Below are 57,671 nucleotides of genomic sequence, written 5' to 3' on the forward strand. Positions count from 1 at the left end.
ACGCGTTGAGGCGCTCGGTTTCATTGAGCCCCGAGTGGACCACGGCAACTGGCACATTAAATCGCTTACGAAAGCGGTTAATGGTTTGTGGTGTTAGACCAATCTCAGGCACCAGTACCAATGCCTGACGTCCTTTTTCTAAAACGGGCTTGATTAAGTTTAGATAAACTTCGGTTTTCCCTGAACCGGTGACCCCTTCAAGTAAATAGCATGCGAAATGGTGATGGCTATTAATTGAAGCAATCGCGATCGCTTGTTCTTGGTTGAGCTTGGGCGTTTCCACATCCGCTTCAACATTCTGCGGCCAAGCCGTCTGTGTCGGCCGTTTTTCCAGTGATTCTATCCAGCCTTTCTCTTGTAAGGTTTTGAGTACGCTGCTACCTACCTCTTCATCAATAAACAGTTGATGGGGCACAGCGCCAGACTCAAGCATCGTCATCACTTTGGCTTGCTTTACCGCTCGCCCGAATCCTTGCATGAGTTGATCGCGCCCACTGGGCGTCAGTTGCCACTCCACTAAGGTCGAAAAATCGGCCGCTTTCCCTTTGCGTAATGCGCCAGGCAATGCATTGAATAACGTGTCGCCTAATGGGTATTGATAAAATTGGCTACACCATAACAGCAATTGATAGAGTTTCTCTGGCCAGACTGGCTGGCTATCGAGCACCGCTTTTAGCGGCTTTAATTGATCGACTGAAAACTCAGACTCACTGACTATAGCGGTGACGATACCCACCAGAGTTTGCCGACCAAATGGCACCGACACTCGTCCACCAACAATCGGAAACAGATGACTTGGGATCTGATAATCAAACTGCTTATCCAATGGGACAGGTAAGGCAACGCGTGCAATGGTGGGGCGCATAATCGACCGTTCGTTCTACAAAAAATGTGAAAAGACAGTCTACTGGATGCGTCACCGAAATTCGAGCTTCGTCATTGGACAAAAATGTGGCGAAAATAGCGGCGAAATGGCTTGATCCACTGAAGAGGATTCATTAATATATCGCGCCTTGATGATATGGCTTCTTGCTTGATGTTAAGCAGTCAGCGGTATCAACATTTTTTTATTAACTACGTGTGGTGTCCGGCTTCGATTCGGATAGCGACGCGGCCCAATTTGAGGTTATCCCATGAAAGCTGGTATCCATCCAGAGTACAAAGCAGTTAGCGCGACTTGTTCTTGCGGCAACTCTTTCGAGTTCAGCTCAACGCTAGGCAAAGATTCTATCCACCTAGACGTGTGTGACAAATGTCACCCATTCTACACTGGTAAGCAACGTATCGTTGATACCGGCGGCCGTGTAGATCGCTTCAACAAGCGTTTCGGTGCTCTTTCTAGCAAATAATTTCTTTTTTGCTAGAAAATTAAAAAAGGATGCTTCGGCATCCTTTTTTGTTGGCATTTTTTGTATAGTTGTCAGTACGCACTGGTCTTATCTGCGACATTTTCTCCATTTTTTGATGAAGCACGTCAGGTTCCCGCCTAGGAAGTTTGAGCGACATCCATTAGAATTATGGACCTTTTCCAATCCAACACGAGCACTTATACCTATGTCTGATGACACTCACCAAGAATTAACGGCAGAAGAACAATTTCGCCAACGCGCACTCGATTACCATGCTTACCCAACCGCGGGTAAAATTGCCATTTCATTAACTAAGCCTGCCGACTCGGCTGAAGACCTTGCTCTAGCTTACAGCCCGGGCGTTGCTGAACCGGTTCGTGAAATCGCACAGAACATCGACAACGTTTATAAATACACTGCGAAAGGCAACACCGTCGCTGTGATCTCAAACGGCACGGCTATTCTTGGTTTAGGTAACTTAGGTCCGATGGCTTCCAAGCCCGTCATGGAAGGAAAAGCGCTACTGTTTAAACGCTTTGCTGGGCTTGATTCAATTGATATTGAAGTAAAACACCGCACAATCGATGAATTTGTCGATACGGTTGCCAACATCGCCGACACCTTTGGCGGCATCAACTTAGAAGATATCAAAGCACCAGATTGCTTTGAGATTGAACGCCGTTTGATCGAGCGCTGTAATGTGCCTGTTTTCCATGACGATCAACACGGCACTGCGATTGTTACCGCCGCTGGCATGCTCAATGCGATTGAACTACAAGGCAAGAAACTCAACGAATGCACTATCGTCTGCCTTGGCGCTGGCGCAGCAGCTACCGCTTGCATGGAACTACTGATTAAGTGCGGCGCAATGCGTGAAAAAATCTACATGCTTGATCGCAAAGGTGTGATTCATACTCGTCGCGATGACATCAATGAATATAAGCAGTTGTTTGCTAATAACACCGACAAACGCACACTGGAAGATGTGATTGAAGGCGCTGACTTATTCCTAGGTGTGTCAGGTCCCAACCTGCTGCCTGCCGAAGCGCTAAAATTAATGGCCGATAAACCGATCGTATTTGCTTGCTCAAACCCTGATCCGGAAATTAAACCGGAACTCGCACGCGCGGTACGTGACGATTTAATTCTCGGCACAGGCCGTAGCGATTATCCAAACCAAGTCAACAATGTGTTGTGCTTCCCATTTATTTTCCGTGGCGCTTTGGATGTCCGTGCTAGTGAAATTAATGACCAAATGAAGCTAGCCGCAGTTGAGGCGATACGTGAACTGGCTAAAGAAGAAGTGCCGGCTGAAGTGTTGAAAGCTGCAGGCGTAAAAGCGTTAAGTTTCGGCCCTGAATACATCATTCCAAAACCGATGGACCCACGCCTACTGCCTCGTGTTGCTAAAGCGGTTGCTCAAGCAGCGGTTGACTCTGGCGTCGCTCGAATCGAGATGCCAGTCAATTACATGCAAGAATAATCACAAGCTTGAGCGGCTAAATGCCTCGCTCGAAAAAAAACCGCTGACTTTCAGCGGTTTTTTTATATTCTGAGACACAGAGCCAAAGTCACAATGGCAACTTACCCAGTATCCTCTCTATTTTATCTCGTTATACCGCAATTACGCGCTACACTTCTTCATCATCATACGCTTCAAATTCAATGCCCATTGCGGTCATTAATGCTTTTGCTTCCGTCGGAATATCGTCTGGACGATCTTTTCTCAAATCTTCGTCGGTCGGTAAAGGTTGACCAGTATAAGCATGCAAGAAGGCTTCACACAGCAGTTCACTGTTCGTTGCGTGGCGTAAGTTATTGATTTGACGGCGAGTGCGCTCATCAGTTAATACTTTCAACACTTTCAATGGGATTGAAACGGTGATTTTTTTGACTTGCTCACTCTTCTTCCCATGTTCAGCATATGGGCTAATGTATTCCCCATTCCAGTCTGCCATTGCGCACCTTCGTTATCGTAATTGGTCGTTAAAAATTTGAAAGTTGGATTTTAGCGGGATTTACCGCCACAAGCAAAGACATATAGACGTCTAGATATATTGACGTCTTCTTTTGAGTTCAGTAAAGTGTGCCATTATCGACAAAGAGATACCCGAAATACTTGAAATTTCAGCAGAGCGGCAAGTCAAGGCAGCCAGACTATGTTATTGAAGTAGGTGAACCTAGCCAACATCGCAGCAACTTCAAGTTAGAAAGGGGATAGCAATCTCACGCACTATCGGATATAGCTAATACTCGAGACAATGGACGTTGCCATTTCGTTGTCCTCAGGTAAAGCAGGAACCCCTCAATAAAAGTCAGTTTATTGAGTTTAATTAAGTAAGGAAACCGTCATGACCACTCGCAAGCCAGCCACCATCGCCGTTAGAACCGGTATTGAATCAGACTCTCAATATCATGCTGTTGTGCCTCCAATTTATCTTTCGACAAATTATAGCTTTCCTGCGTTTGGTGAAGTGCCTAAATACGATTACACACGCTCTGGCAACCCGAATCGCGGTCTGCTCGAAAAAGCGTTGTTTGAACTCGAATCGGGTCAAGGCGCTGTGGTGACTAACTGTGGCACTTCGGCGCTGAATCTATGGGTTTCCGCCTTTTTAAGTCCTGACGATCTGATTGTGGCCCCGCATGACTGTTACGGTGGCACATATCGACTGTTTAATACACGCGCCAAAAAAGGCGATTTTAAGACACTCTTTATTGATCAATCCGATCCAAACGCTTTGCAGGCCGCTTTGGCGAAAAAACCTAAATTGGTACTCATTGAAACCCCATCCAACCCATTAGTTCGCGTGGTAGATATTGCTGATATTTGCCAACAAGCACACGCCGTCGGTGCATTAGTGGCGGTTGACAACACCTTCTTAACGCCAGTTTTCCAAAAACCATTAGAGTTGGGCGCAGATTTTGTCATCCACTCCACCACCAAATTCATCAATGGCCACTCCGATGTAATTGGCGGAGTTGTTATCACCAAAACAGAGCAGCACGCTGAAGAGCTAGCATGGTGGGGCAACTGCCTTGGCTCAACGGGAACCCCTTTTGATAGCTATATGACGCTGCGTGGCATTCGTACCTTAGGCGCAAGAATGCGCGTCCATGAGGAAAGCTCACGTGCCATTTTGGACTATCTGCAAAGCGAAGCCTTAGTAAAGGTCATTTATCACCCGAGTTTGCCAGAGCATCCTGGCCATGAGATAGCGAAAAAGCAGCAATCTGGCTTTGGCTCTATGCTCAGTTTTGAGTTTGCGGGCAGCTTTGAACAGCTCAAATATTTTGTCTCTCAGTTAACATTATTCTCACTGGCAGAATCATTAGGAGGCGTGGAGAGCTTAATCTGCCACCCCGCTTCGATGACTCACCGAGCGATGGGCGAAGAAGCGTTGGCCGAAGCCGGTGTTTCACAGCAGCTATTACGCCTATCGGTCGGCTTAGAAGATGCCCAAGATTTGATTGACGATCTCGCTCAAGCCTTTGCTAAAGCGAAGGAGGCCTATTAATGACTGCCCTACGTCAATTGCACAAGTTTGGCGGTAGCAGCCTTGCCGATCCTGAATGCTACAAACGGGTCGTTAATATCTTAAAAGAGTATTCTCAAGCTGATGATTTGGTGGTGGTTTCTGCCGCAGGAAAAACCACCAATCGTTTAATCGAATTTCTCGACGCTCTCAATAAAGATGGCCGAGTAGCTCATGAGAACTTGCAATCGGTCCGTCAGTACCAAATCGATTTAATCAACGCGCTGCTCGATGAAGATGCAGCGCAACCGCTCATCACTTTACTCACCAACGAAATTCGCACCTTGGGTCAGCTTTGCGCGCCCCTATCGCCAGCTCAACAAGCGGCGGTACTTGGCCATGGTGAAGTGTGGTCATCACGCTTATTGGCGGCGTTACTCAATCAACATAATCTTGCGGCTGTGGCACAAGACGCCCGCGAATTTCTTCGCGCGCAAGCAGGCACACAACCGGAAGTGGATCGCGCTCGCTCCTACCCTTTGCTGAAAGAAATTTTGGCACAACACGCGCATCACCGAGTGATCATCACAGGCTTTATGGCTCGCAGTGAACAAGGTGATACTGTGCTACTTGGGCGCAATGGCTCTGATTACTCCGCCACTATGATCGGCGCACTTGCGGAAGTAAACCGAGTAACGATTTGGAGTGATGTGGCCGGTGTTTATAGCGCCGACCCGCGCATTGTTAGTGATGCCTGTTTACTGCCGCTACTGCGTTTGGACGAAACCAACGAGTTAGCGCGCCTTGCCGCCCCAGTATTGCACAGCCGAACTTTGCAGCCCGTGGCGCAAAGCACCATGGATTTGCACTTGCGCTGCAGTTATCAACCCGAAGCAGGCTCGACTCGCATTGAGCGTGTATTGGCATCGGGACGCGGTGCCAAAATCATTACTTCACTTGATGATGTGCTGTTGATTGAGCTTAATTTTGCTCACGGGCATGACTTCCAGCGCCTACAAAGTGATGTACTACGCAGCTTGCGTCGTGCTCAACTCGAACCGCTAGCTTTCGATACTCAAGCCGATCAACACCAACTGCGTCTTGCCTATACTGCTGAGATTTCAGGCGGAGCCCTAGCCCATCTGCAAGATGCCGCTTTTGAAGCAGAAATTAAACTCAAAGAAGGCTTTTCATTAGTGGGTGCTGTGGGTGCGGGAGTGACGAAAAACCCCAATCACTGCTACGGCTTTTATCAACAGCTACGTTCATCACCGATCGAGTTTATCTGTGAAGCCGAATCTGGGCTGAGTTTAGTCGCGGTACTGCGTAAAACGCCGATCACCCCCTTAGTGGTGGGTATGCATAACCAACTATTTCAGGCGCAAAAACGGGTCGCACTGGCACTGTGTGGCAAAGGCAACATTGGTTCGAGTTGGTTAAAACTCTTTGCTGAACAAAAATCAGAGTTAGAAAAACGCCATGGCATGAACTTCGAGTTGGTCGCGGTGGTCGATAGCCAAACCTATTGGTTTGATGAGCAAGGGATTGATGCAGCATCGGTTTTAAAGCATTTTGACGATGAAGCGATTGCCAGTGAGGGAATGGCTTGGCTACAACGATTAAGCAATATTCAAGGATATGACGAAGCGGTTGTGCTCGATGTAACCGCAAGCAAAGAACTGGCTGATCACTACCTCAACATTGCTGAAAATGGGATGCACCTCATCTCAGCGAATAAAGTCGCGGGCTCTTCCTCTAGCGTCGATTACCACCAAATCAAAGAAGCGTTCGCGAAAATTAGCCGCCATTGGCTCTACAACGCGACGGTTGGCGCAGGCTTACCCATTAACCACACGGTACGTGATTTGCGTGAAAGCGGTGATGAAATCGTCGCCCTCTCTGGTATTTTCTCTGGCACTTTATCTTGGTTATTTCAGCAATTCGACGGCTCAATACCGTTTAGCGAACTGGTCGATTTAGCATGGCAACAAGGACTTACCGAGCCTGATCCGCGCAGCGATCTGGATGGTTCAGACGTAATGCGCAAACTGGTGATCCTAGCCCGTGAAGCGGGATTACATATCGAACCGGAAAATGTCAAAGTTGAATCACTGGTTCCTGATGAGCTCAAGCACCTCTCACTGGATGACTTTTTAGACAAAGGCCAACTGCTGAGTGAAAAATTAGCAGAGAGACTAACCAAAGCACAACGTGAAGATAAAGTGCTACGCTATGTCGCAAGGCTTGAGAAAAATGGCAAAGCAACGGTGGGGGTTGAAGCTTTAGAGCGTGAACACGCTTTGGCTAACCTTTTACCTTGTGACAACATCTTTGCTATCGAGAGTAAATGGTATCGCGATAACCCGTTAGTGATTCGTGGCCCGGGCGCTGGTAGAGAAGTGACAGCAGGAGCTATCCAATCGGACCTCAACTTGCTGTCAAGCTTGCTGTAACACTCCAGCTTATTCCAGATTAAGGGGCCACTAGGCTCCTTAATTTAACTGCGAAAGGATGATATTAGGTCATGCATACCGAGGTTGAGCATGACTTGAAGGTCACTCACAATCAACATGAATAATATTTATAATTACAGTGTTGACATTAAATGCTATTCAATACATTCTGTGGACATATAGACGTCTAAACGTCAACTTAAGGAATGATAGATTGGCGGAAGAACGCCACAGGGAGAAATAAAATGGGATACACGCACGCCGGTCATATTGATGCACTCAACCAGAACGTGGCTGAGCTATCAGATAATATCAATGTCTCATTTGAGTTTTTTCCACCCAGCTCAGCGCAAATGGAAGAGACATTGTGGAATTCCGTTCACCGTTTAAAAACCCTGCAACCTAAATTTGTTTCTGTGACTTACGGAGCAAACTCTGGCGAGCGCGACCGCACCCATTCGATCATTAAAGAGATTAAAGATCAAACTGGCCTTATTGCAGCACCGCACCTCACTTGCATTGATGCCTCTCGCGATGAGCTGATTCAGATTGCCGATGACTACTGGCACAACGGCATCCAGAACATAGTTGCACTGCGTGGCGATATTCCCGCTGGTGGCGGCAAACCAGAAATGTATGCTTCCGACTTAGTGACTCTACTCAAATCTCGCCATGATTTTGATATTTCTGTCGCGGCATTTCCAGAAGTCCACCCTGAAGCGAAAAGCGCGCAATCCGATCTGGTCAATCTAAAACGCAAAATTGATGCAGGTGCAAACCGCGCAATTACTCAATTCTTTTTTGATGTTGAAAGCTACTTACGATTTCGCGACCGCTGCGTAGCTGCTGGTATTGATGCTGAAATTGTACCGGGCATTCTACCGGTATCAAACTTTAAACAAGCTTCTCGCTTTGCCGCGCAAAACAACGTTAAAGTCCCCGGATGGATGGCGAAACAATTTAATGGATTAGATGATGACCCAACCACACGCCAGCTCGTGGGTGCAAGCCAAGCAATTGACATGGTTCGCATTTTAAGCCGTGAAGGTGTCAAAGACTTCCATTTCTATACGCTCAATCGCGCTGAAATGACCTACGCATTGTGCCATACGTTGGGCGTAAGACCTAAAGCATAAACTTTCTCTGCACTCATAACGCTATTATTAGTAAATGTTGTTCGTGATAAAACGCGATGATTGATTAAAAGTAACGCCGACTTGATGTCGGCGTTGTGGTATCACTTAAGCGAGCAGATTATTCCACGTCGTCCATTTTACCAAGTAAGCTACGAATACGATCTTGCCATGCATTCTGCTCTTGCTCCATTTGTTGCGCTTTTTGCTCAAGCTCTTCACGCGCTACTTTTAGCTCATTCGCTTCATTCACGAGCTGCTGTTTCTCTTCTTTAAGCTCTTCCACTTCCATTTGTAGAAGTGCGATGGTGTCAACTGCGGTTTGAATTTTTGCTTCTAGTAGTTCTAATACTTCAAAAGACATGGTGCATACCCTTAGTTATTCGGTTGAGGTGAACAAAATTTCACTTATTGGTTCATTCTACTCAGCACAGCGCTCAGAAACACTCACTATATGCAAATTTTCTCGCTATTTGGCTAAAAAATCGGCTCAACTTAACAGTCAACTCACTTAAGCGCCAAACCTAGGCTGAAAAACACTTTATCTAGCCATGGATTTGCTCAATTTGAGGCTTAGCTTTGATCAAGTGCAATCCTTGTGAACTAAAAAAGCAAACGTTTACTATTTGATATGCTAAAATTCCCGCCGAAATTTCCTATTCCCTTTTCTTTGGAGCTAGCATGAAACGCGATTTAGCAATGGCATTCTCTCGAGTCACTGAAGGTGCCGCACTGGCAGGTTACAAATGGCTTGGCCGAGGCGATAAAAATGCGGCCGATGGCGCAGCGGTAGAAGTCATGCGCAACCTACTCAATAAAACTGACATCCAAGGTGAAATTGTAATCGGTGAAGGCGAAATTGACGATGCTCCAATGCTCTACATTGGCGAGCTTGTTGGCCTTGGTGGCGATGCGGTTGATATCGCAGTGGATCCTATTGAAGGTACACGCATGACGGCAATGGGCCAGTCAAACGCATTGGCTGTTTTGGCGGCTGGCGAAAAAGGCAGCTTCCTTAAAGCACCTGATATGTACATGGAAAAATTGGTGGTTGGCCCCGGCGCTAAAGGGTGCATTGACCTCAATAAGCCTTTAAAAGAGAATTTAGAAAATATCGCCGCCGCGCTGAATAAACCATTAGACACTCTAGTTGTGATCACCTTAGCGAAACCTCGCCATGATGCCACCATAGCGCAGATGCAAGAGATGGGTGTTCGCGTGTTTGCTGTGCCAGATGGCGATGTCGCCGCCTCGATCCTAACTTGCATGCCTGATAGTGAAGTCGACGTGATGTACTGCATCGGCGGTGCACCTGAAGGAGTGGTTTCAGCCGCGGTCATCCGAGCTCTAGATGGTGACATGCATGGCCGTCTACTACCACGTCATGAAGTCAAAGGCGATACGGAAGAAAACCGCATTTACGGTGCAAAAGAGTTAGCTCGCTGCGCGGAAATGGGTGTCGAAGCTGGCGTAGTGCTGAAAATGGAAGAGATGGCCCGCAGTGATAACGTCATTTTCTCAGCTACTGGTATCACCAAAGGGGATCTGCTGGAAGGTATTACCCGCAAAGGCAACATCGCCACCACAGAAACGCTATTAATTCGTGGCCGCTGTCGTACCATTCGCCGTATTAAATCAATTCACTACTTAGAGCGCAAAGACCCAGAAGTGCGCGCGATCATTTTGTAATCCGCCAGTGCTTTGCTCTGTTTTATTTTAACGACAAAGCATAGAGAGACAAAAAAGACCGCAATGCGGTCTTTTTTACTTAATCACTTTATACCGAGATGGAAGAAGTGGTTAAAACAGCTCTTCAGCCACTTTATACAAATCAGTGCGAACTGGACGCTTCATATTTTCAATTGCGTCGATAATATCGTGGTGAACCAACTGCTCTTTCTGAATACCAACACAACGACCACCGTGGCCATCAAGCAGTAAATGTACTGCAAAATTACCCATGCGTGACGCAAGAACACGGTCAAACGCCGTCGGGCGACCACCGCGTTGAATATGACCCAGCACGGTAGCGCGAGTTTCACGTCCCGTTGCTTTTTCAATTTCTTTCGCCAGTTGGTTAGCATCCATCATCAACTCAGTCAGTGCAATAATGGCGTGTTTCTTACCTTTCTTAATACCGTCTTGAACATTTGCAATCAGTTGCTCCATATTCAGGCCAGTTTCAGGGGTGATGATGTATTCACAACCGCCTGCAATCGCCGACATCAGAGTCAAATCACCGCAATGACGACCCATAATTTCAACAATAGAAATACGTTGATGAGAAGAGGAAGTATCACGTAAACGGTCAATCGCATCGATAACCGTATTCAATGCCGTTAAGTAGCCAATGGTGTAATCGGTACCAGCAATGTCGTTATCAATCGTGCCTGGTAAACCAACGCATGGAAAACCCATTTCGGTCAGCTTTTTCGCACCCATGTAAGAACCGTCACCGCCGATGACAACTAAAGCATCAATACCATGCTTTCTTAGGTTTTCGATCGCTTTTTCACGTACTGCGACTTCACGAAATTCAGGGAAACGCGCAGAACCTAGGAAAGTACCACCTTTATTGATAACGTCAGAAACGCTTGAACGATCCAATTTTTTAATGCGATCTTCATAAAGACCAAGGTAGCCATCGTAAATACCAAATACTTCCAAATCAGCACCGAGTGCCGTACGAACAACACCACGGATTGCTGCGTTCATGCCAGGTGCGTCACCGCCACTAGTCAAAACACCGATCTTCTTAATCATGCTCACCCTCGATTTTTTGGGAACTTAATACTAATTTTTTACGCTGTCCGTTAGCGATAAAACCGACAGCAAAATCTTTCTAATCTGTGCATAATGTTACCTTTCCTAAAGAGGAATACTACTGTTATTTGCACGAAATTATGTAAGTTTGCTACTTATGTAAGAGTATTACAGTTTTGAGTTAATGCTTTGTTGATTCATATCAGAATCAGGCTTATTTATTGTTCTTAAAAAGATAGTTAATAAGCGCGTTTTTGTCGCTACCACCCTTGTGATTTTTGCTTTTTTTCTGGTCCAAACACCACAGAATAAGGATCTTGGTGGATTAATACATCAGCTCCTGGGAAAGCCTCGAGTAGCTTATCTTCCACCTCATCGGAAATGCGATGTGCCTCAATCAAGCGGATATTGTCATCTAGTTCCAGATGTAACTGAATGAATCTTACAGGTCCAGACATGCGAGTTCTTAATTGATGCACACCCAACACACCAGCCACAGAAAGACATTCTGTGCGAATTTGCTTCAATTCCTCATCAGGTAACTTACGATCCAATAAGGTCTGAATGGCCTCTTGTACCATACGAAAAGCACTGTAAAGAATATAAACGCCAATGCCGATCGCAAAGATGGCATCGGCCTGTTTAAAGCCAAACCAGCTCAATATAAGCGCGATCATAATCGCCGCATTCATGAACAGATCGGTTTGGTAATGCAATGAATCCGCGGCAATGGCTTGGCTGCCCGTTTTTTTCACGACATGCTTTTGGAACAACACTAAGCCAAAAGTCACTAGCATTGCAAACAGGCTGACATAAACGCCATATTCAGGAGAAGTTAATTCGTGTGGGCGGAAAAAACGGTCAACCCCATTGAGGATAAGAAAACAGGCCGAGCCTGAAATGAACATCGCTTGGGCAAGAGCCGCAAGCGATTCCGCCTTACCATGACCAAAGGCGTGCTCTTTATCTGCGGGCTGCAGTGCGTAACGCACCACAATTAAATTGACCACGGAAGCGGCAATATCAAGTAAGGAATCAATCAAGGATGCGAGTAGGCTGACCGAGCCAGTAACCCACCAAGCGATCACTTTTACTATCAGCAACAATGAGGCTACAAGGGTTGCTGTCCAGGCAGCAAGCGTAACAAGGCGTGCGTATTCTTGTTTCATATCACTAAAATCAGCTTGAGAATGAGCAGGTAGTATACCTTCTCAAATTAAGAATGAATATGACACAAAAATGAACAGGCCTCACCCGAGGCCTAGTATCAATGATTAGCGGTTATCAATGACTAGCTATTTTTTTTCATGTGCTTAGGACCATTTTCCATGCACTTCTGCATGCGATCTTGTTGTAGCGTTTGCAGTTTTGCTTTTTGTTCCGGAGTTAGCACACTCATCATGTCATGACGTTTTTCTAGCATCTTGACACGGTGAGCGACCTGTTGATCGACCATCTCTTTGGCTAGTTCATTTGCCGCTGCCGCATCAAAGTTCTCAGCGAGCACGAGAGCCTGTACTTTGTCATGGTGCGCTTTCATTTTCGCTTGGCGTTGACCTTTGTGCTCACCCTTCATCGCTTCGCGATTCGCCTCACGCATTCCTTTCAACTTTGCTTGTTGATCAGACGTCAAATCAAGCTGCTGCATCATGCCGCGATCAAAACCGCCACACTCATCATTTGGGCCTTTATGCTGCTCTTTACCACCAAATGCAAAGACGCTTGCTGTGCTAAGAGTCAGAGGAAGTATCACCGCCGCAAGTACTAATTTTTTTGCCATTTTCATCATCTATTCCTTCACTAAGTGGATTCTAACAAGCTGTATTCACAGCGCTTGAGTGTAGAATAGGGCCTGTACGGTAAAGCAACGTATAGTGAGCGTAAAGAATCGTAAAGAGCTTACCGCTCACTGAATATCTTGCCTATTTCGCAGTAAACTGTACCCATAACTTCCCCAACGACGAGGCGACACATGGCGCATATTCTTCTGATTGATGATGATACTGAGCTCACCAGCTTACTAAAAGAAGTCTTGAGCTATGAAGGCTTCGATGTCTCTGAAGCGAATGATGGAGAGAGCGGGCTCGCGGCCATTCATGATCGCATTGATCTTGTCTTACTCGATGTAATGATGCCTAAACTTAATGGGATGGAAACGCTGAAAAAGTTACGTGAAAACTGGCATACCCCGGTATTAATGCTCACCGCCAAAGGAGAGGAGATCGATCGCGTCATCGGTCTAGAACTCGGCGCGGATGACTATTTACCGAAGCCTTTCAGTGACCGAGAGCTGCTGGCACGCATTCGCGCGATTTTGCGCCGAACCCAAACCAGCAATGGCACCAAACATAATGAAGTCATTGAGTGCCAAGATATTCAAGTATACCCCAGCAAGCAGGAAGCCTATTGCCAAGGGCAATTGCTGGACCTTACCACCACGGAATTTGCCTTGCTGACTCATTTTGTGCAAAACCCAGGCGAAACCTTAACTAAAGAAGCGCTCAGCCTTGATGTTCTAGGAAAACGGTTGGCGGCCTTTGACCGCGCGATTGATATGCACGTCTCGAATTTACGCAAGAAATTACCTGAGCGTGTCGATGGTAAATCACGGATTAAAACGCTGCGTGGTCGTGGCTACCTCATGATTCTGGAGGATTAATGCGCCTACCTAAAATCAACAGCCTTTATGGCAGAATTTTTGCCATTTTTTGGTTTACGATGCTGCTGGTGCTGATCGCAGTATTAGCACTGCCGCACCTTGATCCTCGTAAAACCCGTGATATACCTAGCGATGAATACCAACGTCTTACACACTTAAAACAAAAAATAGAGAGTATGTTTAAAGATGAGCATGAACTCACACGCATCCTCTTTCGTTTAGAAAGTAGCAGCAACAAGCGTGGTGAAGGGCACATGCGCGAGAAGAACGGCACTCCACAATTCTTTATCACAACGCCAGATGGCACAATTCTCACCACCAAAACTCAAGCCGACTTTAAGTTTAAAGCACTCCAAAATTTCGTGACCAGCATTGAATCCATTGATAAGCCACAACAGAAGCTCTATGGCCGTTATATGATTTCAGGTCCATTACCAATTACCCTTGCTAAGCAAGATCTACTCATGTTTGTCGGTATTCGCTGGAATGAGCCCCCTCCGTTCTTATTGCAACTATTCGACCGTCCGTTCGGCCTACTGCTTGCCGTGATGCTCGTCAGTACACCACTACTCTTATGGCTCGCATGGGCATTGAGTCAACCCGCCAGCCGCCTCGAGCAAGCCGCCAAACGGGTCGCTCGCGGCGAATTTGTGGTCGACCCAAGCTTAGAAAAAGGCACCAGTGAATTTCGCCAAGCAGGAAAAAGCTTTAACCAAATGGTAGAAGCCGTCAATCAGATGATTTCTGGCCAGCAGCGATTGCTGTCGGATATTTCACACGAGCTGCGCTCCCCTTTAACTCGACTGAGAATGGCCAATGCACTTGCCACTCGAAAACAAGGTAGCAGCTCAGAATTGGAGCGGATCGACACCGAAGCACAGCGTTTAGAGCAGATGATCGGTGAACTTCTGACGCTTTCGCGTATGCAAACCAATAGCCATCTCAGCCGAGAAACTCAACCGCTATCCAGTTTATGGGAGGAATTATTGAGTGATGCCCAATTTGAGGCCGAGCAGATGGAAAAAAGACTCACCTATAATGCGATTCCACCGCACACGATTTCCGGCACACCAAAACTGCTGATGAGCGCATTGGAAAACATTGTGCGTAACGCCATTTACTATGGCAAAGATGAAATCAATATTACCTTTTCGGTCGAAAAAGGCAGACTATCGGTTTGCGTGGAAGACAATGGTGAAGGCGTTCCCGAAAACGAGTTAGACGATATTTTCCGCCCCTTTTATCGTGTTTCCACTGCGCGTGATAGGCACAGTGGTGGTACAGGGTTAGGTTTAGCCATCACCGAAAGTGCCATTCGTCAACACAGCGGTACGATTCACGCAAGTCGCAGCCAATTAGGTGGGTTAAAAGTACAATTCACGCTCCCATTGGATAGTTAAATTCCACTTATGCCTATATTGCCAAATAACGGGTGACTTGTACTCAATAGGCTCGTCACCTTATACTTCCGGCCCACACTCCTTAAGAGCAGCTATACCATGTTTGATATCGCACTTTACGAACCTGAAATCGCCCCTAATACCGGAAATATTATTCGCTTGTGTGCCAATTGCGGCGCTAATTTGCATCTTATTGAACCGCTGGGTTTTGATCTAGAAGAGAAGAAAGTGCGCCGTGCAGGGCTTGATTACCACGATTTAGCGCGCGTAACGCGTCATGCCAACTTGGATGCCTTTATAGACTACCTCAATGCAGAGCGCGAAACGTACCGGATTTTTGCTTGTACCACTAAAACCACGGGGCACCACGTCGATGCGCAGTTTCAAAAAGGAGATGTGTTGATGTTTGGCCCAGAAACTCGTGGATTACCAGCGCAAGTCATCGAAAGCCTACCGATGACACAACGTATTCGTATTCCGATGATGGCAGAAGCTCGCAGTTTAAATCTCTCTAATGCGGTCGCTATTATTGCGTTTGAAGCGTGGCGTCAAATGGGCTTTGAAGGTGCGCAATAACAGCGCTAGTGTTCTAAAACGGTAGGAAGATAAATCACCAAATAGCAAAAAGGCCGCCTAGGCGACCTTTTTATTAATTCTAGATATTAGGCTAGATTACAGAACAGTTACTTGAGCTGCTTGTAGGCCTTTTTGACCGTTTTCTACATTGAAAGACACTTTTTGGCCTTCAATTAGAGTTTTGAAACCGTCAGAAGCGATTGCATTGAAGTGTACGAACACGTCAGCGCCGCCGTTATCTTGAGTAAGGAAGCCGAAACCTTTAGTTTCGTTAAACCATTTTACAGAACCAGTTGTTTTGTTAGACATAATGTGTCCCTTTTATTTAAATTCATAAAGTTATCGCGCTTATGCGCAATGCACTGATAGATTGAATTATTTAATGTTACTAATAAGGTAAGGGAAACACTGAGGACATCAACTTTTACGATGGGATTCTGAGAATTTACTTTTACTTTTATTTTTTGTTTCATTAATAACCCCTGAACAACAGAGCGAGGTAACTATATTCGCTAACGTTGCACTAAGCAATCTATTTCGGCATTTAATTTTTACAACTCAAAACAATAGAGTAAGAAACACCATAAAAAGTCTTTTATTTCAGCCTATTATGTTCATCATCTTTACGTTCAAATTCACCTTCGAAGGTTTTTCCCGTTTCAGATGGTTCAAAGTCACGATCAAATGGGGCTTTGTTATGACGGCTATCATCAAACTGCGCCTGAAAACGGCCTGATACACCATTCACCACCACTTTATTCATCAAATAGTTGGCAAGCAAAGCCCGAGGCGCAGGCAATAACACCACCATACCAAGTGCATCGGTCAAAAAACCCGGTACTAAAAGTAGCACACCCGCCACCGCCAGCATCACGCCCTCAATAATTTGCTGCGCAGGTAGCTCACCTTGGTGCAAACGGTGTTGAACGCTAAGTAAAGTTTGTATCCCTTGACTACTAACCAATGATGCACCAACAAATGCCGTAATCAGCACCAAGGCGATAGTTGGCCACATACCTAGCAAGCTGCCTACTTGGATAAAGAGACCAATTTCAATGATTGGCACAAAAATAAAAGCCAGAAGTAAGATTGGAAACACACGCCCTCCTTTGTTTATTGCTCTCACCTTACCGTCAACCACAGGCGACTACAACACTCAACGCTCAATCAAAGAGCACCACCTCGCAGCCTAAATGACTAAATAGAGCCAGTATCTATCTTAAAATAGACCGAATATTGGCTCTATCTGAAATCCATTCATTCGCTCATTTTGCTAACAAAACCTGAACAAATCTCATACCACACAGACAAATCCAACCGCCGGCATCACAACTATTTATCAACGCGATAACTGTTTTTAAAACCTAAAAATAACGCATGTGAGTGCGTATCAAATTTTCATAAAATATTGACCTAAAAGGTGATCCACTTACTATTTTTTAAATCTAGGTTGAGTATGATGTGCCACAGAAGTCAGGACGGATTTTCCAGCCTAAAATTCTGACGAATGGATTCTTAAACTGCAGAAATGGCTAATAATTTCACTAATTATCAGAATAATTCTCTAAGGATCCTGTTATGGCTACCCTATCAGAAACGACAGCTGCTACAGCTAACTCGGCCACTCGTATCGAAGAAGATCTATTAGGTCAACGTCACGTTCCTGCTGACGCGTATTACGGCATTCATACACTGCGCGCTATCGAAAACTTTAATATTTCAAAATCAACCATTTCTGATGTGCCTGAATTTGTACGCGGTATGGTGATGACCAAAAAAGCCGCCACGCTAGCCAACAAAGAGCTCGGCGTCATTCCAAGCCAAGTGGCTAATTACATCCTCCAAGCGTGTGACTTGATCCTAGAAACAGGTAAGTGCATGGATCAATTTCCGTCAGACGTATACCAAGGCGGCGCCGGTACTTCTGTCAATATGAACACCAACGAAGTGATCGCAAACCTTGCTCTGGAATTGATGGGTAAAGAAAAGGGTCAGTACGAATTCATCAACCCCAATGACCACGTTAATAAAAGCCAATCAACCAACTGTGCTTACCCTACTGGTTTCCGCATTGCGGTATACAACAGCATCCTGAAACTGATTGATTCTATTGCCTATCTAAAAGGTGCGTTTGAGCTAAAAAGCCAAGAGTTCTCTGGCATTTTGAAAATGGGTCGTACTCAATTGCAAGACGCCGTACCGATGACCGTAGGTCAAGAGTTCCGCGCTTGGGCGGTCACCATTAATGAAGAGATCCGCAACCTAGAGTACACCTCTAAACTGCTGCTTGAGATTAACCTTGGCGCAACAGCGATCGGTACTGGCCTGAATGCGGCACCGGGATATCAAGCGGCGGCAGTGAAACACCTTGCTGCGGTGACAGGCTTAGCTGTGGTACCAGCGGAAGATTTAATTGAAGCAACCTCTGACTGCGGTGCTTATGTTATGGCGCACGGCGCGCTAAAACGCCTTGCTGTGAAACTCTCTAAAATCTGTAATGACTTGCGTCTTCTTTCATCTGGCCCTCGCGCGGGTCTAAACGAGTTGAACCTACCTGAATTGCAAGCTGGGTCTTCCATCATGCCTGCAAAAGTAAACCCTGTGGTGCCTGAAGTGGTCAACCAAGTGTGCTTTAAAGTACTTGGTAACGACAACACTATTTCCTTTGCCGCAGAAGGTGGCCAATTACAGCTAAACGTGATGGAACCTGTGATTGCACAAAGCATGTTTGAGTCAATTGAAATTCTTTCAAACGCCTGCATAAACCTTCGTGACAAGTGTGTTGACGGCATCACTGTCAATAAAGAAGTGTGTGAAGCTTACGTATTCAACTCTATCGGTATCGTGACTTACCTTAACCCATATATTGGCCACCATGAAGGTGACATCGTGGGTAAAATTTGTGCGGAAACGGGTAAGAGCGTACGTGAAGTGGTGCTTGAGCGAGGCTTACTCACCGCCGAAGAGCTCGATGACATCTTGTCCGTCGAAAACTTTATGCGCCCTCAGTACAAAGCGAAACGCTACGAATAATCAAAAAAGGCTCTGATTCAGAGCCTTTTTACTTTCTACAAGTTATTAAGTGAGAAAAAATTGCGTTACATCATGGCGCAAAGCATACCGTTCAATATCGCTGAGCCTGTAGAATGACCCTATTTTTCATTATCTTTAGGAGTATAAGATGTTCTTAATTGAGTTCCTTATCGTATTAGGATGTATCCTAATTGGTGCAAGGATTGGTGGTATTGGGCTTGGTGTGATGGGCGGTATTGGCCTTGCTGTACTGAGCTTTGGATTTGGCATGCAACCAACCAGCCCACCGATTGATGTGATGTTGATGATCATGGCCGTGGTTGCAGCAGCAGCCTCAATGCAAGCGGCTGGCGGTTTAGATTATTTGATCAAAATTGCCACTAACATTTTGCATAAAAACCCTCGCCACATCACTTTCATCGCCCCTTTGGTAACTTACTTTTTTACAATGATGGCTGGTACAGGTCACGTGGCCTATTCAGTACTGCCCGTTATTGCTGAAGTGAGCCGTCGCAGTGGTATTCGTCCAGAACGTCCTTTAGGCATGGCGGTGATCGCGTCACAATTTGCGATTGTAGCTAGCCCAATTGCGGCCGCCGTCGTGGCGTTAGTCGCCTTCTTAGAACCACAAGGCATCACGCTAACGGATGTGTTGATGATCACCATCCCAAGTACCATTCTTGGTTTGGCTTGCGCGTGCTTATTCGTCAATAAAATCGGTGTTGAGCTGAAAGACGACCCAGAATATCAACGTCGCTTGCAAGACCCAGAATTTCGCGCAGAGATGGAACAAGAAGTATCGATTGCTGATATTCAAATCACGCCACAAGCGAAAAAATCGGTCGGGCTATTTTTGTTCGGTGCCATTGTAGTGGTGGTGATGGGTGCATTGCCTAGCTTGCGCCCACAATTTAACGGCTCAGCCATGGGGATGGCGCACACGATTGAAATCGTGATGCTGTCTATCGCGGCGCTGATCATTTTACTGTGCAAACCTGACGGCAACGCCATCAGCCAAGGTTCCGTATTCCATGCAGGTATGCGTGCTATCGTGGCGATCTTCGGTATCGCTTGGTTAGGTGACACCTTCATTGCTGGCCATGGTGCCATGGTCAAAGAAGCGGTCTCTGGCTTAGTGGAAGTCGCACCATGGACATTCGCGTTCGCGTTATTTGCTCTGTCGGTGATGGTCAATAGCCAAGGCGCAACAACAGCCGTGTTAGTCCCTGTTGCAATAACCTTGGGTTTGCCACCAGCCATTATTATTGCGGTTTTCGTTGCCGTTAACGGTTACTTCTTCATTCCAAACTACGGCCCTATCATCGCATCTATCGACTTTGACCGGACTGGTACCACTCGTATTGGTAAGTATATTTTCAACCACAGCTTTATGCTCCCTGGCTTGTTAAGCATGGTGTTTAGTATTGGTTTTGGTTTGTTGTTCTCCAATATTTTGATGTAATCTCTACTATTGTTATAAGGGAGCTTTGGCTCCCTTTTTATTTGTTACGTATAAAATATTGATACATATCAATAAAGCAATAAATAATTACTTCTCTTCATTCATTCAGCTTAATGAATAAAATTTCAATATATTTACCCTACAACGATTATCCGCCTATCTCCATGTCTTCGAATAAAAAGCGTAAGAATATAATTCCATTATTTACACTCAATTACCCTAAATTAAATTCCCTAAAAAAATGGTGTGTAACTCGGTACTATTTTTTTGTGAAGCAAGACAAAGTTACGCTTTAAAACTCACCTTAGAATTTATACAGATATCTGAGCAAGTGAGCATTTATGTTCACTTAATAATAATTAAAACTTTTCATTTAACGTATTTAATTGAAGTTCCAATAACTTTTTATTCTTTCACCCCTAATAGATAATATTTTAATGGGCTGGAAGACTGAAGAACATTAGCCGCTGAACACACTCAGAATCTCGTTGTTCTCTGAGTGTAAGGAGATCGCTATGACAACCCAAACTGTATCCACGGAACCTAAAGGTGGCTTCTTTGCTAACTTTAAGTTTCCTTCCGCTTACACCATCCTTTTCATTCTAATTGCTCTTGTGGCCCTTTTAACCTGGATTGTGCCTGCCGGTCAGTATCAGCGCACCATGAATGAAGAACTGGGCAAAGAAGTGCCTATTGCGGGAACTTATCAACACGCAGAAGGTAACCCACAAGGGGTGATCGATGTGTTGATGGCACCGATTGACGGCTTTTATGACCACAACAGCTACGAAGCTGCCGCGATTGACGTGTCTCTGTTCATTTTGGTCATTGGTGGCTTTTTGGGCCTAGTGACCAAAACAGGTGCGATTGATGCGGGCATTGAACGCGTAACAGCGCGGCTTGAAGGGCGTGAAGAGTTGATGATACCCATCCTGATGGCGCTGTTTGCCGCAGGCGGTACGATTTACGGTATGGCGGAAGAATCCTTACCTTTCTACACCTTACTCGTACCTGTGATGATGGCCGCTCGTTTTGACCCACTGGTTGCCGCCGCTACCGTACTGCTTGGCGCGGGTATTGGTACGCTGGGCTCCACTATCAACCCGTTTGCCACCGTAATTGCGGCCAACGCAGCGGGCATTCCGTTTACTGATGGCATCATGTTGCGCTTAGCAATGTTAGCTGTCGGTTGGGTTATCTGTGTACTGTACGTGATGCGCTACGCGAAAATGGTGCAAGCAGATCAAAGCAAATCGATTGTGTACGACAAGTACGAAGAGAACAAAGCTCACTTCCTTGGCAACCAAAGTGGAGAGAAACTCGAATTCACCGCCACCCGCAAAGTTATTTTGACCATTTTCGCGGCCGCTTTTGGCGTGATGATTTATGGGGTATCTGTTGCTGGATGGTGGATGGCTGAGATCTCAGCGATGTTCTTGGGTGCAACCATCATTATCGGTTTAATTGCTCGTATGAGTGAAGAGGAATTCACCACCAGCTTTATTGATGGTGCACGAGACCTATTAGGCGTAGCGCTGATCATTGGTATCGCACGCGGCATTGTGGTGATCATGGACCGCGGGATGATCACCGACACTATTTTGTTCTCAGCCGAGCAAATGGTTACTGGCCTTTCATCCGTCATTTTTATTAACGTAATGTATTTACTGGAAATTCTTCTCTCTTTCCTTGTACCTTCGTCTTCTGGCCTTGCGGTATTAACCATGCCCATCATGGCTCCATTGGCTGACTTTGCAGGCGTTGGCCGCGACCTTGTCGTCACGGCTTACCAATCGGCTTCAGGGATAGTCAACCTCATCACGCCAACCTCTGCGGTAGTGATGGGCGGCTTAGCAATTGCTCGTGTACCTTATGTTCGCTGGGTGAAATGGGTCGCACCACTGTTAGGCATATTGTGCGTATTCATTATGCTATCTCTCAGCCTAGGTGCGATGCTATAGCGCCAAACTGATGAACGATATGTCGTAGGTAAAAACCGCGCCACACCCTTTAAAAGCCGCATGATTGCGGCTTTTTTATTGGCAGGCCGACTTAGGCTCATTGGCTGCGCAGCTACCCAGTTCTAAACATGATACGTTAGCCAAATCAGGAAGTGATGGCTTTCAACGTCGTTAGATAACCATTAGTTTTGATGGCTATTTTTTTATAGCAATCGGCTGGGATAAATAACCACTTTTGGTGACTAAATAAAACGCGGCCTATATTCCTTTATCACCAAATTCAGATCGCCTGCTATGTCATCTCTCATTTTCCGTCCTCTATTACGCCCATTCAGACAAAACATCTACATTAGAAAGCCTGCGTGAGATCAAGTTTTATTAAGAAAGTTATGTTAACACAGCCCATTTCTTCGACTCACATTCAACTATATACCCTTTTCAAGTGCATATTCTTAACCCATTCGATGAATTATCGATGTGTTTTTGGTGCATAAAATTCCCAACCAAAATACCGAGCCTATATGGAGTAGTGCTGCGTGAGATTTAAATTGAATGAACATCCATAAAAAAAGCAGTAATAAATATGACACTCACAATATAAACACTGCATAAACATTGTTAAAAAACTATTATTTTCGCCGAATTTCAATATAAATCATTCTGTGATGGACCTCTAAGAACATATACAGACCAAGGGTAATATTAATTGCAGAACAAAGAAGTGAATAAATAAATTCATACTGAATTCCCTACAAAAATAATTATGTATTTATCCAGAACAAGTTGAATTTAATGTCAAAAATATAACGGCATAAATGCATATAAATTAAGAGAGATACTATTATGAGTAAGTTATATGTTGGTTCTGAAATTGGTCAATTACGTCGAGTTCTTGTTCACCGCCCAAGACGCTCACTCACTCACTTAACACCATCCAACTGTCACGACCTTTTGTTTGATGATGTCTTGGCCGTAGAGCGTGCGGGGAAAGAGCATGATGCGTTCACACAAACGCTACGTGACCAAGGTGTTGAAGTTTTACTGCTGACCGATCTATTAGCCGACACGCTAGCGGTTCCCGTCGCAAAAGAGTGGCTGCTTACTCAACAAGTATCGGATTACCGCCTTGGCAAAACATTTGCGAATGACGTGCGCTGCTACCTCAGCGATCTGCCAAACCTTGAATTGGCAAAAATCCTGACAGGTGGTTTGTCTTACGCTGAAATGCCAATGAAATCCTCTTCAATGATGCAAGGCTTGCATGCACCAACCGATTTCATTATTGAACCACTGCCAAACCATCTATTTACTCGCGATACGTCTTGCTGGGTATACGGTGGCGTGTCAATCAACCCGATGGCAAAACCTGCACGTCAACGTGAAACCAACCATGTGCGTGCGATTTACCGCTGGCATCCAAGCTTTGCGGGCCAAGACTTCATTAAATACTTCGGTGATGACGAGAGCATTAATTACGATAATTCAACCATTGAAGGTGGCGACGTTCTTGTGATTGGCAAAGGTGCGGTACTGATTGGTATGTCTGAGCGCACCACAGCGCAAGGTGTTGAACACTTAGCTGCGGGCCTATTTAAACATGGCCAAGCGAAGCAAATCATTGCGATGGAACTACCAAAACACCGCTCTTGCATGCACTTAGATACCGTCATGACACACATGCGTGAAGACACCTTCTCTGTTTACCCAGAAGTAGTACGCAAGGATGTGAAATGCTGGAGCCTCACAGGCGATGAGTCTGGTGCCGTGAACGTCAAAGAAGAAGGTTACTTCGTTACCGCCATCGAAAAAGCACTTGGCGTTGACAAGCTCAACCTAATCACAACGGGCGGTGACAACTTCAACGCAGAACGTGAACAGTGGAACGATGCAAACAATGTCCTAACCGTCAAACCTGGCGTAGTGATTGGCTATGAAGGCAACACCTATACCAATGAAAAATACGACAAAGCAGGCATCACTGTTCTGTCTATTCCTGGTGACGAATTGGGCCGTGGCCGTGGCGGCGCACGCTGCATGAGCTGCCCAATTGAGCGTGACGGTATCTAGCCCTTAGGTTAATCAAATGGGTTGAGGCAAATTTCCTCTGCACGCCTCAACCCACCTTAGAAGAGATAGAATTATGAGCAAACAAACTGTTGTTGTTGCATTAGGTGGAAACGCGCTACTTCGTCGTGGTCAGCCATTAGAAGCAGATGTTCAACGTCGCAACATTGAAATTGCAGTCAAAACCATTTCCGAAATAGCCAAACACTATAACGTGGTGCTGGTGCATGGCAATGGCCCTCAAGTTGGCCTACTAGCACTACAAGGTCTCGAATACAAAAAAGTAGCGCCGTACCCACTCGACGTATTGGGCAGTGAAACTCAAGGGATGATTGGCTACATGTTGATGCAAGAGTTCAAAAACATGCTGCCTGAACGCAACATTTCGTGCATGTTGACCCAAATGATGGTCGACCCGAAAGACCCTGCATTTGCCAACCCAACCAAACCGATTGGCCCAGTTTATCAAGAAGCAGAAGCGCGTGAATTGGCTGAGAAATACCACTGGACAGTCAAGCCCGACGGCCAATATTTCCGCCGTGTGGTTCCGAGCCCTCAACCAATAGGCATCGTCGAACATGATGCGATTTCCCAGCTTATCAGTGCCGGTCATTTAGTGATTTGCACTGGTGGTGGCGGTATTCCAGTCAAACGTGAAAACGGCAAATTAGTCGGTGTAGAAGCAGTGATCGATAAAGACATGTCTGCTGCCTTTCTTGCCAAACAATTGAACGCCGACGCGCTGCTCATTTTGACCGATGCTGACGCCGTTTACCTTGATTGGGGTAAACCAACCCAACATGCGCTGCGCAGCACAACGCCAAGCGAGCTTGCCAACTATCAATTTGATGCTGGTTCTATGGGGCCAAAAATTGAAGCCTCGTGCGAATTCATTCAACAAGGCGGGAAAGTCGTTGGGATCGGCGCGTTAGAAGATGGCCTACGCATCTTAGAAGGCACAGCAGGTACCAATATCACGCGTGACTAACACATTGTTTTTAAAATCTATTTTATAAACCGAATCTGTTTTTAACTTTAAACAAATAGTAACGCTTTCTTCCACCCTCTCATCAGAAGCAAGCGTTGCAAATGAGGAAAAGATCATGGCTTTTAACTTACGCAATCGTAACTTTCTAAAACTTCTTGATTTCACTCCACGCGAAATCCAGCACCTATTGGATCTATCACTTGAGCTGAAAAAAGCCAAATACAACGGTTATGAGCAGCCTCGTCTCAAAGGCAAAAACATTGCACTTATCTTTGAAAAAACCTCAACTCGCACTCGCTGTGCATTCGAAGTAGCGGCGTTTGACCAAGGTGCTCAAGTCTCCTACTTAGGCCCATCAGGTTCACAAATTGGCCACAAAGAGTCGATGAAAGATACCGCGCGCGTCTTAGGCCGCATGTATGACGGCATCGAATATCGCGGCTTTGGTCAAGAGATCGTTGAAGAGCTTGGTGCCTACGCTGGCGTACCAGTATGGAACGGCTTAACTGACGAATTCCACCCAACACAAATTTTGGCTGATTTCCTTACCATGATCGAACATGGCCGTGGCAAACGCCTCCATGAAATGAAATTTGCCTACCTCGGTGATGCACGCAACAACATGGGTAACTCCTTGATGGTGGGCGCTGCGAAAATGGGCATGGACATTCGCCTTGTTGCACCAAAAGCGTTCTGGCCAACCGAAGAATTAGTCGCGGAATGTCGCACTATTGCAAAGCAAACAGGCGCGAAAATTACGCTTACAGATGATGTTCAAGAAGGCGTTCAAGGCTGTGATTTCCTTTACACCGATGTTTGGGTATCGATGGGCGAAGCGAAAGAAGCATGGGCAGAGCGCATTGAATTGATGCTGCCTTACCAAGTGAACATGGCAATGCTAAAAGCCACTGGTAACCCACATGTGAAATTCATGCACTGCTTGCCTGCTTTCCACGGCGAAGATACCACCGTTGGCAAAGAGCTTGCGAAAAACTACCCAGTGCTTGCCAAAGGCGTTGAAGTGACCGATGAAGTGATTGAATCTGAGCATTCCATCGTGTTCGATGAAGCTGAAAACCGCATGCACACCATCAAAGCCGTGATGGTGGCCACCTTAGGTAACTAACTTAGGTAACGAATAGTAGATAATGAATCGCCTACATTCATCTCTTTGATGTTGAATCGATGCGAGCTTGAATAAAGCTCGCATTTTTTTTCAGTCAATAACACTCACAAATCGCGCTTATGCTTTAGCTGTAAACGCGTAGTAAATAACATCGAAATCAAGCTAATTTCGCATAAAAATCCATTTTCTGGATATTTTCCAAAGAGTATTGCCAGCGTGTTTTTTGTCCGTATAATCCTTCGCAATTTGTCTAAACGGAGCAGAAAATGAACCGCAGCACTCCCCATCAACGCCATCCATTACACCCGGCGCCGGTCGAGTTAGCTGTTTTGTTTTTCTGTTCTGAACGTTATTGAAGCCTCCTATTTTAGGGGGCTTTTTTTTAAGCAAAATTTCGCAAAGGCTAGTAGCCAAAGCGAACCATACAGAGGGAAGACACGTTATGGCGCATTCGTTATTTAACAAGCACATCATTTCCATTCCAGAACTGAGCCGCGCGGAACTGGAGCTGATTGTTGAAACTGCAACAAGGCTTAAAGCGGAACCAAACCCTGAACTTCTCAAAAATAAAGTGGTGGCAAGCTGCTTCTTTGAACCTTCTACACGTACCCGTTTGTCGTTTGAAACGGCAGTGCAGCGCCTAGGCGGCACAGTGATTGGTTTTGATAATGGCGGCAATACGTCACTTGCCAAGAAAGGGGAAACCTTAGCTGACTCGGTGCAAGTTATTTCCTCTTATGTCGATGCATTTGTCATGCGCCACCCACAAGAAGGCGCTGCACGTTTAGCCTCTGAGTTTTCCAACGGCGTTCCCGTAGTCAACGGTGGCGATGGTGCTAACCAGCATCCCACTCAAACCTTGCTCGATCTGTTTTCCATTTATGAAACGCAAGGCAGGCTCGATAACCTTAACGTCGCGTTCGTCGGCGACTTAAAATATGGCCGCACCGTCCATTCGCTCACCCAAGCCTTATCGAAATTCAACAATGTACGTTTCTTTTTTATCGCCCCAGAAGTGCTGGCGATGCCGGATTACATTTGCGAAGAGCTCTCAGAGGCTGGCATTACGTTTAGTTTGCACGCCAGCATTGAAGAGGTCGTGCCTGAACTGGATGTGCTGTACATGACGCGCGTACAAAAAGAGCGCTTTGATGCATCCGAATACGCACATATGAAATCGGCTTACATCTTAACCGCAGAAACATTAAAAGAAGCGCGCCACAATTTAAAAGTGCTGCACCCACTGCCTCGGGTCGATGAAATCACCACCGATGTCGATAAAACACCTTACGCCTACTATTTCCAACAAGCCGAAAACGGCGTTTATGCGCGTGAAGCTTTATTAGCCCTTGTTCTTAACCCAACCTTATAAGTAGGAGATAACATCATGGTAAAAGAGACCCAATTACAAGTTGAAGCGATTCGTAACGGTAGCGTGATTGACCATATCCCTGCCAACCTTGGGATCAAAATTCTCTCTTTGTTTAAGTTAAATGAAACCAATCAACGTGTGACGATTGGCCTAAACCTACCCTCTTCTGCGTTAGGTAATAAAGATCTGATTAAAATAGAAAACCTTTATCTCACCAAAGAGCAAGCGAACCAATTAGCACTGTATGCCCCGAAAGCCACCGTCAATCAAATTGAAGAGTATAAAGTGGTCAACAAACTGACCCTCACTTTGCCAGAGAGAATTGACAGCGTATTTCGTTGCCCAAACAGCAACTGCATCTCTCATGGCGAGCCTGTCGAGAGCCGCTTTAAAGTGCAACTCAAACAAGAGAATGTGCATCTCAAATGCCACTATTGTGAGAAAGTATTCTCGCGCGAAATCATGACTGAACGTTGCTAAAACAGCACTAAGCGCGCATCCATCGCGTTTACAGCCCTGCCAGCCTCCAGCGTCCTAACTCGGCGCTGGACCAACTTACGAATCTTGCATATTTCCGTGCATATTATTCCATCAAATCAACATAAAACGCCAAAAATCAATCGGTAATCTAGTTTATTATTTGGTGATCCCCCGCAAAAAGCGACACATTGATTAATGTTAAGCTACAGGCATCAATCATAATCCCCCACCACTTATAGAGGGGAAAAGAGCAATGCTCAACCGTTGCGCCATTGGCGTTAAACATAACGTGAACTCACACTCTATGGCTTTGGGAGTGTGCTGGCATGGTAAGGATCACCGATACCCCAGACGCAGTAGCGTGTATAAAAGGAACCGCCCGTGAACAGAAAAATCCCCCACGGCGCAATGCAAACCGATGACAAAACGTTAGCTTCCGCTTGTAAAAAAATCCTACAACAACAAAGTTTTGCTAACCAAAATGAGCTACGACTCAGGCTAATAGAGCTCGGCTACGAAGGCATTAGCCAATCCACTGTGTCACGCTTGCTTTCCCAACTTGGTGTGGTGAAAGTGCAAAATGCGTGCGGGAAAAAAGTGTACTGCATTACGGTCGAAACCGCGCCAGTGCGTGTTGAGTCATCTATCGCCTCACAAATTGAGTTTATCACTCACAATCAATCCACTGTGGTGGTGAAAACTCATCCTGGAAGTGCTCAATTGGTCGCGCGATTGGTTGATATTGATCCCCACACTGAGATTTTAGGAACGGTCGGTGGTAATGACACTGTGCTTATTATTCCCAAAGACATCAATAATATTGAAGCGTGTGAAGCGGTGGTGAAAACTCGCCTAGGTGTCGCTTAACTCCCATCGCCCAGCCAAGTGAGGTCCACAACCTCACTTGGCTTTTCTCGCTTCACTGCCTCATCAACGACGTTTTTTCCATCACTGTGAAACTTATTGCGCCGAAAAGCGGTCTGATTGGGTTAAGATGACACTCACCTAATGAAGACTCGATTTTTGTATGCGCCTACTCTTTTCCTTTGTACTGCTAGCTCTGCTGACACTTTCCCAACCTGCGTTGGCGGTCTTTGGCAATGACAATCCATTCAATAGTGGTAACAACCTCGGTTTGGCCTCAGCCGACAATCAATTTGTCCCAGTTGACCAAGCGTTTCCTTTTCATGCCGAGCAGCAAGGTAAGCAGGTTTTCTTAGATTGGCAGGTCAAGCAGGGCTATTACCTCTACCAAGATCGGATCAGTATCAGCGCCGAAAATGCACAGCTTGGTGAAATCGAGATGCTCGATGGTCAGCCATATCACGATGAATTTTTTGGTGATGTGAAGATTTATACTGAGCCACTGTTTGTCGACATACCGCTCCTCAGTGCAGCAGCGAACGCCAAATTAATTATCCAGTACCAAGGGTGTGCAAAAGCGGGCTTTTGCTATCCACCAGAAACGCGAATTATCGACCTTCAAGCTGTGGCAAGCGATACTGGCTCTGACAACAACACGGCGGCCAATATGGCGAAAAGCAAAACAGATTCGCCAAAAGCGCCCGTGGCTGAACAAGACGGGCTAGCAAACCGCCTCGCCGATTCTTGGTGGACACCGCTGCTCTTTTTAGCACTTGGCGTTGGCCTAGCCTTTACCCCTTGTGTACTCCCTATGTACCCGATCCTCACCAGTATCGTGCTTGGCCGTGGCCAACTTTCACCACGGCGCGCGTTGATTTTATCGTTTATTTACGTGCAAGGTATGGCGCTCACTTATACCGTACTTGGCCTAGTCGTCGCTTCGGCTGGGTTACAATTTCAAGCCGCGATGCAGCACCCTTATGTACTGATTGGCCTCAGTACCCTATTTGTGCTACTCGCCCTGTCGATGTTTGGCGTTTATACCTTACAACTGCCAAGCAAAGTGCAGACGTGGCTAAACAGCCTGAGTAATAAGCAGCAAGGCGGGAACAGTCTTGGCGTGTTTGCCATGGGCGCGATTTCCGGTTTGGTTTGCTCACCGTGCACCACCGCGCCTCTTTCTGGCGCGCTGCTGTATGTCGCGCAAAGTGGCGACCTATTCACGGGGGCGATTGCACTGTATGCCTTAGCAATGGGCATGGGGATTCCGCTGATTTTGGTCGCCGTGTTTGGTAACAAACTACTCCCCAAAGCCGGTGGCTGGATGGAGAGAGTCAAAACACTATTTGGCTTTATTTTACTGGCTGCGCCGATCTTCTTACTTGAACGCTTATTGCCACCAGTGTGGTCAACGGCGCTCTGGTCCGCGCTTGGGATCGTCGCGTTTGGTTGGCTCTATCATTGTAAAAACAGCTTGCCGTTTGGTGGCTGGAAACAGAGCATGGTTGGCATTATTGCGGTATTGGGTCTGTTTGCTTCAGCGCAACCCGCACTGGATGTGTGGTTTAAGCCAGAACAAACCAACCTAGCAAGCCGTAGCCATATCGAGTTCATTCGGGTGAATAATATTGCCGAGCTCAACTTGCAGTTGAGCCAAGCCAAATTAGCAGGTAAACCCGTCATGCTCGATTTCTACGCCGACTGGTGCGTGGCGTGTAAAGAGTTTGAAAAATACACTTTCCATCAGCAAGAGGTCGCGCAGAAACTGCAAAACTTTGTGCTATTGCAAGCGGACGTCACCAAAAATCAGCCACAAGATATTGAGCTGCTCAAGGCGATGAACGTGCTAGGGTTACCGACGATTGATTTTTGGAATGCGCAAGGTGAACGCGTTTCAAACGCACGTATCAGCGGTTTTATGCCAGCCGATCGCTTTTTAGCACACCTCATCGCCCACCAGCTTTAAGGTACCCGTTATTGCCGCCTGTTTGAGCAAGCCATTGCAACAGTCGGCAATAATGGCGCGTAAACACCATCACTTCTTCTCGAACCGCCTGACATACACCACTCTCAGATCAGGCTCAGTCACTACTCAGTATCAGACAAAAAGTGGATACAGTTCAGACTTTTAGCGTATAAAGATTGTTCAGTGAGAAATCGCGGTCAATAATCGATTTAACGACATTGCTAAAAGTGTAAAACGTCATGGATTCGACCTACACCATCATCATTGCTGACGACCACCCTCTGTTTCGCAATGCGCTATTTCAATCGGTGCATATGGCGATAAGCGGTGCCAATTTATTGGAAGCGGATTCGCTAGATGCCCTGTTAGCCTTATTAACCAAACAGAGCGATGTGGATTTGCTGCTGTTGGATCTCAAAATGCCAGGCGCAAATGGGATGTCAGGGCTGATTCACTTGCGAGCCGAATACCCTGATTTACCGATTGTGGTGATTTCAGCCAGTGAAGAACCTTCGGTGGTGGCGCAAGTAAAAAGCCACGGTGCCTTTGGTTTTATTCCTAAATCGAGTGACATGCGCGCGCTGATCTCGGCGCTCAATCAAGTCCTAGCCGGTGACCCATTTTTCCCTGAAGGGCTAATTGCCAATCACGCCGCATGTAATGATTTAACCAAGAAAATTGCCGCCTTAACCCCACAACAATACAAAGTATTAGGCATGCTCTCTGATGGGCTACTCAACAAACAAATCGCCTATGAGCTTAATGTTTCTGAGGCGACCATCAAAGCGCACATGACGGCTATTTTCCGTAAACTTGGGGTTAAAAACCGTACCCAAGCAGTAATTTTACTCAATGAGTTGGGCGAGTAGTCGGCTACTCGCTCGCTTCATCTAACGTCTCTTCTAAAGGTAATCGCAAACCGACTTTGGTTGCTTGCCAATCGGCCACGTCCGCCACGACCAGATACAGACCTTGCCATTCAAAATGGTCACCCAGTACTTGTGTGGCTCCGAGCTCTTGGATCAGCAAATCGTTGAGCGTCATCTCTTGATTGAGGTGTTCAATCGTCAAACCATAATAAGCTGCGACATCAACGAGTTTTGCATCCACATCCAAAAAGAAGTCACCAAAGAAGCGCTCTAACGAGGCTTTTTCTGGCGCTTCACTAAATAGGTTGCTCAGTGATTCGAGATCTTTCTCCTGTGCTAACACGCACAAGACATCGCCCTCTTGCAACTTGGTGCTGCCCGATGGGTGAAGCAGTTGCTCGTCACGAAACACAGCGGTAATACGTGTTCCTTCAGGCATAGAAAGGTTGCGTAATGGCTCACCAATACACCATTTATCTTGTTTGAGTTTATAGACCAACATTTCCCATTCGCTGCACGGGTATATCTCAACACCGGTACGTGAAATTGGCTCAGGTTTGGGTGGTAGTTCAACGCGAGCCAAAGCGGCCGCTTTCATTAAGGTTCCCCCTTGTACCACTAGCGACACCATCACCACGAAGAAGGCTAAGTTGAAATAGAGCTGCGCATTCGGCAAACCGGCCATCATTGGGAAAACCGCTAAAATAATGGGTACAGCGCCGCGCAGTCCAACCCAAGAGATAAACCACTTTTCACGCGCAGTAAATGCTTTGAATGGCAATAAACCAATCCATACAGAAATGGGGCGCGCAAACAAAATCATACCAAAGGCGAGCGCAAAGCCCGGCACCGCAATGGTCAGCAATTCAGAAGGTGTGACCAATAACCCAAGCACCAAGAACATACCAATTTGGCTAAGCCACGTCATCCCATCCAGTACGTTCAAAATGGAATAGCGGCAACGGGTCGGTTTATTGCCCAGCAATAAACCCGTCAAGTAGATGGATAGAATACCACTGCCGCCGAGTGAATTGGACAGCGCAAAGATAATCAAACCGCCACTGATGGCCAAAATGGAGTAGAGCCCTTCTGGAAGTTGATTGCTATTAATTAGCTTCCAGAGCAGCCAACCTCCGGCCAATCCAAATAAAGCCCCGAGGCCAAATTGCTGGATAAAACTCAGCAGCAAGAATCCTGCGTTGAGATCATCGCCTTGGCTACCCAGTACCGCAATTAATGTCACGGTTAAAAACACCGCCATTGGATCGTTAGTGCCCGATTCAATCTCTAACGTTGAACCGACGCGCTCATTCAAGCTTCTCCCTTTAAGCAGGGAAAAAACCGCCGCCGCATCGGTTGAGCCAACTATCGCACCCACCAAAATACCTTGCAGCAATTCCAAATTAAACAGCCACGCCGCCATCAAGCCGGTGAGAATGGTGGTGATCGCCACCCCAAACGTCGCTAACGAAACTGACGGCCAAAAGGCAATCCGAAAACTGGCAACACGGGTACGCATGCCGCCATCCAATAAGATAATGGCAAGCGCTAAGTTACTGACTAAATAAGCAATCGGATAATTATCAAATAAGATGCCACCGGGGCCATCCTCCCCAGCCAACATACCCACCAATAAAAAAACGAGCAGAATAGGAATTCCTAACTTAGAAGAGACTGGACTTAACAACACACTTAATGCAATCAGCAAAGCACCTACGAGAAAAAAACCATTGATAGCGATTGCATCCATATTCCTTCCTTATTGATTTAATTATTATTGATTGAATAACCAACATAAATTCGCGTTCCATTGTGCCTTAGTTTAATCCGTTTTTAAGACAACTTTATGTAAACATTGATCGTTTTTATCGCGGCATGAATAACCAACCACATAAAAAATCGTTAACTCGCCATGAGCGATTTTCCAATCAAGAGCTTATGATCTTATACTTTTGGCTAATTTAACATTTATTCAACATAAGAAAGACCTTCTAAATTGAGGCATTTCATTTAGTTACAATGAATTGGAAAAAAAAACCTCCCGACTAAAGTTGCACAGACCCACCACCCTTTCACTGCTATCTTAATTTCGTAACATTAAATTAACACCACGATATGCAAACCGAAGGAGAAGGTCATGGCGTTCCAATCAACCGAACATGCTCAAGCCTACTGGAAAGAAAACTTGGGAATTATGGGCTCACTGCTGGCAGTGTGGTTCTTGGTATCATATGGTGCAGGCGTTCTTTTCGTCGACGCACTTAATACGATTCATTTAGGCGGGTTCAAACTAGGGTTCTGGTTCGCACAACAAGGGTCCATCTATACCTTTGTCGCCTTGATCTTTATTTACGTTGTGCGCATGAATGCGCTCGACAAGAAATACAACGTACAGGAAGACTAAGAGGTTTACGAAATGGATATTCAAACTTGGACGTTTATTCTGGTCGGTATTACGTTTGCACTCTATATCGGCATTGCTATTTGGGCTCGTGCAGGATCGACCAGTGAATTCTATGTTGCTGGCGGTGGTGTTCACCCTGTTGCCAACGGCATGGCAACCGCAGCGGACTGGATGTCAGCCGCTTCATTTATCTCAATGGCGGGTATCATCTCGTTCATTGGCTATGATGGTACCGTGTACTTGATGGGCTGGACAGGCGGCTATGTGTTATTGGCACTTTGCCTTGCACCTTATTTGCGTAAATTTGGCCAGTTCACCGTGCCAGATTTTATCGGTGAGCGATACTACTCAAAAACCGCGCGCATGGTGGCGGTATTTTGCGCCATCTTTATCTCGTTTACTTATGTTGCGGGGCAAATGCGCGGCGTCGGCGTGGTATTCTCTCGTTTCCTCGAAGTGGATATTAACGTTGGTATCGTCATCGGTATGGGGATCGTGTTCTTCTATGCGGTACTCGGTGGCATGAAAGGCATCACTTATACGCAAGTTGCACAATTCTGCGTGCTCATTTTCGCCTTCCTTGTTCCCGCCATTTTCACCTCGATCATGATGACAGGTAACCCTCTGCCACAAATTGGTATGGGCTCAACCATTACTGGTACCGATGTTTACCTACTCGATAAACTCGATGGCTTAACTCAAGAGCTCGGCTTCACCGCTTATACCGAAGGCAACAAGAGCACGGTTGACGTGTTCTTTATCTGCGCAGCCTTGATGGTGGGTACTGCTGGTCTTCCTCACGTCATTATTCGCTTCTTCACTGTGCCTAAAGTGCGTGATGCGCGTATCTCAGCGGGTTGGGCATTGCTGTTCATCTCTTTGCTATATACCACAGCGCCAGGTGTTGCTGCTTTTGCTCGCGTGAACATGATTGAGACCATTAATGGCCCAGACATGCAAGGCGTACCCGCAACAGACGCGCCTACTTGGTTTAAGAACTGGGAGAATACTGGCCTTGTAAGCTGGAAAGATAAGAACAACGACGGTCGTATGTTCTACTCTGGCGATGAGCGCAACGAGATGAACATTAACCGTGACATCATCGTATTGGCGTCTCCTGAACTGGCAAAACTGCCAAACTGGGTGGTTGGCTTGCTCGCAGCTGGGGGTTTAGCTGCTGCGCTTTCGACAGCTGCAGGTCTTTTATTGGTTATCTCGACGTCAATTTCTCACGACTTATTGAAGAAAGGCTTCAAACCAAACATGACCGATAAACAAGAGCTGTTAGCCGCACGCTTAGCCGCCATCATTGCGATTGTGGGTGCTGGTTACCTAGGCATTAACCCACCGGGTTTTGTGGCTCAGGTGGTAGCGTTTGCCTTCGGCTTGGCAGCCGCCTCCTTCTTCCCGGCCATTATTTTGGGCATCTTCTACAAGAAGATGAATAAAGAAGGCGCGATCGCGGGCATGGTCGCAGGGATTATCTTTACTGCAACCTACATCATCTACTTCAAATTCATTAACCCGGCAGCCAGCACGCCAGATAACTGGTTGTTTGGTATCAGCCCTGAAGGCATTGGTACGTTAGGTATGTGTTTGAACTTCGTGGTATCGATTGTGGTGAATAAATTTACCGCAGAAGTTCCAACCGAAGTGCAAGAAATGGTGGAGTCAATCCGCTTCCCGAAAGGCGCGGGGCAAGCTCACGACCACTAATCTTCACCTGCGAGCGTCATGCTCGATGTTCGCTCCGCAGTGAAGTGTGATAACAACCATAAAGCCGATGCCCACGCATCGGCTTTATGCTGCATGCTTAATTGACTCGATTCAACAGCGCGCGCAGTTTTAGTGGTTTTATTGGTTTGGGAATAAAACTAAAGCCATTGGATTTAATCGCATCCATCATCTCTTCAGTGCGATCAGCACTGATGATGACCCCTTCAAAGCTATCTCCAAGCCGCAAGCGACACTGCTGCAGCACTTCTAAACCAGTGCGACCATTATCTAAGCGGTAATCCGACAAAATAACATCAGGCAACCAATTGTTTTCTAATGCTTTCAGGCTTTGCAGCAAGTCCGCTGCTACTTTGACATCACACCCCCACCTTGCGAGTAGATCGTTCATGCCGACTAAAATATCAGCTTCGTTGTCCACACACAGTACGCGCAGATGATTGAGATCAGATGGCATACCTTGCTCTATCGCCAGGGTCGGAGCCTGTTTGACAGGTTCAGCTCGCGTCAAAGAGAGCGAAAACACGCTGCCTTTTCCATGCCAAGAGCGCATCGAAATTTCATGACCCAGCACATATGCAATGCCTTTTGAAATCGCTAAACCGAGCCCCAAACCTTGGTCAGAACGGACTTGGCTACCACGGTTAAACTCTTCGAAGATTTCTTGCTGCTTATCTTGCTCGATACCAATGCCGTTATCCCAAACATCAATCCTGACCTGATCTCGCACTCGGCGTACACCCAGCACCACTTTACCTTTAGGGTTATAGCGAAACGCGTTAGTGAGAAAGTTTTGTACCACACGACGCAATAATTTAGGGTCAGACATCACATAGAGCGAGGATGGGATCACTTTAAAATCAATCCCTTGCTGCTTAGCTAAAGCGCTAAATTCAGCGTTAAGATTCGAAAATACATCATTAATAGCAAAGCTATGAGAATGCACATCGAGCTTGCCGGACTCTAAACGTGAAATATCCAGCAAATCACCAATCAGATCTTCAGCCGCGCCCAGAGCACTCTCTATATAACCCGCCAACGTTTTCACTTCCGTCTCTTTGGCCACCTCCGAGAGCGAAGAGGCAAACAGGCGCGCAGCGTTCAACGGCTGCATTAAATCGTGGCTGACGGCGGCCAAAAAGCGCGATTTTGATTGCGATTCTTGGTCTGATTTTTGAGTTGCCGCCACCAAGCGTTTGTTGAGGGTTTCAAGCTCTAGGGTGCGTTGGTGCACGCGCTCTTCCAAGGTCTCATTAGCCTCTTTTAATGCCTGCTCCGCCTCGCGAAAAACGGTGATGTCGCTAAAGCTCATCACAAACCCGCCGCCCGGCATCGGGTTGCCTTGCACTTCAATAACTCGTCCATCAGGACGAATACGCGCCGAAGTGTGTCTGGTTCCTTGCTCAAGGTGATACACCCGCCGCCGCACGTGATCCTCAGGGTCACCAGGGCCGCATAATCCGTGTTGCGCGTTGTGCCGTATCACATCCGCAATCGGCCGCCCCACTTGAATCAGCCCAGCGGGAAACTCAAACAGTTCGAGATAGCGTTGATTCCACGCCACCAGCCGTAGCTTTTTATCGACCACGGTAATTCCTTGACCAATATGCTCAATGGCCCCTTGTAATAAGCCGCGACTAAAGTCGTACAGCTCAGATGCTTCATCAACAATGGTCGCCACTTCCTCAAGCTGCATGTTGCGTCCTTGCAGTGCGGAAGTGAGCACCAATTTGGCCGAAGAAGCACCAAACACCCCCGCCAGCACTCTTTCTGTATGACGGATTAAGGTAGATGGCGCTTGTTGGTTAGGTAGTAACGTCTCTCTCTGCTGGCTCCAATATTGGCGAAAGGCAGTGCGAACGCGAGTGCGCCCCACAAAACGAGCGGCCAACATTTCAAGCTCAGCCACTGTCACGCGGCTTTGATACAAGCTGAGATTCTCACTTTCAGGCAGCGGCGTACCGACAAAAGAGGCCGATTGTAAACGCTCACTCAAACTCGGACGAGTCACCATAGAGACAACAACGTAGCAGAATGTGTTGAGAGCAACACTGAGCATCATGCCCCAATCTGAGTTTTTCAGCCCCATCTGCACCAACCAATCCGGCGGGGTGATCATCCATAACAGAACGTTACTTTGTGCATCGCCCGCCAGCATGTCGGTTTGGCTCATTAAGGTTACTAGCCACACAGTAAAACCGACCACCAATCCAACATAAACGCCTTTACGGTTGCCTTCACGCCAGTACATGCCACCAATCAATGAAGGGGCAAATTGGGTAATCGCCGCAAATGAGAGAAAACCGATCGCCGATAAAGAACCAATCGCATCCAACGCCTGATAAAAACCCCAAGCGCCAAGCAGCAGCAATAGAATCAACCCGCGGCGGATGTTGAGCAACAACCCTGATAAATGACGGTAGTTGCGCTGAGTTAAGCGCATGCGGCGCAACAGAAGCGGCATCACCAAATCATTAGAAACCATTATAGCCAATGCGATGGTCGAGACAATCACCATGCCGCTGGCCGCTGATGTGCCACCTAAAAACGCCAGTAACGCTATCTGCTCGGCGCCCACCGACATAGGCACGCTGAGTACATAAGTATCGGCAGGGCTGCCGCTTAGCAAACTTTGCCCAACCCATGCAATAGGTAGAACAAATAACCCCATCAAAGTCAGGTAAAGAGGAAATAACCAGCGCGCCGTGTGTAGATCTTGCGCGCGTTCATTTTCTACCACCATGGTATGAAACTGACGCGGTAAGCAGATGATCGCCATCATGGTTAATACGGTGTGGATCAACAGCGTTGGCCAGTTGGGCGCTTGATACGTCTGCTGGGCAATCGCACTTAGATCAACCGTTTCACGGCTTGAAGCCAGATAAATGATGAAACCGCCCACGGTTAAAAAAGCGACCAATTTAACAATCGATTCAAACGCAATCGCCATCATCATGCCGCGGTGGTGCTCGGTGTTATCAATATGCCGTGTACCAAACAGCATAGTAAATAGCGCTAAAGCCGCGACCACAAACCACGAGACGTGATAATTCTGATAACCAAATTGCGTAGCGAGGTTGGGGGCGACAATCTCAAGCCCCATAGTGATGCCGCGCAGTTGCAAGGCGATGTAAGGTAAAATGCCCACCACGGCAATCAAAGTTACGGTTACCGCTAATCCTTGCGATTTTCCGTAGCGAGCAGCAATAAAATCGGCGATGGAGGTAATATGTTCGCGCTTCGCAATCAAAATCAGCCGCGCCAACATACGCCAGCCAAGGGTAAACACTAAAATAGGCGCAATGTAGATAGGCAGAAATGACCAAGGGTTGCTAGCCGCTTGACCCACAGTGCCGTAAAAAGTCCAAGAGGTGCAATAGACCGCGATCGATAAGCTGTAGATCCACGGTCGCCATTTCGCCAGCCATTGGCTTTGCCTATCACCATACCAAGCGACGAGAAACAGCACGCCTAAGTAAGCGAGCGAAACGGGAACGACGATCCATCCTTGCATTTGATATCCTTATCGGTTCAAAAAAGCCTCTTCAAAGAAGAGGCTTCATTTAACTAAGGATAATTTTTAATCTCAATCAGTTAAGGTTAATTCTGTGCTTCAGGCGCCGCTTTCATTACCTCAGTACCTGACTCATTGGATGATGTGGGTTCGACTTTAATCAACAGCGCCAAAATGCCCATTGCCGCCATCGCCCAAAATACATTCGCGCCCCAGCGTTCATAACCCCAGCCACTCAAGGTAGTCATCAACGCAATAAATGCCCCAAGTGGAATGGCGTTATACAGTGCTTGCATAGCCACCATTTTGCTTTGCGGTGCGTGCTGAATGTATTGAATCGCCGCTATATGCGCCATCGCAAACGTCACCCCATGCAGCAGTTGAATCGTCCCCAGCGCAAGCAGCGCGGTGGTCGACGCCATTAACGTCCAACGCACCACAACCCCAATCGACGCGACAACAAATAATGTGCGTAGTGACCAGCCTGAAAAAAGGCGTTTGCTGAGCGCAAATACCGCGACTTCAGCGGCAACCCCTAAACTCCATAAATAGCCAATCAGCTCTTCCGAATGCCCCGCCGCTTTCCAGTGAATCGAACTGAAACTGTAATACGCCGCGTGACTGCCCTGTATTAGCGCCGCTAAAATCAAGAATTTTATCACTGGCCACTCACGCGATAACTGCGTCAGTTTAGGTCGGACGGCATGTGCATCACCAACCGTCACGGGCATTGGGTTGGGATTGCGCAAGCTAATCAATAGTGAAACAAACACCCCAGCCAAGGCGGTGTAGAGGATCATGTCAGAACCATAACGTGCCACAAGTACGCCAACCACAGTAGAACCAGCGATAAAAGCCACCGACCCCCATAAGCGAGTGCGACCATAATCGAGCATTTTTAAGCGTGCATAATAGTTAGCCATCGCATCGGATAGCGGCACCACGGGGCCACAGCAAAGGTTAAACAACACAGTAGCTAACGCCATCAGCCAGAAACTGCCGCCCGTAAAGAAGTGAAAACCAATAAATAAAAACGCCGCCAAACTTAACCAACGCAGTGCTGGTAGAAGAAGCTCGGCCTTATGGATACGCGGCGTAATCACCAAATTAGCGACGCAACGCGTGGCAAAGCCCATACCGATTAATACGCCAATATCGGTTGCAGACACACCTTGGGTTTCAAACCACAGCGCCCAAAATGGCAAGTAAACGCCATACGCAAAGAAGAAACCAATAAAGTACTGCGATATCCAACCATATGGAGAGGGGTTAAGCATGATTCATCCTGAACAAAACGAGGGAGCGAAAACGGCCGTATTATGCAGGCAGTTTAAGATTCTAAAAAGGGAAGTTTACTGATAAATCTGTTTCCTTATTCACAACCTTGCGGGTCATATCACTCATTAGACCAAAGTCGTCTGGAGGTAGTGGCGATTTTTGTCACACTTAGATAGGAATTTCTTCTGAGTGACGATCGTTATGCCTGACAAATTCAACATGCAGTCACCGCCCTTTGACCGCTTAACATTGCCGCAGCAACAGCGACTTCGCTCATCCTTGGATGTAGCGTATTTTCGTAGCAACGATCTGCTGCAGGCCAGTGACAGACCCAGCGTGTATCTGCACGTACTGATCAAAGGCGCGGTCGAAGAACGCTCGCCAGATGGCAAAGAGATTTTTGCTCACTACGCCAACGATGACATGTTTGATGTACGCGCACTGTTTGAAGAAAAAGCCAAGCATCAGTACGTGGCGCTGGAAGACACCTTAAGCTATCTGCTGCCGAAAGCCGTCTTTCTCGAACTGTATAATGACAACGGTCAGTTCGCCGCCTACTTCGACAATAACCTCGCCAAACGCCAAGCTCTGCTTGATGTAGCACACCAGCAAAAGAATTTAGCCGAATTTATTTTAACTAAGGTGGATGACTCGATTTACCATCCACCGATGATTTTAAACCCAGATCAACCGCTCAACCAAGTGACCCAGCAATTACGCGATAACGGAGTTGATGCGGCCTTAGTTCGTCTTGCCGAGCATGATCAACGCTTAATCGAAAACCCCAGCGCGCACCCTTATGCTATCGTCACGCGCACCAATATGCTGCATTCCGTTATGCTCGATAACCACCCGCTCGATACCCCTGTTGGGGAAATTGCTACCTTTCCTGTGCTGCACATCAACGATGGCGATTTTCTGTTTAATGCGATGATCGCCATGACGCGCAACCGCATAAAACGAGTGATGGTGTGTGATGACCATCAAGCGGTTGGCATGCTGGACATGACACAAATTCTCAGTGCTTTCTCCACTCATTCTCACGTGCTGACGTTAAGTATTGCTCGCGCCAACTGCGTGGAAGAGTTAGCTCTCGCCTCCAACAAACAGCGGCAACTGGTTGAAAGCCTAATCAACAATGGCATTCGCACTCGTTTTATTATGGAGCTGATTTCAGCAGTCAATGAACAGATCATCGAAAAAGCCTTTCATTTGGTTGTGCCGCCCGCGCTGCATGATCACTGCTGCTTGATCGTACTCGGCTCCGAAGGCCGTGGAGAGCAGATCCTCAAAACCGACCAAGATAACGCGCTGATCATCAAAGATGGCTTGCAGTGGCATCAAATGGGTGTGGTCATGAACACGCTCACCCACACCTTACAGCAGCTCGGCTATCCACTTTGTCCGGGCAATGTGATGGTCAATAATCCCAAATGGGTTAAAAGCCAAACTGAGTGGAAAACAACGCTTAGCCAATGGGTGAAAGCGGCCAAACCCGAGCAAGTGATGGACATTGCGATCATGGCCGACGCACATGCTGTCGCGGGCAACAAACACTTATTGGCCCCTATTAAACAGCACTTGAGCCATTTAATGGCCGACCAAGAATTGATTTTGATGGAGTTTACTCGCCCCGCGCTGAGTTTTTCTGTGCCACTCACGCTGTTTGGCACCGTAAAACACTCCAAATCTGGCTTAGATATTAAACAAGGTGGCATTTTCCCGATTGTGCATGGCATTCGCGCCCTAAGCCTTGAACATCAAGTTCAACAAAATAACACTTTTGAACGCATCGAGGCGCTAGTAGAGCAACGGGTTTTGGAAAAAGAAACCGCCGATAATCTCAGTGAAGCGCTCAAGCAGTTCTTTAAATTGCGCTTAGCTCAGCAACTGAGCAATCAACACAGCACCAATAAACTCGATTTAAAACAGCTCGACCGAACCGAGCGTGACCTGCTCAGGCACAGTTTACACGTGGTGAAAAAATTCAAGCAGTGGCTTGGCTATCACTATCAAATTCGCGAATAGTGGGGTCTGAAAATTGAATTGGTTTACACGCCATTATTGGTTTCACAAGCTAAAAGACTCGCCTTATCAGCCGCTGTTTGCAACGCCGATGCAAGGGGAATATGTATCGCTCGATTGCGAAACCACCAGCCTTGACCCGAATCGCGCCGAGTTAGTGACGATTGCCGCCACCAAAATTATCGACAACCGCATTTTAACCAGCCAGCCATTTGAAGTGCGTTTGAGCGCGCCACAATCGCTCGACTCGGGTTCAGTCAAAATCCACAAAATTCGCCATCAAGATCTGGTCGATGGCATCGACGAGCAAGAGGCCATCACTCACCTATTAGACTTTATCGGCAACCGACCTTTAGTGGGCTATCACATTCGTTATGACAAAAAAATCCTCGACCTCGCTTGCCGACGACATTTAGGCTTTCCACTGCCCAATGCTCTCATCGAAGTAAGTCAGATCTATCATGATCAGTTAGAGAGAATGCTGCCGAACGCGTACATCGACCTCAGCTTAGAGGCGATTTGTCGCCATCTTGACTTGCCGATGCAAGATAAACACGACGCGCTGCAAGATGCCATCGCCGCGGCATTAGTGTTTGTGCGCTTGACCAAAGGTGATCTGCCTCCCTTTGTTGCACCTTACTCGCGCTAGCACTTACCCCACACTCATCCTAAAGTCTAATTGTAGAAAATCGCACTCTGGCTGACAGTTACCCACATACAGATTTTCCTTTCAGCGCAATTTGATCGCCAATCAACAGGGAAATTGTTCGAATTCACAAGGAGAAAAGCAATGAGTGAAGCCCACGTTTATCCGGTAAAAGAGAACATCAAAGCCAAAACACATGCGGATAATGACACTTACCTAGCGATGTACCAACAATCAGTGACCGACCCAGAAGGCTTCTGGAATGAACACGGCAAGATTGTGGATTGGATTAAGCCTTTCACTCAAGTGAAACAAACCTCGTTTGATACTGGCCATGTAGATATTCGCTGGTTTGAAGATGGCACATTAAACGTCTCCGCTAACTGCATCGATCGCCACCTTGCCACTCGTGGTGATGAAGTGGCGATTATCTGGGAAGGTGACGATCCGGCTGACGATAAAACTCTCACCTTTAAAGAACTCCATCAACAAGTGTGTCGCTTTTCTAACGTGTTGAAAGAGCAAGGAGTACGCAAGGGAGATGTGGTCTGTCTTTACATGCCAATGGTGCCAGAAGCAGCCGTTGCGATGCTCGCTTGTACTCGAATAGGCGCAGTGCATACTGTGGTGTTTGGTGGCTTTTCACCGGAAGCCCTTTCCGGTCGCATCATTGATTCCGATTCCAAAATAGTCATCACCGCCGACGAAGGTGTACGTGGCGGTCGCGCTGTGCCCTTGAAGAAAAACGTCGATGAAGCCTTGACCCACCCTGAAGTGAAAAACATCAGCAAAGTGATCGTCTTTAAACGCACTGGTGGCCAAATTGACTGGCACGAACATCGCGATGTGTGGTGGCATGAAGCAACCGCAAAAGCTTCCGACCACTGCCCAGCCGAAGCCATGAAAGCGGAAGATCCCCTCTTCATCCTCTACACCTCTGGTTCAACGGGTAAACCCAAAGGTGTGCTGCACACAACTGGTGGCTACCTTGTTTACGCGGCGATGACCTTCAAATATGTGTTTGACTATCAGCCGGGCGAAGTGTTTTGGTGTACCGCCGATGTGGGCTGGATCACTGGCCACACCTACTTGGTTTACGGTCCTTTGGCCAATGGCGCAAAAACCGTTCTGTTTGAAGGGGTTCCCAACTACCCAGACACCAACCGCATGAGTCAAGTGGTGGATAAACACCAAGTCAACATTCTTTACACTGCGCCGACCGCTATTCGCGCCTTGATGGCGAAAGGCAATGAAGCCGTCAAAGAGACGTCACGCACCAGTTTGCGCATTATGGGTTCGGTGGGAGAACCGATTAACCCAGAAGCGTGGGAGTGGTACTACAAAACCATCGGTAACGAAAAATCACCGATTGTCGATACATGGTGGCAAACCGAAACGGGTGGCATTTTAATTACGCCACTGCCGGGCGCGACGGCACTTAAACCGGGTTCGGCCACACGGCCATTCTTTGGCGTGCAACCAGCCTTGGTCGATAACATGGGCAACATCATTGAAGGGGCTGCCGAAGGTAACTTGGTTATTTTAGATTCATGGCCGGGCCAAATGCGCACCGTTTATGGCGATCATGACCGTTTTGAACAAACCTATTTTTCAACCTTCAAAGGTATGTATTTCACCAGTGATGGTGCACGCCGCGATGAGGATGGCTACTACTGGATAACGGGCCGTGTGGATGACGTGTTAAACGTTTCTGGCCACCGCATGGGCACCGCGGAAATTGAATCCGCTTTGGTTGCTTTTGATAAAATTGCAGAAGCGGCAATTGTCGGCGTGCCACACGATATTAAAGGCCAAGCCATTTATGCTTACATCACCTTAAATGATGGCGTCTACCCCAGTGCCGAGTTGCACAAAGAGGTCAAAGATTGGGTACGAAAAGAGATTGGCCCAATTGCAACGCCCGATGTACTGCACTGGACCGATTCACTGCCCAAAACCCGTTCTGGCAAAATCATGCGCCGTATTTTGCGTAAAATCGCCACCGGCGACACCAGCAATTTGGGCGATACCTCGACACTGGCCGATCCTAGCGTAGTGGATAAATTGATCGCCGAAAAAGCAGAATTGTCTTAACGCTAACGATTCTACCTGCCGCGAGGCATTGAGATGATTAAGCCGTCACACTTGTGGCGGCTTTTTCTTTCCCTCTCAGTTCTTCTCATTCTGTTAACTCGGTTGCAGAATTAAATGAGTAAACTATCTGATAAGACCAGTAAATTGCTGCCATTTGCGCTGAATTAGCTATAATCTTGGGCAATTTCTTAAATTCAGGGAATTTTTGACGAAAAATTCACTCTGACCTAAGAATAATATGGGAATATTAATATTCGTTTCACGATATAGGGAGATGTCGACACAATGACTGCTAAATCTCGCATTCTGGTCTTAAATGGGCCAAATCTTAACCTGTTAGGGCTACGTGAACCTGCACATTATGGTTCTGACACCTTAGCGCACATTGTCGAGACATTACGCGAACAAGCGCAAAAAGCAGATATTGAGTTAGAACATCTTCAATCGAACCGCGAATATGAGCTGATCGAAGCCATCCATGCCGCTTACGGCAAGGTCGACTTCATCATCATTAATCCCGCCGCATTGACGCACACCAGTGTGGCACTGCGCGATGCGTTATTGGGTGTCGCCATCCCATTTATTGAAGTGCATCTATCCAACGTTCACGCACGTGAACCTTTTCGCCACCACTCCTATCTGTCGGATAAGGCGCAAGGGGTGATTTGCGGGTTAGGTGCACAAGGTTATGAATTTGCTCTTGCAGCTGCCATAAAAGCGCTACAGGCAAAATAACCCACATACGATCAACGATAAACAAACACTCTACGGCCCAACCTTAAGGGCTGACGTATTCACAAGATAAAGAGAAAGAAAAGATGGATATTCGTAAAATCAAGAAGCTTATCGAACTGGTAGAAGAATCTGGCATTTCTGAACTAGAAATCTCTGAAGGTGAAGAATCGGTACGCATCAGTCGTAACACTGCGCCAGTACAGATGGCTCAGATGCATTACGCTGCACCAGCGCCAGCACAACAAGCCGCGCCAGTCGCTGCCCCTGCGCCAACGGCTGAAGCCGCCGCGCCTGTAGCGCCAAAAGGTCACCAAGTACTTTCGCCAATGGTCGGTACTTTCTACCGCTCACCAAGTCCAGATTCAAAAGCGTTCATCGAAGTCGGTCAAAGTGTTTCAGTCGGTGACACACTATGCATCGTTGAAGCGATGAAAATGATGAACCAAATCGAAGCCGATAAAGCAGGTATCGTTACGGCAATCCTACTTGAAGACGGCCAGACCGTTGAATTCGACCAACCGCTTGTTGTTATCGAATAATCGAGGTTTGCTTTATGTTAGATAAATTAGTCATCGCGAATCGAGGTGAAATTGCACTTCGTATTCTGCGCGCATGTAAAGAGCTTGGCATCAAAACTGTTGCCGTGCACTCCACTGCCGATCGTGATTTAAAACACGTACTGCTGGCCGACGAAACCATCTGTATTGGCCCAGCACGTGGTATTGACAGCTACTTAAACATTCCACGCATTATTTCTGCAGCAGAAGTAACTGGCGCAGTAGCAATTCACCCCGGTTACGGTTTTCTTTCTGAAAACGCCGACTTTGCTGAACAAGTCGAGCGTTCAGGCTTCATTTTTGTTGGCCCGAAAGCCGATACTATTCGCATGATGGGTGACAAAGTGTCAGCCATCAGCGCAATGAAAAAAGCGGGCGTTCCTTGTGTGCCGGGTTCTGACGGCCCACTTGATGGCGATGAAGTCAAAAACAAAGCTCATGCGAAACGCATTGGCTACCCTGTGATCATCAAAGCTTCTGGTGGCGGCGGCGGTCGTGGTATGCGCGTGGTCCGTAGCGAAAATGAACTGACCCAAGCGATCGCAATGACGCGTGCCGAAGCCAAAGCAGCATTCAACAATGACATGGTTTACATGGAAAAATTCCTAGAAAACCCACGTCACGTTGAAGTACAAATTATTGCGGATGGTCAAGGTGGCGCAATTCACCTTGGTGAACGTGACTGCTCAATGCAGCGTCGTCATCAAAAAGTGGTTGAAGAAGCTCCTGCACCAGGCATTACCGAAGAGATGCGTAAATACATCGGTGAACGTTGTACTCGCGCTTGTCTCGAAATTGGCTATCGTGGTGCCGGTACGTTTGAGTTCCTATACGAAAACGGCGAGTTCTACTTCATTGAGATGAACACGCGTATTCAAGTTGAGCACCCAGTCACTGAAATGGTCACTGGCGTTGACCTCATCAAAGAACAGCTTCGCGTCGCCGCAGGTCAACCACTGTCGTTTACCCAAGATGACATCAAGATCCGTGGCCATGCAATTGAATGCCGTATCAACGCGGAAGATCCGGTTCGTTTTCTCCCTTCACCGGGCAAAATTGAACGTTTCCACGCGCCGGGCGGTATGGGCGTTCGTTGGGAATCGCACATTTATGCTGGCTACACAGTGCCGCCACATTACGATTCAATGATCGGCAAGCTCATCACTTACGGTGAAAACCGTGACGTGGCGATTGCGCGCATGAAAAATGCGTTAAACGAAATGATCGTCGACGGCATTAAAACCAATATCACCTTGCAGCAATCGATCATGCAAGATGAGAACTTCCAACACGGTGGAGCGAACATCCACTACCTTGAGAAGAAATTGGGTTTACAGCACTAATTTTCGCGTCGCGAGAGACCAAATGCTCACTTCGGTGAGCATTTTTGTTTTCGGCAGCCGAGTCAGTTTCTGCTAAACTCTGCGCCAACTGACGACATAACAGAGCAACTGACATGCCTTGGATTCAAATTAAACTGAACGCAACTAACGCCAATGCCGAGCCAATTGGCGACATGCTGATGGAAGAGACGGGCGCAGTATCCGTCACTTTTCTTGATGCTCACGACACCCCTGTTTTTGAACCGCTTCCGGGCGAAACTCGCCTTTGGGGCGATACCGACGTGCTGGCGCTATATGATGCCGAAGCCGATAGCGCATGGATCATTGACCAAATTCGCTCAAGCAAACTGCTGAGTGATGACTTTGCCTACAAAGTTGAACAGCTCGAAGATAAAGACTGGGAACGTGAATGGATGGACAACTTCCACCCGATGAAATTTGGTCAACGTTTGTGGATTTGCCCAAGCTGGCGTGAAATCCCAGAACCTGACGCTGTCAACGTAATGCTCGACCCGGGCCTTGCATTCGGCACAGGGACTCACCCGACGACCGCATTATGTTTAGAGTGGCTCGAAGGGCTCGATCTGACAGGCAAAACCGTCATCGATTTTGGTTGTGGTTCAGGCATCCTAGCCATTGCAGCGATCAAATTGGGCGCAGCCAAAGTCGTCGGTATTGATATCGACCCACAAGCACTGCTTGCTTCTAACGACAACGCAGGACGCAATGGTGTAGCTGACCAACTTGAAGTGTATTTACCACAAGATCAACCTGAAGGCTTAATCGCTGACGTGGTTGTGGCCAACATTTTGGCCGGCCCACTGCGTGACCTGAATGGTGTGATAAAAGGGTTACTTAAGCCCAATGGCCAACTTGCAATGTCCGGTGTTTTAGACACTCAAGCCGAAGAAGTTGCCAACCATTATCGTGACGAGCTTCACATTGACCCGATAATTGAGCTCAATGAGTGGTGCCGCATCTCGGGTCGCAAGCAAGGCTAGATAAGACTTTGCGTGCTAATAGACTGTATTTTATACGATTTACTAAAACAAATTGTAAATGCTCAAATATTAGTCTTTTCACGCAGTAAAAAAATGCGTAAAATGCGCGCCCTTGCTGGTACAGAACTGTGATGACGTTTTGAAAATCGGAAACTATCAACTTAAGAACAATCTTATCGTTGCCCCTATGGCAGGAGTAACTGACAGACCATTTCGAGAGTTGTGTCTTCGCTATGGAGCAGGCATGGCCGTCAGTGAAATGATGTCCTCTAATCCTGCTCTATGGAATACGTCAAAGTCGATGCAACGTATGGTACATGAGGGCGAATCGGGCATTCGCTCGGTACAAATTGCGGGAGCCGACCCACAGCTTATGGCCGATGCAGCCCAATTTAGTGTTGAGAACGGTGCTCAGATCATCGACATCAACATGGGTTGCCCAGCAAAAAAAGTGAATAAAAAGCTGGCGGGTTCAGCCTTACTCCAATTTCCGGAGACGATTGAACAGATCTTGAAAGCGGTGGTGAACGCCGTTGATGTCCCAGTGACATTAAAGACCCGTACTGGCTGGGACACAGACAACAAAAACTGTGTCTACATCGCTAAATTAGCCGAAGACTGCGGCATACAAGCTTTAGCCCTGCATGGCAGAACCAAAGCGTGTATGTACAAAGGCGAGGCCGAATACGACAGCATTAAAGCGGTGAAAAACGCCATCTCTATTCCGGTTATTGCTAACGGTGATATCGATAGCCCAGAGAAGGCGAAATACGTGCTGGATTACACCGGCGCTGACGCTTTAATGATTGGACGCCCTGCCCAAGGTCGCCCGTGGATTTTCCAAGAAATCCAACACTATTTGGAAAACGGCACCACGATGTCTGAACTTCCGGCTGCGGAAGTGAAAGATATTATGCTTGGTCATGTACAGGCTCTCCACAGTTTCTATGGTGAGTATTTAGGCCCTCGCATCGCTCGTAAGCATGTGGGTTGGTATCTGAAAGAACATGAACAAGCGAGTGAGTTTCGCCGTACCTTCAACGCTATTGACGCAGCACCGCTGCAAATTGACGCGCTCGAAGGTTATTTTGATAACGTTGCATCATAATTAAGAGAAGAGCTAGACCGCATATGTTCGAACAAAACCTGACTTCAGAAGCTTTCACAGTAACAACCGTAACTTCACAAGATCAAATCACGCAAAAGCCACTACGTGATTCAGTTAAAGCATCTCTTAAAAACTACCTTGCGCAGTTAAACGGCCAAGAAGTGACAGAACTATACGAGTTAGTTCTTGCTGAAGTTGAACAGCCACTACTCGACACCATCATGCAGTACACTCGCGGTAACCAAACTCGCGCAGCAACCATGATGGGCATCAACCGCGGCACTCTTCGTAAGAAGCTAAAAAAATACGGCATGAACTAATCTAGCTACTGCACAAATCTAGCAACTAGATACCATCGCTTTTAAAACCGAGCTTCTGCGCTCGGTTTTTTCATTTTCACCCAACGGATAACTAAAATATCAACGGGCTGCTTTACTTTGCATTAATGCAATAAAGAGATCTGATTGTTTGAGCGGGCTCTCTCTTCTTCTGTTGTCGCATTTACGCGACCGCAACAAACTGGTTACATTGTGCATGTGATGGAAATTTACCGACCGATCCCCAAATCACTTGTCGTGAACAGTGCATACAATGAGTAAGGCTTTATCCCCCAAAAAATGGAGTGACTAAGATGAGCTCGGCGACGCAACAATCTAAACACCAAGTCAAATGGGCCTATAATGATAAAACCACTCGGAAGATTGACAAGGAGTGACGTCAATGAGCTTACTGAACTTGCGCCAGACCAAAATTAGAACGCGTTTATACCTGCTGACCACGGTCACCACACTGCTACTGTTGATCCCATTTGTCTCCATGCTCAATAGTTATCAACACGATTTAATGCAATCAAAACAGACAAAAACTCGCCACATCGTCGAAACAGGATACGGCGTATTAAGTTACTTCCACCAATTACAAATCGATGGCACTTTGTCCGAGCAACAAGCACAGACTCAAGCCAAACAAACCATCGCGAAACTGCGCTACGAGGCTGATGATTATTTTTGGATCAACGACCTTCAGCCAAGTATGATCATGCACCCAATGAAGCCCCAATTGGACGGTAAAGATCTCTCCAATGCCGCCGACCCGACCGGAAAAAAACTGTTTGTAGAATTTACTAAAGTCGCTAAACAGCAGGGTGAAGGCTTTGTCGACTATATGTGGCCCAAACCAGGTTCTAGCGTCGATGTGGGTAAAATCTCTTATGTAAAATTATTTAAACCTTGGGGTTGGATCCTCGGTTCTGGAGTCTACATCGATGATGTCAATGCGCTGATTTGGCAACGCCTACAATCGATATTGATCATTCTTAGCCTCGTTATTATTGTGATGCTGATTCTTTCAGTAGTGATAGGAAATAGCATCACTAAACCGTGTGAAGAAACCAAACAGGCACTTGAAGAAATCGCCAAAGGCGACGGTGATTTAACCAAACAGCTCTCGGTGCAAGGTAGTGATGAGCTGTCACACATAGCGCAAGCCTTCAATGAGTTCACAGAGAAGATTCGTCATACCATTACCAATATCACACCGATCACCGACAATGTTAACCACTCGGCAAATGAGCTTACTCAACTCTCACAACATGCCTCAATCAAAGCCTTAGAGCAGCAGCAATCCGTCGATACAGTCGCATCAGCGATGAACGAACTGCATGCGAGCAATCAAGAAGTGGCTAATGCAGCGAGTAGTGCCGCGAAAGCCGCGCATACGGCCAGCAGCAAAGGCAAAGAAGGCAGCTCGGTGATTGGCAAAGCTTCTGATTTTATGGACTCCTTGTCTGCACTACTGACCACCACTGACACCACCACTAAAAACCTCGCGAAAGAGACGCAAGATGTCGGAGCGATACTGGCGGTCATCCAAGGGATAGCTGAACAAACCAACTTATTGGCCCTGAATGCGGCGATTGAAGCAGCACGTGCTGGTGAACAAGGACGAGGCTTTGCGGTCGTCGCGGATGAAGTACGGGCGCTGGCAACGCGTACCCAAACCAGCACCAACGAGATAGAGCAGATAATCAATAGATTACAGGCTCGCGCAAAAGAGCTGGGAGAATTTATGGCTCAAACGCAGCAACAATCAACCGCCACACAGCAACAAGCCGTTTTAGCGCAGCAAGTGCTCAATGAGATCGACGAGCAAATAAAACAGATTCTCTCACTCAATGAACATATTGCTGAGGCAAGTGCCCAGCAAACCACCGCTACAGAAGAGATTAATCGCAATCTGACTCATATTGCCGAGCACAGCTCTCAAGCTGCAGCTCAAGCCGACCAAGTGTCGACAGCCAGTCAATATCTCTCAGACAGTGGCCAACAACTGAAACAGAGCATTAGCCATTTTAAAGTGTGAGCAACTCACGCCTTATCGGCTGATGAGATCACTCCAATGCTGCTAAAATTGAGCAGTGGCTGGCGTTGTCGTCTATATGACCGCAGCACGCATCGTTGATTTTTTTTAGCGCTTGACGAATCGCCGTTAACTCGGCGATTTTTTGATCAATCACCACCAGCTTAGCGCTGGTGATCGATTTCACTTCTGCACAGCTGTGTTCGGTCGCTTCCAGCTTTATTTCCAGTAACTCTTTGATCTCATCCAAACTGAGCCCTAGCTCTTTGGCTTTGAGAATAAAACTCACCTGCTGCTGATTTTTTTGATTATATAAACGATAACCAGACTCACTGCGCCCCGCCGGTTTTATTAGCGCATTTTTTTCATAAAAACGCAGCGTATCGGTTGAAACTTTACAGCGTTTGGCGAGCTCTCCAATTTGAAACATCTCATTCTCCTTTAACGTTTTTATTACGTTTAATACCCAATATCGCCGTTTTTATAAAAAATTTTGCGATGCCAAACGATTGCGCGAGCTTTTTGATGATTGTTTGGTTAGAATGTGCGCCATCAAATTTCCTATTAACTCCATGATTTGAGGAAGACCGAAGCATGAATAACGCTCGTCCTATTCACCGCGCATTGATCAGCGTATCAGACAAAACCGGCATTGTTGAGTTCGCTCAAGCTCTCGCGAAGCGCGGTGTCGATATTCTTTCTACTGGTGGCACCGCTCGCTTATTAGCAGACCAAGGTATTGCTGTTACAGAAGTTTCTGACTACACCGGTTTTCCTGAGATGATGGACGGTCGCGTAAAAACATTGCACCCGAAAGTACACGGTGGCGTGCTGGGCCGCCGCGGTCAAGATGACGACATCATGCAACAACACGGTATTAAGCCGATTGATATGGTGGTCGTCAACCTTTACCCGTTTGCCGAAACCGTTGCTAAAGCAGGTTGTACCCTAGCTGATGCGGTAGAAAATATCGACATTGGTGGGCCAACTATGGTGCGTTCTGCGGCGAAAAACCACAAAGATGTGACCATAGTGGTGAATGCACATGACTACGACCGTGTCATTGCCGAGATGGATGCGAACGACAATTCGCTAACACTCGAAACACGTTTTGACCTTGCTATTGCCGCTTTTGAACACACCGCTGCTTACGATGGCATGATCGCCAACTACTTCGGCACTATGGTTCCATCCTACGGAGAGAACAAAGAAGGTGATGAAGAGAGCAAATTCCCGCGCACCTTCAACCAACAATTCCTGAAAAAACAAGACATGCGTTACGGTGAGAACAGTCACCAAGCGGCCGCTTTCTATGTTGAAGCCAACCCAGAGGAAGCGTCAGTCTCTACTGCACGCCAACTCCAAGGTAAAGCGCTCTCTTACAACAACATCGCCGATACCGACGCCGCTCTTGAGTGTGTGAAAGAGTTCGCTGAGCCAGCGTGTGTGATTGTCAAACACGCCAACCCATGTGGCGTTGCCTTGGGCAGCGATATTCTTCAAGCTTACAACCGCGCTTACCAAACCGACCCAACGTCTGCCTTTGGTGGCATCATCGCTTTTAACCGCGAGCTAGACGCACAAACCGCAGCGGCGATTGTTGAGCGCCAGTTTGTTGAAGTGATCATCGCACCAACTGTTTCAGCGGAAGCGATTGAAGTGGTTGCGGCGAAGAAAAACGTGCGCCTGCTTGAGTGCGGTGAGTGGTCAGCGAAAACCACCGGTTTTGACGTGAAACGCGTCAATGGTGGCTTGCTGGTGCAAGATCGCGATCAAGGCATGGTTAGCCTTGATGATCTCAAAATCGTAACCAAGCGCCAGCCGAGTGAAGAAGAGATCAAAGATGCTCTTTTCTGCTGGAAAGTGGCTAAGTACGTCAAATCAAACGCGATTGTTTACTCAAAAGGTGACATGACTGTTGGCGTGGGCGCAGGCCAAATGAGCCGCGTTTATTCAGCCAAAATTGCGGGCATTAAAGCGGCCGATGAAGGCTTGCAAGTCGAAGGATGTGTGATGGCTTCTGATGCCTTCTTCCCATTCCGTGACGGCATTGATGCCGCGGCGCAAGCGGGCATCAAGTGTGTGATTCAACCGGGCGGTTCGATGCGCGATGACGAAGTGATTGCCGCCGCCGATGAACACGGCATGGCGATGATCTTTACTGGTATGCGTCACTTCCGTCACTAAAAACCTTACCCCACCCTAGCCCTCCCCTAAAAGGGGAGGGGAACAGAACGAAGTGACCCTACTTCCCTTTTAGAGGAGGGAATAGAACGAGGTGACCTCACCTAACTTTTAGGAAGAGGTATTGTTCTCCAAGTTCCTTCCCTTCAAGGGGAGATATTGCCATCCAAGTTCCTCCCCCTTTAAGGGGGAGGTTAGGAGGGGGTAAATGGCAACAAACAAACTCTATACGTTAAAGGATACTCATAGATGAACATTCTGATTATAGGTGCTGGCGGTCGTGAGCACGCTCTGGGTTGGAAAGTCGCTCAAAACCCAAATGTTAAAACTGTCTTTGTTGCTCCGGGTAATGCGGGCACAGCGCTTGAGCCTAAACTTGAGAACGTCAACATTGCAGTGGAAGACATTGCTGGTTTGGTCGCTTTTGCTCAAGAAAAACGTATTGAACTGACCATTGTTGGCCCAGAAACACCCTTAGTGCTTGGCGTAGTGGATGCTTTCCGTAAGGCGGATTTACCCATCTTTGGCCCGACTCAAGCGGCAGCGCAGCTCGAAGGATCTAAAGCGTTCACCAAAGATTTCTTAGCTCGTCATCATATTCCTACTGGGGCTTACGCTAATTTCACAGAAATTGAACCTGCTTTGGCATACGTCCGCCAGCAAGGCGCGCCGATTGTGGTCAAAGCCGATGGCCTTGCCGCTGGCAAAGGGGTCATTGTGGCGATGACGCTACAAGAGGCCGAAGATGCGATTCAAGATATGCTCGCAGGCAATACCTTTGGCGATGCAGGCAGCCGCGTGGTGATTGAAGAGTTCTTAGATGGAGAAGAAGCGAGCTTCATTGTCATGGTCGATGGCGTAAATGTTCTCCCTATGGCCACCAGCCAAGATCATAAACGCGTCGGTGATAAAGACACTGGCCCCAATACTGGCGGCATGGGCGCTTACTCGCCAGCTCCGGTGGTCACGCCCGAGATCCATGAGCGCGTGATGCAAGAGGTGATTTATCCAACGGTGCGCGGTATGGCGGCAGAAGGCAACCCTTACACAGGTTTTCTGTACGCTGGGCTGATGATTGACGCACAAGGCACACCGAAAGTAATTGAGTACAACTGCCGCTTTGGTGACCCTGAAACTCAGCCGATCATGATGCGGATGCAATCGGATTTGGTCGAACTCTGCTTTGCCGCACTGGAAGGCAAACTCGATCAAGTGGAGTCAAAATGGGACCCACGCGCTTCTATCGGTATTGTTTTGGCCGCTGGCGGTTACCCCGCCGACTACGCGAAAGGGGATGTTATTTCTGGCTTACCAACGCAAGAAGTCGCAGGTGAGAAAATCTTCCACGCAGGCACAAGCGACCAAGCTGGAGAAGTCGTCACCAACGGTGGTCGCGTGTTATGCGCAACCGCACTGGGTAACACGGTTTCACAAGCGCAGCAGCGCGCTTACCAATTAGCCAAACAGGTCAACTGGGATGGCATGTTCTATCGCAGCGATATTGGCTACCGCGCGATAGCTCGTGAACAACAGACAACAAAATAACAACGACAAGGCTAGGTTATGATCCAATAAGGCGCTCATTGAGCGCCTTATTTTTATACTTCATATTCATACTTCTGTATTGGCTTGGTGTTAAACCCACTTCGAGATGAACTTAATCATCACTTCAACAATTGCGGTTTGTCGACACAGCCATGATTCTCATCAGCAAGCATTAATAGCTCTTCGATATAGACACGGTTATTGCGGATTTTACCTAAAAAGGCAATGTAGTTATCCAATGATGCTAAACGACTGACCACAAAACTGGGCAGCGTTTGGTTAAATTCCATCTGCGTGTATTCATGACCCGTGCAGGTTTCAAACACTTCGCCATCCCACACCCCTTGAATCAGTTCTAACCCTTGGTTGTCTTTATTTTTGGTTTCTGAGATCAGGTATTGTGCTTGTTGCAGGTAATGGGAAAGCTGTTCTTCATCGAGTGGCAGTATTTTTCCATCGACACGGTATTGTTGATAAATGGCCTCGCCAGCGTCATTAAAACGTAAGTGAACCGAATAAGGCACGAGCGATTTCTTTTGTAGCTGCTCACCTTCGCGCTTGAGCTCTCTTAATGTCCCTTCATCCCAGCGATAATTAGTTTTATACCAACCATAATCACCCGATGCGACATAATCGGCGGCGCTGTTTGGAGAGGCTGAACGCTCGATATACCAATAAAAACTGGTGGCATCACCCATGGTTTGCCCACTGGTATAATTGGAATATTGTTCGAGACTAGGCGTATGGCTAGAGGAAGAGCATCCCACTAAGACTAGGGGAAATAGAATGGATAAAAGAATTTTTTTCATGGGAGAAATCTACGCCGAGAGGGTATCTCGGCGTAGTATAAATTATTTCACTGAATCTTTCAGTGCTTTACCGGCTACAAATGCTGGAACGTTAGCTGCTGCGATTTGAATCTCAGCACCTGTTTTAGGGTTACGGCCAGTACGCGCTGCACGGTGGTTTACTTTGAATGTACCAAAACCAATTAGTTGAACTTGGTCACCCTCTTTGAGAGCTCCTTCAACTGCGCCTAAAGTCGCTTCAAGAGCAGCTTTTGCTTGTGCTTTAGATAAGTCTGCTTTTTCAGCGATAAAGTCGATTAATTGGGTCTTGTTCATTAGGTTTCCCTTCTCATGTGTTATCGA

The 57,671-nt window shown here is 47.0% G+C and carries 48 protein-coding genes (1 of these 48 cut by a window edge); 34 read left to right on the forward strand and 14 right to left on the reverse strand.

The window, feature by feature from the left end:
* Nucleotides 1-865, reverse strand: partial view of a primosomal protein N' gene (gene priA / locus DD616_RS06080; protein WP_208872065.1) — the start only. It extends 1,337 nt beyond the left edge of the window; 865 of the gene's 2,202 nt are visible here — the first part of the coding sequence; its start codon is at nucleotides 863-865; its stop codon lies beyond the left edge, outside the window.
* A gap of 268 nt (nucleotides 866-1,133) precedes the next feature.
* Between priA and rpmE the strand changes: the two genes are divergently transcribed.
* Complete coding sequence (rpmE, locus tag DD616_RS06085; RefSeq protein ID WP_010318344.1) at nucleotides 1,134-1,349, forward strand: 50S ribosomal protein L31; 216 nt, start codon at nucleotides 1,134-1,136, stop codon at nucleotides 1,347-1,349.
* A 205-nt stretch (nucleotides 1,350-1,554) separates the two neighbouring features.
* On the forward strand, nucleotides 1,555-2,832 hold the full coding sequence (locus DD616_RS06090) for a malic enzyme-like NAD(P)-binding protein (RefSeq protein ID WP_026027888.1): 1,278 nt from the start codon (nucleotides 1,555-1,557) through the stop codon (nucleotides 2,830-2,832).
* Between the two features lie 148 nt (nucleotides 2,833-2,980).
* On the opposite strand, the gene metJ is transcribed toward DD616_RS06090, so the two are convergent.
* Entirely contained in the window at nucleotides 2,981-3,307 is a 327-nt protein-coding gene (gene metJ / locus DD616_RS06095) for a met regulon transcriptional regulator MetJ (RefSeq protein WP_010318342.1), read from the reverse strand.
* 393 nt (nucleotides 3,308-3,700) lie between these two features.
* Here metJ and DD616_RS06100 point away from each other — a divergent pair, with 393 nt between their 5' ends.
* The 3 genes from DD616_RS06100 (at nucleotide 3,701) to metF (ending at nucleotide 8,414) form a co-directional block, all read left to right on the forward strand.
* The gene (locus tag DD616_RS06100) at nucleotides 3,701-4,867 is read left to right on the forward strand and encodes an O-succinylhomoserine (thiol)-lyase (RefSeq protein WP_017049224.1); all 1,167 of its coding nucleotides are present in this window, start codon (nucleotides 3,701-3,703) and stop codon (nucleotides 4,865-4,867) included.
* Complete coding sequence (locus DD616_RS06105; RefSeq protein WP_208872066.1) at nucleotides 4,867-7,278, forward strand: bifunctional aspartate kinase/homoserine dehydrogenase II; 2,412 nt, start codon at nucleotides 4,867-4,869, stop codon at nucleotides 7,276-7,278. The genes DD616_RS06100 and DD616_RS06105 overlap by 1 nt, the downstream gene beginning before the upstream one ends.
* Before the next feature lie 245 nt (nucleotides 7,279-7,523).
* Nucleotides 7,524-8,414 (forward strand): methylenetetrahydrofolate reductase, encoded by an 891-nt coding sequence (gene metF / locus DD616_RS06110; protein ID WP_017043191.1) that lies wholly within the window; start codon nucleotides 7,524-7,526, stop codon nucleotides 8,412-8,414.
* A 118-nt stretch (nucleotides 8,415-8,532) separates the two neighbouring features.
* Here metF and zapB read toward each other — a convergent pair whose 3' ends face one another.
* Nucleotides 8,533-8,775 (reverse strand): cell division protein ZapB, encoded by a 243-nt coding sequence (gene zapB / locus DD616_RS06115; RefSeq protein ID WP_010318338.1) that lies wholly within the window; start codon nucleotides 8,773-8,775, stop codon nucleotides 8,533-8,535.
* 317 nt (nucleotides 8,776-9,092) lie between these two features.
* Between zapB and glpX the strand changes: the two genes are divergently transcribed.
* On the forward strand, nucleotides 9,093-10,100 hold the full coding sequence (gene glpX / locus DD616_RS06120) for a class II fructose-bisphosphatase (RefSeq protein WP_013855841.1): 1,008 nt from the start codon (nucleotides 9,093-9,095) through the stop codon (nucleotides 10,098-10,100).
* Nucleotides 10,101-10,211: 111 nt separating this feature from the next.
* Here the strand turns inward: glpX and pfkA are convergent, their stop codons facing one another.
* From pfkA to DD616_RS06135, 3 genes are all read right to left on the reverse strand, one after another.
* Nucleotides 10,212-11,174 (reverse strand): 6-phosphofructokinase, encoded by a 963-nt coding sequence (pfkA, locus tag DD616_RS06125; RefSeq protein ID WP_026027886.1) that lies wholly within the window; start codon nucleotides 11,172-11,174, stop codon nucleotides 10,212-10,214.
* 260 nt (nucleotides 11,175-11,434) lie between these two features.
* Nucleotides 11,435-12,343 (reverse strand): CDF family cation-efflux transporter FieF, encoded by a 909-nt coding sequence (gene fieF, locus DD616_RS06130; protein ID WP_010318335.1) that lies wholly within the window; start codon nucleotides 12,341-12,343, stop codon nucleotides 11,435-11,437.
* Nucleotides 12,344-12,465: 122 nt separating this feature from the next.
* Complete coding sequence (locus DD616_RS06135; RefSeq protein ID WP_017049227.1) at nucleotides 12,466-12,963, reverse strand: CpxP family protein; 498 nt, start codon at nucleotides 12,961-12,963, stop codon at nucleotides 12,466-12,468.
* Nucleotides 12,964-13,146: 183 nt separating this feature from the next.
* Between DD616_RS06135 and DD616_RS06140 the strand changes: the two genes are divergently transcribed.
* The 3 genes from DD616_RS06140 (at nucleotide 13,147) to trmL (ending at nucleotide 15,809) form a co-directional block, all read left to right on the forward strand.
* Nucleotides 13,147-13,833, forward strand: a complete 687-nt coding sequence (locus DD616_RS06140; protein ID WP_013855837.1) for a response regulator — start codon at nucleotides 13,147-13,149, stop codon at nucleotides 13,831-13,833.
* Nucleotides 13,833-15,233 carry an envelope stress sensor histidine kinase CpxA gene (cpxA, locus tag DD616_RS06145; protein WP_013855836.1) on the forward strand — a complete coding sequence of 467 codons (1,401 nt, stop codon included), beginning with the start codon at nucleotides 13,833-13,835 and terminating at the stop codon, nucleotides 15,231-15,233. The genes DD616_RS06140 and cpxA overlap by 1 nt, the downstream gene beginning before the upstream one ends.
* Nucleotides 15,234-15,332: 99 nt before the next feature.
* Nucleotides 15,333-15,809 carry a tRNA (uridine(34)/cytosine(34)/5-carboxymethylaminomethyluridine(34)-2'-O)-methyltransferase TrmL gene (trmL, locus tag DD616_RS06150; protein ID WP_170888863.1) on the forward strand — a complete coding sequence of 159 codons (477 nt, stop codon included), beginning with the start codon at nucleotides 15,333-15,335 and terminating at the stop codon, nucleotides 15,807-15,809.
* Between the two features lie 96 nt (nucleotides 15,810-15,905).
* Here trmL and cspE read toward each other — a convergent pair whose 3' ends face one another.
* Nucleotides 15,906-16,118, reverse strand: a complete 213-nt coding sequence (gene cspE / locus DD616_RS06155; protein WP_013855834.1) for a transcription antiterminator/RNA stability regulator CspE — start codon at nucleotides 16,116-16,118, stop codon at nucleotides 15,906-15,908.
* Nucleotides 16,119-16,404: 286 nt separating this feature from the next.
* Complete coding sequence (locus DD616_RS06160) at nucleotides 16,405-16,908, reverse strand: FxsA family protein (protein WP_306307611.1); 504 nt, start codon at nucleotides 16,906-16,908, stop codon at nucleotides 16,405-16,407.
* A 479-nt stretch (nucleotides 16,909-17,387) separates the two neighbouring features.
* On the opposite strand from DD616_RS06160, the gene aspA reads away from it, so the two are divergent.
* From aspA to DD616_RS06215, 11 genes are all read left to right on the forward strand, one after another.
* Entirely contained in the window at nucleotides 17,388-18,842 is a 1,455-nt protein-coding gene (aspA, locus tag DD616_RS06165; protein ID WP_017042195.1) for an aspartate ammonia-lyase, read from the forward strand.
* Between the two features lie 148 nt (nucleotides 18,843-18,990).
* On the forward strand, nucleotides 18,991-20,304 hold the full coding sequence (locus tag DD616_RS06170) for an anaerobic C4-dicarboxylate transporter family protein (RefSeq protein WP_017042196.1): 1,314 nt from the start codon (nucleotides 18,991-18,993) through the stop codon (nucleotides 20,302-20,304).
* Nucleotides 20,305-20,819: 515 nt separating this feature from the next.
* Nucleotides 20,820-22,265, forward strand: coding sequence for a YfcC family protein (locus DD616_RS06175; protein ID WP_026027156.1), 1,446 nt, complete (start codon nucleotides 20,820-20,822; stop codon nucleotides 22,263-22,265).
* Between the two features lie 843 nt (nucleotides 22,266-23,108).
* Nucleotides 23,109-24,332: an arginine deiminase gene (arcA, locus tag DD616_RS06180; RefSeq protein ID WP_017046788.1), complete on the forward strand. Its 1,224-nt coding sequence runs from the start codon at nucleotides 23,109-23,111 to the stop codon at nucleotides 24,330-24,332.
* A 73-nt stretch (nucleotides 24,333-24,405) separates the two neighbouring features.
* Complete coding sequence (gene arcC, locus DD616_RS06185; RefSeq protein WP_013855827.1) at nucleotides 24,406-25,317, forward strand: carbamate kinase; 912 nt, start codon at nucleotides 24,406-24,408, stop codon at nucleotides 25,315-25,317.
* A gap of 115 nt (nucleotides 25,318-25,432) precedes the next feature.
* Complete coding sequence (locus DD616_RS06190; RefSeq protein ID WP_013855826.1) at nucleotides 25,433-26,443, forward strand: ornithine carbamoyltransferase; 1,011 nt, start codon at nucleotides 25,433-25,435, stop codon at nucleotides 26,441-26,443.
* Nucleotides 26,444-26,885: 442 nt separating this feature from the next.
* Complete coding sequence (gene pyrB, locus DD616_RS06195) at nucleotides 26,886-27,815, forward strand: aspartate carbamoyltransferase (RefSeq protein ID WP_088721358.1); 930 nt, start codon at nucleotides 26,886-26,888, stop codon at nucleotides 27,813-27,815.
* A 15-nt stretch (nucleotides 27,816-27,830) separates the two neighbouring features.
* Nucleotides 27,831-28,295: an aspartate carbamoyltransferase regulatory subunit gene (gene pyrI / locus DD616_RS06200; RefSeq protein ID WP_017042201.1), complete on the forward strand. Its 465-nt coding sequence runs from the start codon at nucleotides 27,831-27,833 to the stop codon at nucleotides 28,293-28,295.
* A gap of 408 nt (nucleotides 28,296-28,703) precedes the next feature.
* Nucleotides 28,704-29,162, forward strand: coding sequence for an arginine repressor (locus tag DD616_RS06205; RefSeq protein WP_088718009.1), 459 nt, complete (start codon nucleotides 28,704-28,706; stop codon nucleotides 29,160-29,162).
* 160 nt (nucleotides 29,163-29,322) lie between these two features.
* A complete protein-coding gene (locus tag DD616_RS06210; protein WP_208872068.1) occupies nucleotides 29,323-31,125 on the forward strand; it encodes a protein-disulfide reductase DsbD in 1,803 nt (600 codons plus the stop codon).
* A gap of 239 nt (nucleotides 31,126-31,364) precedes the next feature.
* Nucleotides 31,365-31,994: a response regulator transcription factor gene (locus DD616_RS06215; protein WP_013855820.1), complete on the forward strand. Its 630-nt coding sequence runs from the start codon at nucleotides 31,365-31,367 to the stop codon at nucleotides 31,992-31,994.
* Nucleotides 31,995-31,998: 4 nt separating this feature from the next.
* Here the strand turns inward: DD616_RS06215 and DD616_RS06220 are convergent, their stop codons facing one another.
* Nucleotides 31,999-33,744 (reverse strand): potassium/proton antiporter, encoded by a 1,746-nt coding sequence (locus tag DD616_RS06220; RefSeq protein WP_170895445.1) that lies wholly within the window; start codon nucleotides 33,742-33,744, stop codon nucleotides 31,999-32,001.
* Nucleotides 33,745-34,131: 387 nt separating this feature from the next.
* Here DD616_RS06220 and DD616_RS06225 point away from each other — a divergent pair, with 387 nt between their 5' ends.
* Together DD616_RS06225 and DD616_RS06230 are read left to right on the forward strand one after the other, a co-directional pair.
* Nucleotides 34,132-34,398, forward strand: a complete 267-nt coding sequence (locus DD616_RS06225; RefSeq protein WP_013855818.1) for a DUF4212 domain-containing protein — start codon at nucleotides 34,132-34,134, stop codon at nucleotides 34,396-34,398.
* Nucleotides 34,399-34,410: 12 nt separating this feature from the next.
* A complete protein-coding gene (locus DD616_RS06230; RefSeq protein ID WP_013855817.1) occupies nucleotides 34,411-36,114 on the forward strand; it encodes a sodium:solute symporter family protein in 1,704 nt (567 codons plus the stop codon).
* A gap of 97 nt (nucleotides 36,115-36,211) precedes the next feature.
* Here DD616_RS06230 and DD616_RS06235 read toward each other — a convergent pair whose 3' ends face one another.
* Both DD616_RS06235 and DD616_RS06240 read right to left on the reverse strand, forming a co-directional pair.
* A complete protein-coding gene (locus DD616_RS06235; protein WP_208872069.1) occupies nucleotides 36,212-39,646 on the reverse strand; it encodes a PAS domain-containing hybrid sensor histidine kinase/response regulator in 3,435 nt (1,144 codons plus the stop codon).
* 86 nt (nucleotides 39,647-39,732) lie between these two features.
* Complete coding sequence (locus tag DD616_RS06240) at nucleotides 39,733-40,923, reverse strand: 3-phenylpropionate MFS transporter (protein WP_208872070.1); 1,191 nt, start codon at nucleotides 40,921-40,923, stop codon at nucleotides 39,733-39,735.
* 202 nt (nucleotides 40,924-41,125) lie between these two features.
* Here DD616_RS06240 and DD616_RS06245 point away from each other — a divergent pair, with 202 nt between their 5' ends.
* From DD616_RS06245 to DD616_RS06290, 10 genes are all read left to right on the forward strand, one after another.
* Nucleotides 41,126-42,952, forward strand: coding sequence for a DUF294 nucleotidyltransferase-like domain-containing protein (locus DD616_RS06245; RefSeq protein WP_208872309.1), 1,827 nt, complete (start codon nucleotides 41,126-41,128; stop codon nucleotides 42,950-42,952).
* Nucleotides 42,953-42,965: 13 nt separating this feature from the next.
* Nucleotides 42,966-43,598: a 3'-5' exonuclease gene (locus DD616_RS06250; RefSeq protein ID WP_026027882.1), complete on the forward strand. Its 633-nt coding sequence runs from the start codon at nucleotides 42,966-42,968 to the stop codon at nucleotides 43,596-43,598.
* Nucleotides 43,599-43,739: 141 nt separating this feature from the next.
* The gene (gene acs, locus DD616_RS06255; RefSeq protein ID WP_208872071.1) at nucleotides 43,740-45,689 is read left to right on the forward strand and encodes an acetate--CoA ligase; all 1,950 of its coding nucleotides are present in this window, start codon (nucleotides 43,740-43,742) and stop codon (nucleotides 45,687-45,689) included.
* Nucleotides 45,690-45,974: 285 nt separating this feature from the next.
* Nucleotides 45,975-46,424, forward strand: coding sequence for a type II 3-dehydroquinate dehydratase (gene aroQ, locus DD616_RS06260; RefSeq protein ID WP_013855811.1), 450 nt, complete (start codon nucleotides 45,975-45,977; stop codon nucleotides 46,422-46,424).
* 83 nt (nucleotides 46,425-46,507) lie between these two features.
* Nucleotides 46,508-46,963 carry an acetyl-CoA carboxylase biotin carboxyl carrier protein gene (gene accB, locus DD616_RS06265; protein ID WP_013855810.1) on the forward strand — a complete coding sequence of 152 codons (456 nt, stop codon included), beginning with the start codon at nucleotides 46,508-46,510 and terminating at the stop codon, nucleotides 46,961-46,963.
* 14 nt (nucleotides 46,964-46,977) lie between these two features.
* Complete coding sequence (accC, locus tag DD616_RS06270) at nucleotides 46,978-48,324, forward strand: acetyl-CoA carboxylase biotin carboxylase subunit (RefSeq protein ID WP_013855809.1); 1,347 nt, start codon at nucleotides 46,978-46,980, stop codon at nucleotides 48,322-48,324.
* A 113-nt stretch (nucleotides 48,325-48,437) separates the two neighbouring features.
* Entirely contained in the window at nucleotides 48,438-49,325 is an 888-nt protein-coding gene (gene prmA, locus DD616_RS06275; RefSeq protein WP_013855808.1) for a 50S ribosomal protein L11 methyltransferase, read from the forward strand.
* A 139-nt stretch (nucleotides 49,326-49,464) separates the two neighbouring features.
* On the forward strand, nucleotides 49,465-50,433 hold the full coding sequence (gene dusB, locus DD616_RS06280; RefSeq protein ID WP_010320339.1) for a tRNA dihydrouridine synthase DusB: 969 nt from the start codon (nucleotides 49,465-49,467) through the stop codon (nucleotides 50,431-50,433).
* A 23-nt stretch (nucleotides 50,434-50,456) separates the two neighbouring features.
* Entirely contained in the window at nucleotides 50,457-50,753 is a 297-nt protein-coding gene (fis, locus tag DD616_RS06285) for a DNA-binding transcriptional regulator Fis (protein ID WP_010320338.1), read from the forward strand.
* A gap of 400 nt (nucleotides 50,754-51,153) precedes the next feature.
* Nucleotides 51,154-52,794, forward strand: coding sequence for a methyl-accepting chemotaxis protein (locus DD616_RS06290; RefSeq protein ID WP_208872072.1), 1,641 nt, complete (start codon nucleotides 51,154-51,156; stop codon nucleotides 52,792-52,794).
* 28 nt (nucleotides 52,795-52,822) lie between these two features.
* On the opposite strand, the gene zntR is transcribed toward DD616_RS06290, so the two are convergent.
* Nucleotides 52,823-53,221: a Zn(2+)-responsive transcriptional regulator gene (gene zntR / locus DD616_RS06295; protein WP_017046798.1), complete on the reverse strand. Its 399-nt coding sequence runs from the start codon at nucleotides 53,219-53,221 to the stop codon at nucleotides 52,823-52,825.
* Between the two features lie 164 nt (nucleotides 53,222-53,385).
* Between zntR and purH the strand changes: the two genes are divergently transcribed.
* Both purH and purD read left to right on the forward strand, forming a co-directional pair.
* Nucleotides 53,386-54,978, forward strand: a complete 1,593-nt coding sequence (gene purH, locus DD616_RS06300; protein WP_019282408.1) for a bifunctional phosphoribosylaminoimidazolecarboxamide formyltransferase/IMP cyclohydrolase — start codon at nucleotides 53,386-53,388, stop codon at nucleotides 54,976-54,978.
* A gap of 246 nt (nucleotides 54,979-55,224) precedes the next feature.
* Entirely contained in the window at nucleotides 55,225-56,520 is a 1,296-nt protein-coding gene (gene purD / locus DD616_RS06305) for a phosphoribosylamine--glycine ligase (RefSeq protein WP_094150543.1), read from the forward strand.
* A 119-nt stretch (nucleotides 56,521-56,639) separates the two neighbouring features.
* On the opposite strand, the gene DD616_RS06310 is transcribed toward purD, so the two are convergent.
* Nucleotides 56,640-57,329: a DUF1481 domain-containing protein gene (locus DD616_RS06310; RefSeq protein WP_017046802.1), complete on the reverse strand. Its 690-nt coding sequence runs from the start codon at nucleotides 57,327-57,329 to the stop codon at nucleotides 56,640-56,642.
* 42 nt (nucleotides 57,330-57,371) lie between these two features.
* On the reverse strand, nucleotides 57,372-57,644 hold the full coding sequence (gene hupA / locus DD616_RS06315; protein WP_010320328.1) for a nucleoid-associated protein HU-alpha: 273 nt from the start codon (nucleotides 57,642-57,644) through the stop codon (nucleotides 57,372-57,374).
* Nucleotides 57,645-57,671 lie beyond the last annotated feature (27 nt).

Source organism: Vibrio anguillarum (genome assembly GCF_003390515.1).
GTDB lineage: Bacteria > Pseudomonadota > Gammaproteobacteria > Enterobacterales > Vibrionaceae > Vibrio > Vibrio anguillarum.

Coding starts and splice junctions, on each gene's coding strand:
- DD616_RS06290 (WP_208872072.1), top strand. CDS start 51,154: ATGAGCTTACTGAACTTGCGCCAGACCAAAATTAGAACGCGTTTATAC.
- glpX (WP_013855841.1), top strand. CDS start 9,093: ATGAAACGCGATTTAGCAATGGCATTCTCTCGAGTCACTGAAGGTGCC.
- arcC (WP_013855827.1), top strand. CDS start 24,406: ATGAGCAAACAAACTGTTGTTGTTGCATTAGGTGGAAACGCGCTACTT.
- arcA (WP_017046788.1), top strand. CDS start 23,109: ATGAGTAAGTTATATGTTGGTTCTGAAATTGGTCAATTACGTCGAGTT.
- fis (WP_010320338.1), top strand. CDS start 50,457: ATGTTCGAACAAAACCTGACTTCAGAAGCTTTCACAGTAACAACCGTA.
- pyrI (WP_017042201.1), top strand. CDS start 27,831: ATGGTAAAAGAGACCCAATTACAAGTTGAAGCGATTCGTAACGGTAGC.
- zapB (WP_010318338.1), bottom strand. CDS start 8,775: ATGTCTTTTGAAGTATTAGAACTACTAGAAGCAAAAATTCAAACCGCA.
- purD (WP_094150543.1), top strand. CDS start 55,225: ATGAACATTCTGATTATAGGTGCTGGCGGTCGTGAGCACGCTCTGGGT.
- DD616_RS06170 (WP_017042196.1), top strand. CDS start 18,991: ATGTTCTTAATTGAGTTCCTTATCGTATTAGGATGTATCCTAATTGGT.
- DD616_RS06140 (WP_013855837.1), top strand. CDS start 13,147: ATGGCGCATATTCTTCTGATTGATGATGATACTGAGCTCACCAGCTTA.
- DD616_RS06310 (WP_017046802.1), bottom strand. CDS start 57,329: ATGAAAAAAATTCTTTTATCCATTCTATTTCCCCTAGTCTTAGTGGGA.
- hupA (WP_010320328.1), bottom strand. CDS start 57,644: ATGAACAAGACCCAATTAATCGACTTTATCGCTGAAAAAGCAGACTTA.
- DD616_RS06205 (WP_088718009.1), top strand. CDS start 28,704: ATGCAAACCGATGACAAAACGTTAGCTTCCGCTTGTAAAAAAATCCTA.
- metJ (WP_010318342.1), bottom strand. CDS start 3,307: ATGGCAGACTGGAATGGGGAATACATTAGCCCATATGCTGAACATGGG.
- cpxA (WP_013855836.1), top strand. CDS start 13,833: ATGCGCCTACCTAAAATCAACAGCCTTTATGGCAGAATTTTTGCCATT.
- DD616_RS06220 (WP_170895445.1), bottom strand. CDS start 33,744: ATGGATGCAATCGCTATCAATGGTTTTTTTCTCGTAGGTGCTTTGCTG.
- DD616_RS06245 (WP_208872309.1), top strand. CDS start 41,126: ATGCCTGACAAATTCAACATGCAGTCACCGCCCTTTGACCGCTTAACA.
- DD616_RS06190 (WP_013855826.1), top strand. CDS start 25,433: ATGGCTTTTAACTTACGCAATCGTAACTTTCTAAAACTTCTTGATTTC.
- DD616_RS06235 (WP_208872069.1), bottom strand. CDS start 39,646: ATGCAAGGATGGATCGTCGTTCCCGTTTCGCTCGCTTACTTAGGCGTG.
- accC (WP_013855809.1), top strand. CDS start 46,978: ATGTTAGATAAATTAGTCATCGCGAATCGAGGTGAAATTGCACTTCGT.
- metF (WP_017043191.1), top strand. CDS start 7,524: ATGGGATACACGCACGCCGGTCATATTGATGCACTCAACCAGAACGTG.
- prmA (WP_013855808.1), top strand. CDS start 48,438: ATGCCTTGGATTCAAATTAAACTGAACGCAACTAACGCCAATGCCGAG.
- acs (WP_208872071.1), top strand. CDS start 43,740: ATGAGTGAAGCCCACGTTTATCCGGTAAAAGAGAACATCAAAGCCAAA.
- DD616_RS06090 (WP_026027888.1), top strand. CDS start 1,555: ATGTCTGATGACACTCACCAAGAATTAACGGCAGAAGAACAATTTCGC.
- DD616_RS06175 (WP_026027156.1), top strand. CDS start 20,820: ATGACAACCCAAACTGTATCCACGGAACCTAAAGGTGGCTTCTTTGCT.
- aspA (WP_017042195.1), top strand. CDS start 17,388: ATGGCTACCCTATCAGAAACGACAGCTGCTACAGCTAACTCGGCCACT.
- DD616_RS06215 (WP_013855820.1), top strand. CDS start 31,365: ATGGATTCGACCTACACCATCATCATTGCTGACGACCACCCTCTGTTT.
- purH (WP_019282408.1), top strand. CDS start 53,386: ATGAATAACGCTCGTCCTATTCACCGCGCATTGATCAGCGTATCAGAC.
- fieF (WP_010318335.1), bottom strand. CDS start 12,343: ATGAAACAAGAATACGCACGCCTTGTTACGCTTGCTGCCTGGACAGCA.
- trmL (WP_170888863.1), top strand. CDS start 15,333: ATGTTTGATATCGCACTTTACGAACCTGAAATCGCCCCTAATACCGGA.
- accB (WP_013855810.1), top strand. CDS start 46,508: ATGGATATTCGTAAAATCAAGAAGCTTATCGAACTGGTAGAAGAATCT.
- DD616_RS06225 (WP_013855818.1), top strand. CDS start 34,132: ATGGCGTTCCAATCAACCGAACATGCTCAAGCCTACTGGAAAGAAAAC.
- DD616_RS06230 (WP_013855817.1), top strand. CDS start 34,411: ATGGATATTCAAACTTGGACGTTTATTCTGGTCGGTATTACGTTTGCA.
- pfkA (WP_026027886.1), bottom strand. CDS start 11,174: ATGATTAAGAAGATCGGTGTTTTGACTAGTGGCGGTGACGCACCTGGC.
- aroQ (WP_013855811.1), top strand. CDS start 45,975: ATGACTGCTAAATCTCGCATTCTGGTCTTAAATGGGCCAAATCTTAAC.
- DD616_RS06135 (WP_017049227.1), bottom strand. CDS start 12,963: ATGATGAAAATGGCAAAAAAATTAGTACTTGCGGCGGTGATACTTCCT.
- zntR (WP_017046798.1), bottom strand. CDS start 53,221: ATGTTTCAAATTGGAGAGCTCGCCAAACGCTGTAAAGTTTCAACCGAT.
- DD616_RS06210 (WP_208872068.1), top strand. CDS start 29,323: ATGCGCCTACTCTTTTCCTTTGTACTGCTAGCTCTGCTGACACTTTCC.
- DD616_RS06100 (WP_017049224.1), top strand. CDS start 3,701: ATGACCACTCGCAAGCCAGCCACCATCGCCGTTAGAACCGGTATTGAA.
- cspE (WP_013855834.1), bottom strand. CDS start 16,118: ATGTCTAACAAAACAACTGGTTCTGTAAAATGGTTTAACGAAACTAAA.
- DD616_RS06240 (WP_208872070.1), bottom strand. CDS start 40,923: ATGCTTAACCCCTCTCCATATGGTTGGATATCGCAGTACTTTATTGGT.
- pyrB (WP_088721358.1), top strand. CDS start 26,886: ATGGCGCATTCGTTATTTAACAAGCACATCATTTCCATTCCAGAACTG.
- DD616_RS06105 (WP_208872066.1), top strand. CDS start 4,867: ATGACTGCCCTACGTCAATTGCACAAGTTTGGCGGTAGCAGCCTTGCC.
- rpmE (WP_010318344.1), top strand. CDS start 1,134: ATGAAAGCTGGTATCCATCCAGAGTACAAAGCAGTTAGCGCGACTTGT.